This window comes from Limimaricola cinnabarinus LL-001, assembly GCF_000466965.1.
Classification (GTDB): Bacteria; Pseudomonadota; Alphaproteobacteria; order Rhodobacterales; family Rhodobacteraceae; genus Limimaricola; species Limimaricola cinnabarinus.
In genome coordinates, this window is sequence record NZ_BATB01000003.1 from 55654 (window position 1) to 111708 (window position 56055).

Annotated in this window: 47 protein-coding genes, 2 tRNA genes and 6 pseudogenes (2 of these 55 cut by a window edge); 24 read left to right on the top strand and 31 right to left on the bottom strand. The window is 67.9% G+C overall.

Going from position 1 to position 56055, the window contains the following annotated elements:
* The 3 genes and pseudogenes from MBELCI_RS02055 to MBELCI_RS02065 all read left to right on the top strand — a co-directional run.
* Positions 1-438, top strand: partial view of a PaaI family thioesterase gene (locus tag MBELCI_RS02055; protein ID WP_021692482.1) — the 3' portion only. It extends 6 nt beyond the left edge of the window; the window shows 438 of its 444 coding nt (coding positions 7-444); its start codon lies off the left edge, out of view; it ends in the stop codon at positions 436-438.
* Complete coding sequence (locus MBELCI_RS02060) at positions 435-941, top strand: PaaI family thioesterase (protein ID WP_021692483.1); 507 nt, start codon at positions 435-437, stop codon at positions 939-941. The genes MBELCI_RS02055 and MBELCI_RS02060 overlap by 4 nt, the downstream gene beginning before the upstream one ends.
* Positions 934-2249 (top strand): annotated as a pseudogene (locus MBELCI_RS02065) (MATE family efflux transporter). The gene MBELCI_RS02060 and the pseudogene MBELCI_RS02065 overlap by 8 nt, the downstream one beginning before the upstream one ends.
* Here MBELCI_RS02065 and MBELCI_RS02070 read toward each other — a convergent pair.
* Both MBELCI_RS02070 and MBELCI_RS02075 read right to left on the bottom strand, forming a co-directional pair.
* A pseudogene (locus tag MBELCI_RS02070) lies at positions 2246-3294 on the bottom strand (quinone-dependent dihydroorotate dehydrogenase). The pseudogenes MBELCI_RS02065 and MBELCI_RS02070 overlap by 4 nt on opposite strands.
* Positions 3291-3629: a DUF952 domain-containing protein gene (locus tag MBELCI_RS02075; protein ID WP_045319598.1), complete on the bottom strand. Its 339-nt coding sequence runs from the start codon at positions 3627-3629 to the stop codon at positions 3291-3293. The pseudogene MBELCI_RS02070 and the gene MBELCI_RS02075 overlap by 4 nt, the downstream one beginning before the upstream one ends.
* A gap of 147 nt (positions 3630-3776) precedes the next feature.
* Between MBELCI_RS02075 and MBELCI_RS02080 the strand changes: the two genes are divergently transcribed.
* Positions 3777-5339, top strand: a complete 1563-nt coding sequence (locus MBELCI_RS02080; RefSeq protein WP_021692486.1) for a bifunctional metallophosphatase/5'-nucleotidase — start codon at positions 3777-3779, stop codon at positions 5337-5339.
* A gap of 55 nt (positions 5340-5394) precedes the next feature.
* Here MBELCI_RS02080 and MBELCI_RS02085 read toward each other — a convergent pair whose 3' ends face one another.
* On the bottom strand, positions 5395-5679 hold the full coding sequence (locus MBELCI_RS02085; RefSeq protein WP_021692487.1) for an SH3 domain-containing protein: 285 nt from the start codon (positions 5677-5679) through the stop codon (positions 5395-5397).
* A 145-nt stretch (positions 5680-5824) separates the two neighbouring features.
* Between MBELCI_RS02085 and MBELCI_RS02090 the strand changes: the two genes are divergently transcribed.
* Both MBELCI_RS02090 and MBELCI_RS02095 read left to right on the top strand, forming a co-directional pair.
* Entirely contained in the window at positions 5825-6490 is a 666-nt protein-coding gene (locus MBELCI_RS02090) for an SOS response-associated peptidase (protein ID WP_045319586.1), read from the top strand.
* A 52-nt stretch (positions 6491-6542) separates the two neighbouring features.
* A tRNA-Gly gene (locus MBELCI_RS02095) sits at positions 6543-6616 on the top strand.
* A gap of 54 nt (positions 6617-6670) precedes the next feature.
* Here the strand turns inward: MBELCI_RS02095 and MBELCI_RS02100 are convergent.
* The 3 genes from MBELCI_RS02100 to MBELCI_RS02110 all read right to left on the bottom strand — a co-directional run bounded on the left by MBELCI_RS02100 (position 6671) and on the right by MBELCI_RS02110 (position 9325).
* Complete coding sequence (locus MBELCI_RS02100) at positions 6671-7882, bottom strand: alpha-hydroxy acid oxidase (RefSeq protein ID WP_021692489.1); 1212 nt, start codon at positions 7880-7882, stop codon at positions 6671-6673.
* 115 nt (positions 7883-7997) lie between these two features.
* Positions 7998-8789 (bottom strand): tryptophan synthase subunit alpha, encoded by a 792-nt coding sequence (trpA, locus tag MBELCI_RS02105; protein ID WP_021692490.1) that lies wholly within the window; start codon positions 8787-8789, stop codon positions 7998-8000.
* A 65-nt stretch (positions 8790-8854) separates the two neighbouring features.
* Positions 8855-9325, bottom strand: coding sequence for a VOC family protein (locus tag MBELCI_RS02110; protein WP_081698460.1), 471 nt, complete (start codon positions 9323-9325; stop codon positions 8855-8857).
* Between the two features lie 86 nt (positions 9326-9411).
* On the opposite strand from MBELCI_RS02110, the gene ychF reads away from it, so the two are divergent.
* Positions 9412-10509 (top strand): redox-regulated ATPase YchF, encoded by a 1098-nt coding sequence (gene ychF, locus MBELCI_RS02115; RefSeq protein WP_021692492.1) that lies wholly within the window; start codon positions 9412-9414, stop codon positions 10507-10509.
* A gap of 77 nt (positions 10510-10586) precedes the next feature.
* Here the strand turns inward: ychF and MBELCI_RS02120 are convergent, their stop codons facing one another.
* On the bottom strand, positions 10587-12035 hold the full coding sequence (locus MBELCI_RS02120) for a UdgX family uracil-DNA binding protein (protein ID WP_021692493.1): 1449 nt from the start codon (positions 12033-12035) through the stop codon (positions 10587-10589).
* Positions 12036-12047: 12 nt separating this feature from the next.
* On the bottom strand, positions 12048-13280 hold the full coding sequence (locus tag MBELCI_RS02125; protein ID WP_045319587.1) for a putative DNA modification/repair radical SAM protein: 1233 nt from the start codon (positions 13278-13280) through the stop codon (positions 12048-12050).
* Positions 13281-13606: 326 nt separating this feature from the next.
* Here MBELCI_RS02125 and MBELCI_RS02130 point away from each other — a divergent pair.
* The 6 genes from MBELCI_RS02130 to MBELCI_RS22450 all read left to right on the top strand — a co-directional run bounded on the left by MBELCI_RS02130 (position 13607) and on the right by MBELCI_RS22450 (position 17087).
* Positions 13607-13696: transfer RNA gene (locus tag MBELCI_RS02130), tRNA-Ser, on the top strand.
* A gap of 190 nt (positions 13697-13886) precedes the next feature.
* Complete coding sequence (locus tag MBELCI_RS02135) at positions 13887-14753, top strand: type III polyketide synthase (RefSeq protein ID WP_235047555.1); 867 nt, start codon at positions 13887-13889, stop codon at positions 14751-14753.
* Positions 14726-14941 (top strand): 3-oxoacyl-[acyl-carrier-protein] synthase III C-terminal domain-containing protein, encoded by a 216-nt coding sequence (locus tag MBELCI_RS21225; RefSeq protein WP_021692497.1) that lies wholly within the window; start codon positions 14726-14728, stop codon positions 14939-14941. Before MBELCI_RS02135 ends, MBELCI_RS21225 begins: the two co-directional genes overlap by 28 nt.
* An 11-nt stretch (positions 14942-14952) precedes the next feature.
* Positions 14953-15642, top strand: coding sequence for a methyltransferase domain-containing protein (locus MBELCI_RS02140; protein ID WP_021692498.1), 690 nt, complete (start codon positions 14953-14955; stop codon positions 15640-15642).
* Positions 15632-16792: an NAD(P)/FAD-dependent oxidoreductase gene (locus tag MBELCI_RS02145; protein ID WP_045319599.1), complete on the top strand. Its 1161-nt coding sequence runs from the start codon at positions 15632-15634 to the stop codon at positions 16790-16792. The genes MBELCI_RS02140 and MBELCI_RS02145 overlap by 11 nt, the downstream gene beginning before the upstream one ends.
* A 214-nt stretch (positions 16793-17006) precedes the next feature.
* Positions 17007-17087 carry a hypothetical protein gene (locus MBELCI_RS22450; protein WP_369385338.1) on the top strand — a complete coding sequence of 27 codons (81 nt, stop codon included), beginning with the start codon at positions 17007-17009 and terminating at the stop codon, positions 17085-17087.
* Between the two features lie 38 nt (positions 17088-17125).
* Here the strand turns inward: MBELCI_RS22450 and MBELCI_RS02150 are convergent.
* The 14 genes and pseudogenes from MBELCI_RS02150 to MBELCI_RS02215 all read right to left on the bottom strand — a co-directional run.
* Positions 17126-20589: pseudogene (locus MBELCI_RS02150) on the bottom strand (indolepyruvate ferredoxin oxidoreductase family protein); the annotation flags it as partial.
* Entirely contained in the window at positions 20589-22634 is a 2046-nt protein-coding gene (gene paaZ / locus MBELCI_RS02155; protein WP_021692502.1) for a phenylacetic acid degradation bifunctional protein PaaZ, read from the bottom strand. The gene paaZ and the pseudogene MBELCI_RS02150, both read right to left, overlap by 1 nt.
* Before the next feature lie 3 nt (positions 22635-22637).
* Positions 22638-23708: a 2Fe-2S iron-sulfur cluster-binding protein gene (locus MBELCI_RS02160; protein WP_021692503.1), complete on the bottom strand. Its 1071-nt coding sequence runs from the start codon at positions 23706-23708 to the stop codon at positions 22638-22640.
* On the bottom strand, positions 23708-24193 hold the full coding sequence (gene paaD / locus MBELCI_RS02165; RefSeq protein ID WP_021692504.1) for a 1,2-phenylacetyl-CoA epoxidase subunit PaaD: 486 nt from the start codon (positions 24191-24193) through the stop codon (positions 23708-23710). Before paaD ends, MBELCI_RS02160 begins: the two co-directional genes overlap by 1 nt.
* Positions 24194-24198: 5 nt before the next feature.
* A complete protein-coding gene (gene paaC, locus MBELCI_RS02170) occupies positions 24199-24948 on the bottom strand; it encodes a 1,2-phenylacetyl-CoA epoxidase subunit PaaC (protein WP_021692505.1) in 750 nt (249 codons plus the stop codon).
* Complete coding sequence (gene paaB / locus MBELCI_RS02175; protein ID WP_021692506.1) at positions 24948-25232, bottom strand: 1,2-phenylacetyl-CoA epoxidase subunit PaaB; 285 nt, start codon at positions 25230-25232, stop codon at positions 24948-24950. The genes paaC and paaB overlap by 1 nt, the downstream gene beginning before the upstream one ends.
* Positions 25229-26206: a 1,2-phenylacetyl-CoA epoxidase subunit PaaA gene (paaA, locus tag MBELCI_RS02180; protein WP_021692507.1), complete on the bottom strand. Its 978-nt coding sequence runs from the start codon at positions 26204-26206 to the stop codon at positions 25229-25231. The genes paaB and paaA overlap by 4 nt, the downstream gene beginning before the upstream one ends.
* A gap of 153 nt (positions 26207-26359) precedes the next feature.
* On the bottom strand, positions 26360-27211 hold the full coding sequence (locus tag MBELCI_RS02185) for a PaaX family transcriptional regulator (protein ID WP_021692508.1): 852 nt from the start codon (positions 27209-27211) through the stop codon (positions 26360-26362).
* A 171-nt stretch (positions 27212-27382) separates the two neighbouring features.
* A complete protein-coding gene (gene paaI, locus MBELCI_RS02190; protein ID WP_235047552.1) occupies positions 27383-27826 on the bottom strand; it encodes a hydroxyphenylacetyl-CoA thioesterase PaaI in 444 nt (147 codons plus the stop codon).
* A gap of 273 nt (positions 27827-28099) precedes the next feature.
* Positions 28100-29121 (bottom strand): annotated as a pseudogene (locus MBELCI_RS02195) (dipeptide ABC transporter ATP-binding protein).
* Positions 29118-30095, bottom strand: a complete 978-nt coding sequence (locus MBELCI_RS02200; protein ID WP_021692511.1) for an ABC transporter ATP-binding protein — start codon at positions 30093-30095, stop codon at positions 29118-29120. Before MBELCI_RS02200 ends, MBELCI_RS02195 begins: the two are co-directional and overlap by 4 nt.
* A 4-nt stretch (positions 30096-30099) precedes the next feature.
* The gene (locus MBELCI_RS02205) at positions 30100-31008 is read right to left on the bottom strand and encodes an ABC transporter permease subunit (protein WP_021692512.1); all 909 of its coding nucleotides are present in this window, start codon (positions 31006-31008) and stop codon (positions 30100-30102) included.
* Positions 31008-32015 carry an ABC transporter permease subunit gene (locus MBELCI_RS02210; RefSeq protein WP_021692513.1) on the bottom strand — a complete coding sequence of 336 codons (1008 nt, stop codon included), beginning with the start codon at positions 32013-32015 and terminating at the stop codon, positions 31008-31010. Before MBELCI_RS02210 ends, MBELCI_RS02205 begins: the two co-directional genes overlap by 1 nt.
* 335 nt (positions 32016-32350) lie before the next feature.
* Positions 32351-33933 (bottom strand): annotated as a pseudogene (locus tag MBELCI_RS02215) (ABC transporter substrate-binding protein).
* A gap of 222 nt (positions 33934-34155) precedes the next feature.
* On the opposite strand from MBELCI_RS02215, the gene MBELCI_RS02220 reads away from it, so the two are divergent.
* The 4 genes from MBELCI_RS02220 (at position 34156) to nadC (ending at position 39123) form a co-directional block, all read left to right on the top strand.
* Positions 34156-35589 (top strand): hypothetical protein, encoded by a 1434-nt coding sequence (locus MBELCI_RS02220; RefSeq protein WP_021692515.1) that lies wholly within the window; start codon positions 34156-34158, stop codon positions 35587-35589.
* A 72-nt stretch (positions 35590-35661) separates the two neighbouring features.
* Complete coding sequence (gene nadA, locus MBELCI_RS02225) at positions 35662-36714, top strand: quinolinate synthase NadA (RefSeq protein WP_021692516.1); 1053 nt, start codon at positions 35662-35664, stop codon at positions 36712-36714.
* 7 nt (positions 36715-36721) lie between these two features.
* Entirely contained in the window at positions 36722-38284 is a 1563-nt protein-coding gene (locus MBELCI_RS02230) for an L-aspartate oxidase (RefSeq protein ID WP_045319602.1), read from the top strand.
* Positions 38281-39123 (top strand): carboxylating nicotinate-nucleotide diphosphorylase, encoded by an 843-nt coding sequence (gene nadC / locus MBELCI_RS02235; protein ID WP_021692518.1) that lies wholly within the window; start codon positions 38281-38283, stop codon positions 39121-39123. The genes MBELCI_RS02230 and nadC overlap by 4 nt, the downstream gene beginning before the upstream one ends.
* On the opposite strand, the gene MBELCI_RS02240 is transcribed toward nadC, so the two are convergent.
* From MBELCI_RS02240 to MBELCI_RS02260, 5 genes are all read right to left on the bottom strand, one after another.
* Positions 39120-40331 (bottom strand): OpgC family protein, encoded by a 1212-nt coding sequence (locus MBELCI_RS02240; protein WP_021692519.1) that lies wholly within the window; start codon positions 40329-40331, stop codon positions 39120-39122. The genes nadC and MBELCI_RS02240 overlap by 4 nt on opposite strands.
* Positions 40324-42084 carry a glucans biosynthesis glucosyltransferase MdoH gene (mdoH, locus tag MBELCI_RS02245; RefSeq protein ID WP_021692520.1) on the bottom strand — a complete coding sequence of 587 codons (1761 nt, stop codon included), beginning with the start codon at positions 42082-42084 and terminating at the stop codon, positions 40324-40326. The genes MBELCI_RS02240 and mdoH overlap by 8 nt, the downstream gene beginning before the upstream one ends.
* Position 42085: 1 nt before the next feature.
* On the bottom strand, positions 42086-42280 hold the full coding sequence (locus MBELCI_RS02250; RefSeq protein ID WP_021692521.1) for a hypothetical protein: 195 nt from the start codon (positions 42278-42280) through the stop codon (positions 42086-42088).
* Positions 42280-43890, bottom strand: coding sequence for an OpgD/OpgG family glucan biosynthesis protein (locus tag MBELCI_RS02255; RefSeq protein WP_021692522.1), 1611 nt, complete (start codon positions 43888-43890; stop codon positions 42280-42282). Before MBELCI_RS02255 ends, MBELCI_RS02250 begins: the two co-directional genes overlap by 1 nt.
* Before the next feature lie 138 nt (positions 43891-44028).
* Positions 44029-45849 carry a PAS domain-containing protein gene (locus MBELCI_RS02260; RefSeq protein ID WP_021692523.1) on the bottom strand — a complete coding sequence of 607 codons (1821 nt, stop codon included), beginning with the start codon at positions 45847-45849 and terminating at the stop codon, positions 44029-44031.
* A 233-nt stretch (positions 45850-46082) separates the two neighbouring features.
* On the opposite strand from MBELCI_RS02260, the gene MBELCI_RS02265 reads away from it, so the two are divergent.
* Positions 46083-47267: a M24 family metallopeptidase gene (locus MBELCI_RS02265; RefSeq protein WP_021692524.1), complete on the top strand. Its 1185-nt coding sequence runs from the start codon at positions 46083-46085 to the stop codon at positions 47265-47267.
* Positions 47264-48388: an acetylornithine deacetylase gene (gene argE / locus MBELCI_RS02270; RefSeq protein WP_021692525.1), complete on the top strand. Its 1125-nt coding sequence runs from the start codon at positions 47264-47266 to the stop codon at positions 48386-48388. The genes MBELCI_RS02265 and argE overlap by 4 nt, the downstream gene beginning before the upstream one ends.
* A gap of 30 nt (positions 48389-48418) precedes the next feature.
* Here argE and MBELCI_RS02275 read toward each other — a convergent pair whose 3' ends face one another.
* Positions 48419-49018, bottom strand: coding sequence for a copper chaperone PCu(A)C (locus MBELCI_RS02275; protein WP_021692526.1), 600 nt, complete (start codon positions 49016-49018; stop codon positions 48419-48421).
* Between the two features lie 190 nt (positions 49019-49208).
* Here MBELCI_RS02275 and MBELCI_RS21445 point away from each other — a divergent pair, with 190 nt between their 5' ends.
* From MBELCI_RS21445 to MBELCI_RS02285, 3 genes are read left to right on the top strand one after another with little or no spacing between them, the layout of a single operon-like run.
* Positions 49209-49727 carry a hypothetical protein gene (locus tag MBELCI_RS21445; RefSeq protein ID WP_235047553.1) on the top strand — a complete coding sequence of 173 codons (519 nt, stop codon included), beginning with the start codon at positions 49209-49211 and terminating at the stop codon, positions 49725-49727.
* Between the two features lie 14 nt (positions 49728-49741).
* Complete coding sequence (locus MBELCI_RS21450) at positions 49742-50224, top strand: hypothetical protein (RefSeq protein WP_235047554.1); 483 nt, start codon at positions 49742-49744, stop codon at positions 50222-50224.
* On the top strand, positions 50221-51171 hold the full coding sequence (locus tag MBELCI_RS02285) for an NAD(P)-dependent oxidoreductase (protein WP_021692528.1): 951 nt from the start codon (positions 50221-50223) through the stop codon (positions 51169-51171). Before MBELCI_RS21450 ends, MBELCI_RS02285 begins: the two co-directional genes overlap by 4 nt.
* Here MBELCI_RS02285 and MBELCI_RS02290 read toward each other — a convergent pair.
* Entirely contained in the window at positions 51168-51710 is a 543-nt protein-coding gene (locus MBELCI_RS02290) for a L,D-transpeptidase (RefSeq protein WP_021692529.1), read from the bottom strand. The genes MBELCI_RS02285 and MBELCI_RS02290 overlap by 4 nt on opposite strands.
* Before the next feature lie 66 nt (positions 51711-51776).
* Entirely contained in the window at positions 51777-51977 is a 201-nt protein-coding gene (locus MBELCI_RS02295; RefSeq protein WP_021692530.1) for a heavy-metal-associated domain-containing protein, read from the bottom strand.
* Between the two features lie 173 nt (positions 51978-52150).
* On the opposite strand from MBELCI_RS02295, the pseudogene MBELCI_RS02300 reads away from it, so the two are divergent.
* Both MBELCI_RS02300 and cueR read left to right on the top strand, forming a co-directional pair.
* A pseudogene (locus MBELCI_RS02300) lies at positions 52151-54601 on the top strand (heavy metal translocating P-type ATPase).
* On the top strand, positions 54598-54984 hold the full coding sequence (cueR, locus tag MBELCI_RS02305; protein ID WP_021692534.1) for a Cu(I)-responsive transcriptional regulator: 387 nt from the start codon (positions 54598-54600) through the stop codon (positions 54982-54984). Before MBELCI_RS02300 ends, cueR begins: the two are co-directional and overlap by 4 nt.
* 4 nt (positions 54985-54988) lie before the next feature.
* On the opposite strand, the gene MBELCI_RS02310 is transcribed toward cueR, so the two are convergent.
* Positions 54989-56055, bottom strand: the 3' portion of a protein-coding gene (locus tag MBELCI_RS02310; RefSeq protein ID WP_021692535.1) for a replicative DNA helicase. 430 nt of this gene lie beyond the right edge of the window; 1067 of the gene's 1497 nt are visible here — the last part of the coding sequence; the start codon falls outside the window, past its right edge — the gene reads right to left on this strand; the stop codon is at positions 54989-54991.

Consider the following 56055-nt stretch of genomic DNA (forward strand, 5'->3'; position numbering starts at 1 on the left):
TCCGATCACAACCTCGATCTCGATCGCGCCCAGCAATTCATCGATGCCCTGCCGCATGCGCAGGCGCTTGGAATGCGGATCGCGGCGCTTGGCGGCGGTCATGCCGCCATCACCATGCCTTGGGCCGCGGAGCTGGTCGGCGATCCAGAGACCGGTGTGATCCATGGCGGCGCGGTATCGGCTTTGATGGACACTTGCGCGGGCGCGGCCGTGATGTCGCATCCCTCCGCACCGCTGAGCACCGCGACACTCGATCTGCGGATCGACTACATGCGCCCCGCGACGCCCGGACAGGTGATCACCGCCAAGGCCGAATGCTGGCACGTCACGAGGTCGGTCGCCTTCGTGCGCGCCGTGGCCTGCGACGAGGATGACAGCCGCCCCGTGGCGACGGCGACGGGCGCCTTCACCGTCGAAAAGCTGGGAGCGCCGAAATGAGCCGTCCGCGTCCCGAACCCGTCCAGGTCATCAAGACCCGCCGCGACGCCGCGCTGGAGCGGCTCGTCGGCGGCGTGCCCTACATTGCCTTTCTCGGCATCCGTTTTGAGCGGCATGGCGACGAGTTGACCGCCGTGCTCCCCTATGCGGACCGGCTGATCGGCAACCCGATGCTGCCGGCGCTGCATGGCGGCGCCACGGCGGCGTTTCTGGAGACCACCGCCATCGTCGAACTGGCGTGGTCGCGAATGTGGGGGCTGATCGAGGCGGGCACACCCGAGGCGCAGGCCGAGGCCGAGGCGCGTCCGAACTGGCCGCGCACCATCGACTTCACCGTCGATTACCTGCGATCCGGCCTGCCGCGTGACGCCTATGCGCGGGCCCGGATCAACCGTTCGGGGCGGCGCTATGCGAGTGTGCATGTCGAGGCATGGCAGGACAACCGCGCGCGTCTCTTCGCGCAGGCGACGGGGCATTTCCTGATGCCGGGGCTCGATGGCTGAAACCGCCGCGCCGCTGACCCACCGGCGCGTCCTCAAGATCGCGCTGCCCATCGTGCTCTCGAACGCCACCGTGCCGATTCTGGGCGCGGTCGACACCGGTGTCGTCGGACAACTCGGGGCCGCAGCCCCGATCGGTGCGGTCGGCATCGGCGCGGTGATCATTTCCGGCGTCTACTGGATCTTCGGCTTTTTGCGCATGGGCACCACCGGCCTCGCCGCGCAGGCGCTGGGCAGGGGTGACCGGGCCGAGGTCTCGGCGCTGCTCAGCCGCGCGCTGATGATCGCCTTTGCCGCCGGGGCCGCGCTGATCGCGCTGCAATGGCCGATCTTCGCCGCCGCCTTCACGCTCGCGCCCGCGAGCGCCGAGGTCGAGACGCTGGCGCGCGACTATCTCGCGATCCGCGTCTGGTCCGCCCCCGCCGCCATTGCGATCTATGGGCTGACCGGCTGGCTCATCGCGCAGGAGCGCACCGGCGCGGTGCTGGTGCTGCAGCTGTGGATGAACGGCGTCAACATCGCGCTCGACTTGTGGTTCGTGCTGGGTCTGGGCTGGGGCGTGCCGGGCGTCGCCGTCGCCACCTTCCTCGCCGAATGGTCGGGCCTCGCGCTCGGGCTGTGGCTGTGCCGGGATGCCTTTGCCACGCCGGCCTGGCGCGACCGGGCGCGGATCTTCGACGCGGCGCGGCTCAGGCATATGGCGGCGGTGAACACCGACATCCTGATCCGCTCGGTGCTGCTGCAATCCATCGTCATCAGCTTCCTGTTCTGGGGCGCGGGGTTCGGCGACGTGCCCCTCGCCGCGAACCAGGTGCTGCTGCAATTTCTCAACATCACCGCCTTCGCGCTCGACGGTTTCGCCTTCGCGGCCGAGGCGTGGTGGGGCAGGCGATGGGCGCGCGGGCGGCGCTTCGGCTCAGGCGGGCGGCGATCCTGCCGTCGATCCATGGCGGCGTGGTGAGCCTCGCTCTGGCGTTGGGCTTCTGGATCTTCGGGCCCGCGATCATCGACGCCATGACCACCGCGCCCGAGGTGCGGGAAGCGGCGCGCGACTACCTGCCATGGATGGTGGCGACGCCGTTGTTCGGGCTGATCCCATGGATGCTCGACGGGATCTTCATCGGCGCCACCCGCTCGCGTGACATGCGCAACATGATGGCGCTTTCGGCGGCGATCTACTTCGCCGCCGCGATCCCGCTCACCGCCGCCTTCGGCAATCACGGGCTGTGGATGGCGATGCTGGTGAGCTATGTGGCGCGCGGCGCGACGCTGGCCGCGCGCTACCCTGCGCTGGAACGGGCCGCCGCCTAAAGCCAGTCGGAGCGGCCGGTGCCCACGACGTCGGCCACGTTGGCAAAGCCGTCGCGCGCCAGCAGAGCGTTGAGCCCCCGCGCGATCTCTCCCGCGAGCGACACGCCGCCATAAACCAGCGCGGTGTAGAGCTGCACGGCGCTCGCCCCGGCGCGGATCTTGGCATAGGCCTGCTCGGCCGAGCCCACGCCGCCGACGCCGATCAGCGGCAGATCGGTGAGAGAGGACAGACGTGCCAGCACCCGCGTCGATCTCTCGAACAACGGCTGGCCCGAGAGGCCGCCCATGTTGTCACGCTGCTGTCGGTGAGCCCGTCGCGCGACAGCGTGGTGTTGGTGGCGACGATCGCCGAGACGCGCGCCTCCTCGGCCACCCGCGCCACATCCTCGATCTCGGCCTCTGAAAGATCCGGCGCGATCTTGAGAAAGACCGGGAGCGGGCGAGGCAGGGCGGCATTGGCCGCCATCACGCCCGCCAGCAGCGCCGAGAGCGCCGCACGGCCCTGCAGATCGCGCAGTTTCTCGGTGTTGGGCGAGGACACGTTGACAGTGGCGAAGTCGAGATGCGCGGCGCAGCGGGTCAGCACGGCGGCGAAATCTGCCGCGCGGTCCTCGCTGTCCTTGTTGGCCCCGAGATTGAGGCCGATGATCCCCGCGGGCCGCCGTGCAAGTCGCCCGGCGATCGTCTCCATGCCTTCATTGTTGAAGCCGAAACGGTTGATCGCGGCGCGGTCCTGCGTCAGCCGCCACAGGCGCGGGCGCGGGTTGCCCTCCTGCGGGCGCGGCGTGGCGGCGCCGACCTCGACAAAGCCGAAACCGGTCTGCGCCAGCGCGTCCAGCGCCACCGCGTTCTTGTCGAAGCCCGCCGCCAGCCCGACCGGGTTGGGCAAGTCGAGACCGGCCACGCGGGTGGCGAGCCGCGCGCTTGTCACCGGGCTGCCCTTGGGTCCGAGGCCCGCCTTCAGCGCTTTGAGCGCCAGACCGTGCCCGGTTTCGGGGTCGATGCGATGCAGCGCCGCGAGACCCAGCTTTTCCAGAGCACTCATGCCATGTCCCCGGGGAATTCGTGGCGTCCGCCCGCCAGCGGCAGCTTCTTCGACCAGACCACCTCTTGGCGCTTCAGCGCCCGGTAGAGATGCGGGAAAAGCTGACCGCCGCGCGACGGCTCCCAGTGCAGATCATCGCCCAGTGCCTCGGTGTCGATGGCCGCCAGCACCAGCCCGTCCTCGCCCGCGAAATGCTTCGCGGCCGTCCCGGGCGCCTGTTCGGCAGTCGAGAAATGGATGAAGCCATCGGCGAGATCGACCGGAGCGCCGAGCGTTTCGCCGGCGAGGTCCAGATCGGCCCATTCGGGCGCGCGGAATATCTTGTAGATCAGCATGACCGTCTCATGGCCGCGCCCCGCCGCCACGTCAAGCGGGCCCGTCATGCGTGTGTCATGCCGCTAGGGCAGGACAACGCCAGCTTTGACAGACGCCGCGGCCTTGGCGCAGGCTCGGGCCATAACGAAACCGACAGGGACGCAACAATGAAACTTGGACTCTTCGGCACCACGGCCGCCATCGCGCTTGCCGCCGGTGCCGCACAGGCGGAATACAGCCTGACGATCCTGCACACCAACGACTTCCACGACCGCTACGAGCCGATCTCGGCTTACGACTCGACCTGCTCGGCCGAGGACAACGAGGCCGGCGACTGCTTTGGCGGTGTCGCGCGTCTCGTCACGGCGGTGCAGGAGGCGCGCGGGCGGGCGGGGGACAACCTGCTGCTCGTCGATGGCGGCGACCAGTTTCAGGGCACGCTGTTCTATACCTACTACAAGGGCGAGATGACGGCCGAGTTCATGAACCAGCTCGGCTATGACGCGATGACCGTGGGCAACCACGAGTTCGACGACGGCCCCGAGGTGCTGCGCGCCTTCATCGACAATGTCGATTTCCCGGTGCTGATGTCGAACGCCGACGTCTCGGGTGAGGAAAAGCTCGCCGACGCGATCCAGAAGAGCACCGTGATCGAGCGCGGCGGCGAGAAGATCGGCCTCATCGGCCTCACCCCGCAGGACACAGACGAATTGGCGAGCCCCGGCCCCGACGTGATCTTCACCGACCCGGTCGAGGCGGTGCAGGCCGAGGTGGACCGGCTGACCGAGGAAGGCGTCAACAAGATCGTGGTGCTGAGCCATTCGGGCTTTGAGACCGACAAGCGCGTGGCCGAGGCGACCACCGGCGTCGACGTGATCGTCGGCGGGCATTCCAACACTCTTTTGTCGAACGAACAGGAGGGCGCGGTCGACGTCTATCCGGTGATGGTCGGCGACACCGCCATCGTGCAGGCCTATGCCTATGGCAAGTTTCTGGGCGAGCTGAACGTGACCTTCGACGATGAGGGCGTGATCACCGAAGCCTCGGGCGAGCCGGTGCTGATCGACGGTGAGGTGGTCGAGGATCAGGCGGCGGTGGACCGCGTGGCGGAGCTCGCCAAGCCGCTCGACGAGATTCGCAATCGCGTCGTCGCCGCCTCCGCCGCGCCGATCGAGGGCAACCGCGACATCTGCCGGGCGCAGGAATGCGAGATGGGCAACCTCGTGGCCGACGCCATGCTCGACCGCGTTGCCGATCAAGGCATCCAGGTCGCCATCGCCAACTCGGGCGGCCTGCGCGCCAGCATCGACGAAGGCGAGGTGACGATGGGCGAGGTGCTGACCGTGCTGCCCTTCCAGAACACGCTTTCGACCTTCCAGATATCGGGCGCGACGCTGCTGGAGGCGCTGGAGAACGGGGTAAGCCAGATCGAGGAGGGCGGCGGCCGCTTCCCGCAGGTCGCCGGCATGACCTTCGCCGTCGATGCCGCGGCCGACCCAGGCAGCCGCGTCTCGGACGTGGTGATCGACGGTGAGCCGCTCGATCCGGAGGCCACCTATGGCGCCGTGTCGAACAACTACGTGCGCAACGGCGGCGACGGCTACTCGATGTTCGTCGAGGCCGAAAACGCCTATGATTTCGGCCCCGACCTCGCCGACGTGACGGCCGAGTACATGGCGGCGCAGGGCGACTACAAACCCTATACCGACGGTCGCATCACGATGAAGTAAGACCCGTTCGGGTCGGAACAGGCGCGCGCCGGGACACCGGCGCGCGCCTTTTTCATCAGCTTTCGGACAGGTAGTCTTCGGACACGTAGCCGGTGATGCCGGGCGCATCGGCGAGGGAGACCCGGCACCAGAGCTGGCCCATTTCGGTGACGCAGTCGCGGCGTTGGAGCCGTGTGCCGTCGGGCAGGCCGAGGATCACGCTATAGCCCAAACCCGGTCCCGCGCGCAGCTTCAAAAGCTCGTCCGGGCCAGTGCCCCGCACGACGGTCGAGCCGCCGGAGGCAGCGCAGGCGGAGACGAGCGTGAGCGCGAACAGGGCGGCGGGCAGGCGGCGGGTCATAGAACGTCCTCAACTGAAACTCGTGACCGTTCTGGCAGGCCCGCGCCGGACTGTGAAGCCGGGCCGGGCCGGGTCAGGCGCCGATCCGCCGCGACGTAGGCGCGCGCCATGCTATGTTGGGCGTCGAAAACCACAGGAGCCCCCCATGTGCGGACGTATGGCCATCACGCTGCCCCATGAGGCGATGGCGCAGGTCTTCGAGGCGCAGCCGTCGAACGACCTGCCCGAAGTGCCCAACTACAACGTCTGCCCGACGGTGCAGGTCCACACGGTCACCGCGCAGAAGGGGGCGCGCCGTCTGCGCCCGATGCGCTGGGGCTTCATTCCGCATTGGTACAAGACGCCGACCGATGGCCCGCTCCTCATCAACGCCCGCGCCGAGACGGTGGCCGAAAAGCCCGCCTTCCGGGCCGCGGTGCGCGAGCAGCGCTGCCTGATCCCGGCAAGCGGGTTCTTCGAGTGGACCGTGGACGAGGCGGGCCGCAAGCTGCCGTGGTTCATCCACCGCGAGGACGGCGATCCGCTGGCTTTCGCGGGGCTGTGGCAGGAGTGGGAGCGGGATGGCGAAGGCTTCACGACCTGCGCCGTGGTCACCACCGGGGCGGCGGGAGCGATGCGCGACATCCACAGCCGGATGCCGGTGATCCTCGAAGCCGCCGACTGGCCGCTCTGGCTTGGCGAGGCGGGGCATGGGGCGGCGGTGCTGATGAAGCCCAACCCGGAGGCTCTGGCCTTTCACAGGGTCGATCCGAAGGTGAACTCGAACCGCGCAAGCGGGCCGGAGCTGATCGAACCGATCAAGGTGGATTGACGTCCGAGCCGTCTTGAAGCCGCCCGCGCGAGCCGCTATCAAAGCCGTCGAAGCGGGCGTGATGTAGTGGTAGCCTGTCAGCCTTCCAAGCTGAACGTGCGGGTTCGATTCCCGCCGCCCGCTCCAGCCTCTCTCCAAGTCGCGAAGATGCAAGGGGGCAGCCGCGCCGCCCCCCGATGGTCAGGCGGGCAGGGTGTGGATCTGTGCCCCGGCCCGGTCCGACATGTCCTGCTGCCAGCGCCCCTCGAAATCCTCGGGCACCAGCAAGTTCTGCCGCCCGAGATTCGCCACGTCGCGCTCGCCGCACAGCGCCATGGTGAGGTCGAGCTCCTTGCGGATGATCTCGAGCGCCGCCGTCACGCCCTTTTCGCCCATGGCACCCAGACCGTAGAGCCAGGCCCGGCCGATCATCGTGGCGTCCGCCCCCATCGCCAGCGCCTTGAGCACGTCCTGTCCCGAGCGGATGCCGCTGTCGAGCCAGATCTCCGTCTCGCCCTTCACCTCGCGCACGATCGACGGCAGGATGCGGATCGAGGAGAGCGCCCCGTCGAGCTGCCGCCCGCCATGGTTCGACACGACGATCGCGTCGGCGCCGACTTCCACGGCCTTGCGTGCGTCATCGGCATCGAGAATGCCCTTCAGGATCAGCTTGCCGTCCCACTTGGCCGCGATCTTGCGGACCTTCTCCCAATCGAGCTTCAGGTCGAACTGCTCAGCGGTCCATTTCATCAAGGAGCGCGTGTCCTCCACGTCGGAGGCGTGGCCCACGATGTTGCCGAAGAAGCGCCGCTTGGTGCGCAGCATTTCCAAGCCCCAGTTCCACTTGGTCGAGAGGTCGAGCATGGTGGCGGGGGTAAGTTTGGGCGGGGCGGACAGGCCGTTCTTGAGATCCTTGTGCCGCTGGCCCAAGAGCTGCAGATCGAGCGTCAGCACCAGCGCCGAGCAGCCGGCGCGCTTGGCCCGCTCGATGATCCGGTCCACGAAATCCTCGTCGCGCATCACGTAGAGCTGGAACCAGAACGGGGCCGAGGTGTGCTCGGCCACGTCCTCGATCGAGCAGATCGACATCGTGGAGAGGGTGAAGGGCACGCCGAATTTCTCGGCTGCGCGCGCGGCCTTGATCTCGCCATCGGCGTTCTGCATGCCGGTCATGCCCACCGGGGCAAGCGCCACGGGCATCGCCACCTTCTCGCCCAGCATCGTGCCCACGGTCGAGCGGTCGGACATGTCCACCGCCACCTTCTGGCGCAGGCGGATCTTCTCGAAGTCGGTGGTATTCTCGCGGAAGGTCTGCTCGGTCCAGCTACCGGATTCGGCATAGTCGAAGAACATCTTCGGCGCCCGGCGTTTGTGCAGGCGTTTCAGATCCTCGATGCAGGTAATGACTGGCATGGTTCCCTCCCGCCGATTGGTCAAGATCATTTACCAGCGGTTGCAGGGTGCCGCAACGAGAACGGCACCCCGAAGGGTGCCGTCGAGATCGCGCATTCCGGAAATGAAGGCAGCCTCAGGCCGAATGGGCCCCGTCGGCGAGGGTCTTCACGAAGGCAAGGATCTCGGGCACCGGCTTGCCTTCGGCAATCTGGCTTACGATGACCGAGCCGACCACCGTGCCGTCGGCGATACCGGCGATGCTCTTCGCGGTCTCGGGCGTCCTGACGCCGAAACCAACGATGATCGGCAGGTCGGTCTTTGACTTGATCCGCGCCACCTCGGGGGCCACGGCGTCCGCCTGCGCCTCGGCGGCGCCGGTGATGCCGGTGATCGAGACGTAATAGACGAAACCGGAGGTGTTTTGCAGCACGCGTGGCAGCCGGGCGTCATCCGTGGTCGGCGTCGCGAGGCGGATGAAGTTCAGCCCCGCCGCCTGCGCGGGCAGGCACAGCTCGGCGTCTTCCTCGGGCGGCAGGTCAACGACGATCAGGCCGTCGATCCCGGCCTTTCTGGCCTGTTCGAGGAATGTCGGCACGCCGCGCGAATGGATCGGGTTGTAGTAGCCCATCAGCACGATCGGGGTCGTGGTGTCGGTCTCCCGCAGATGCGCCGCGATCTCGAGCGTGCGGTCGAGCGTCATGCCCTGCGCCAATGCCCGCTGTCCGGCGAGCTGGATCGTCGCGCCATCGGCCATCGGATCGGTGAAGGGCAGGCCCAGCTCGATGATGTCGACGCCCGCCCCGGGCAGGCCGCGCACGATCTCCTTGGAGGTTTCGAAATCCGGGTCGCCGGCCATGACATAGGCCACGAAGGCCTTGCGCCCCTCGGATTTCAGCCGCGCGAAAGTGTCGTCGATGCGTGTCATGCCCGTCCCCTCTGGCCCGATCCTCTCGCGGTTTGGGCCAAAGGGGGGCGGAAATCAATGGGGGCTCAGCTTTGGGGCTGGTCCGGCATGGGGGCCTCGACGCCGATCATCCAGCGCGTGCCATAGCGGTCGGTCAGCGTGCCGAAGCCCTCGGACCAGAAGGTCTTGGCAAACTCCATATGGATCTGGCCATGATCGGCCAGCGCGTCGAACACGGCACGGGCGCGCGCCACATCCGGGAGGTCGATGGTGATCGAGCAGCCCGCCATCTCCGGGCTGCCGCCCATGATGTCATCGCTGGCATAGATCCAGCCATTACCGATCTTCAGCGCCGCGTGCATCACCGCCTGCGGGCTGGCCTCGGGGATGGAATCGCGCATCTCCTGCGGCGCTTCGGAAAAGGTCATGACGCTGGCCGGGGCCGCGTCGAAGATCTTCTCATACTCGGCCAGCGCTTCGGCGCAGTTGCCGTGGAAGGTGATATAGGGGATCGGGATCATCGGCGGCTCCTTTTGCTTGCGGGTGGAGCATGGCATGCGGGCTCCGTCGTCACCAAGCCTTGGCTTGCGCGGAGCCGCCCGTGCGGATAGGACCGCCGCGATGTGCTGCTAGGAGGCGTGACATGGGCTTTCGCATGGGGATCGTGGGGCTGCCGAATGTCGGCAAGTCCACCCTGTTCAACGCGCTGACGCGCACCGCAGCGGCTCAGGCCGCCAACTTTCCGTTCTGCACGATCGAGCCGAATGTCGGCGACGTCGCGGTGCCGGACCCGCGCCTCGACAAGCTGGCCGAGATCGCCAAGTCCAAGCAGGTGATCCCGACCCGGATGACCTTCGTGGACATCGCGGGGCTGGTGAAGGGCGCGAGCAAGGGCGAAGGCTTGGGCAACCAGTTCCTCGCCAACATCCGCGAGACCGATGCCATCGCCCACGTGCTGCGCTGCTTCGAGGATGGCGACGTGGTCCATGTCGATGGCCGGGTCGATCCGGTGGCCGACGCGCAGGTGATCGAAACCGAGCTGATGCTCGCCGATCTCGAGTCGGTCGAGAAGCGGCTTCAGGGCCTGCAGCGCAAGGTGCGCGGCGGCGACAAGGAGGCCGCCGATCAGGAGCGCCTTCTGAGGGCCGCGCAAGTGGCACTGTCCGATGGCAAACCCGCCCGCACCGTCGAGATCGCCGATGACGATCGCAAGGCGTGGAAGATGCTGCAGCTTCTGACCGCCAAGCCGGTGCTCTATGTCTGCAACGTCGAGGAAGGCTCGGCCGCGAGCGGCAACAGACAATCCGCCAAGGTGGCCGAGATGGCCGCGGCCGAGGGCAACGCCCATGTCGTGATCTCCGCCCGGATCGAGGAAGAAATCAGCCAGCTCGACGCCGAAGAGCAGGCCATGTTCCTTGAGGAGATGGGGCTCGAGGAGGCGGGTCTCGACCGGTTGATCCGCGCGGGCTACGATCTTCTGCATCTCGAGACCTACTTCACCGTCGGTCCCAAGGAAGCCCGCGCCTGGACGATCCGGCAGGGCACGCTGGCGCCGCAGGCTGCGGGCGTGATCCATGGCGATTTCGAGCGCGGCTTCATCCGCGCCGAGACCATCGCCTATGACGACTTCGTCGCCTTGGGCGGCGAGGGTCCGGCCAAGGAGGCGGGCAAGATGCGCGCCGAGGGCAAGTCCTACCTCGTCAAGGATGGCGACGTGATGCATTTCCTGTTCAACACCTGAACCGGACCACGCCCCCGTTCTTTGAACCACTTGAGGCGCGCCGCATTCCCCTGCGGCGCGCTTTCGCTTTGCCGCCTTCAGCCAGCGCGCAACTCTTCCAGATGCGCCTGCGCCGATTTCAGATCGGCGCAGAACTTCGCGGTCTCGTCGTCGCGCAGCGCCGGATCGGGCAGCCGCAGCAGGTAGGACGGGTGGACGGTCAGGAACACCGGCACGCCTTCGGCGGTCTTTTCGATCGTGCCGCGCCGTGACAGGATACCCTTGCGTGACCCGGTCAGGCTTTCGGCGGCGGTGCCGCCCATCGACAGGATCAACTTCGGACGCACCAGCTCGATCTCTGACTGCAGCCAGAAACGGCAGGCCTTGATCTCGCCGGTATTCGGGTTCTGGTGAATGCGCCGTTTGCCCTTGGGCATGAACTTGAAATGCTTCACCGCATTGGTGACGAAGGCCTGGGCGCGGTCGATCCCGGCTTCTCGCGCGATGCGGTCGAACATCTGGCCTGCGGGACCGACAAAGGGCCTGCCTGCCAGATCCTCCTGATCGCCGGGCTGTTCGCCCACCACCATCAGATCGGCGTCACGCGGGCCGGTCCCCGGCACCGCCTGCGTCGCGTTCTCATAGAGCGGGCAGCGGGTGCAGGCGTTCTCTTCCGCATGGAGCTGATCAAGATCATCGGCCATCGCGCGGACAACGCCGGGCGCGGCGAGCCGTTCCGTGATCTTCGCGGCGCGCGGAGGCGGCAGCGTAGGGGCGGCGGCCTGCATCGCCTCGGCCCGGGCATGGGCGGTGGCGATCATCTCGGGGATGTGGCGCGCCTCGGGCAGGTTCTTCCAGTACTTCTTGGGCATCTCCGAGATCATGGCATCGATCTTGAGCCGCGCAGGATTGAAGATGTTGCGAAAATAGGTACCCCAGAGCTCCTCCGTCGCGTCATCGGGAATATCGGGCTTGGGTTCGCCGTCATGAAAGCTCAAGCGTCCCTCCTCGAAGGCGGCCGTGAGGTCGGGCGTCGCGATCATCCAATCCATGTCGGCAAAGCGGCGCGCAAAGAACGGCGCGGTGGGCTCCAATGTGAAATGCGTCGGCTCGAACCACGCCGCAAAGCGTCGGCGGGCTGCGTCGCGCGCTCCGATCTCGCGAAATCGCACGAAGGCGGTCATCTTGTGCCGGTCGCGATGCACCGCCTTTTCCATGGAGCGCAGCTTGGCCAGGGCGGTGTCGCCGCGATCCTCCATCAACCCCTTCTCGGAGCGCAGCCGCCACAGCAGCGCGTAGAGCCGGGCAAAGCGTTCGGGGTCGCGGTGCCAGACCACCGAGCCCGCCAGCGACACGAACTCGCGCGGGACCTTGAGCGTGGCGCGCGTGGGCGCGATCTCCTCGGGGGCCTGGGCAAAAAGGTCGTCATCGGCCATGCCCCGGCTCCACGTCACTTCCTCGGGCGGCACCCGGCGCGCGATCAGGCCGCGGGCGGCGTCGCGCCAAGCCTTGTCGGTTTCGATGCGGGGCAGGGCGACGTGGGGCATGGACGCGAAACGTCAGAACAGCGACAGCTGTTCCGGCGCGGGGGCGAATCGCGCAGCGAGATCCGGCGCGTCGAGCAGCGCGCCGGGGGTCCAGTCGACAAGGCTGACAAAGGGCCGCGCGTTCTTCATGTTGGCCCCCATCCGCGCCAGATCGTCCCAGCGCAGCCTTCGGTGCCGCCGCGCGGCGATGATCCGGCCCACCGTCTTGGCACCGAACCCCGGCACCCTGAGCAGCGTCTCGCGATCCGCCCGCATCGGGTCGACCGGAAAGGTATGGCGGTTGCGCAGCGCCCAGGCAAGCTTGGGGTCGATGGTGAGATCGAGGTTGCCGCCCGTCCCGGCGGTGATCTCGCCCACGTCGAAGCCATAGAAGCGCATCAGCCAATCGGCCTGATAGAGCCGATGCTCGCGCATCAGCGGCGGTTTGATCAGGGGCAGCTTGGCTGTGGCGTCGGGGATGGGGGAAAAGGCGGAGTAATAAACCCGCTTCAGCCCATAGGAGGAATAGAGCCGCGTCGATTGGCCCAGAATGGTCGCGTCGTTCGAGCCGTCGGCGCCGATGATCATCTGCGTCGATTGGCCGGCCGGCGCAAAGCGCGGCGGACGCTTGCCGGTGTGGCTGGTCTCTTTCGCCGCCTCCTTCCTGAGCCGCACGCCCGCCATCGCACGGCGGATCGTGTCGGGCTTCTTCTCGGGGGCGTATTGCGTCACGCTCGCATCGGTCGGCATCTCCACGTTGATCGACACCCGGTCGGCATAGAGCCCGGCCTGTTCGATCAACTCCTGGCTCGCCTCGGGGATGGTCTTGAGATGGATATAGCCGCGAAAGTACTCCTCCTCGCGCAGCTTGCGAGCGATGCGGACCATGTCCTCCATGGTCTTGTCGGGGCTTTGGATGATGCCCGAGGACAAAAACAGCCCCTCGATGTAGTTGCGCCGGTAGAATTCCAGCGTCAGCTTCACGACCTCATCGACCGAGAACCGCGCCCGCTCGACATTGGACGATACCCGGTTCACGCAATAGGCACAGTCGAAGATACAGAAATTCGTCATCAGTACCTTGAGCAGGCTAATGCAGCGTCCGTCGGGCGCATAGGCATGGCAGATACCCGAGCCTTCGGTCGAGCCGAGACCCCTGCCGTCCTTCGAGTTGCGCTTCGACGTCCCCGACGACGCGCAGGAGGCGTCGTATCGCGCGGCGTCCGAGAGGATGGCGAGCTTGCGCTCCAAGCTGTGTGCTGTCATTCCGTTCAACTAATGTTCCGCGCCCGCGATGCAACCGTTCGGCCCTGCGACAGTCTGTCCGGCCCTGCTGGTCTGGTTCGGAGGGACTGCGGGGATGGGAGCAATCCAGAGCGCAGGCAGCGAACAAGCCCGCCACCGAACGCGGCCTGCCTCTTGCCATTCCCTCGTTCCAGCGCTCCTAAGCATGCCGACACAGCAAGCCGGGATGAGGAGGCCAAAGAGCCACTGGGCTGTTGCGATGAGACATAAAGATCCTCGACAGCTTTTCTGCATCGGAACGGTTTTCGCCCTTGTTTCCCCCTCAGCGCTTGCATAGACACACCGGCGGAGACGTGGCCGAGTGGTCGAAGGCACACCCCTGCTAAGGGTGCAGGCGGGAAACCGTCTCGAGGGTTCGAATCCCTTCGTCTCCGCCATCTCATACATCTTGAGACAGAGTGCTTGCCTGCGGGTTCGACCCTGAGCTGGCATGGTGATAGCCCGGTTCTTCCCACAAGGCCGTGATCTGCCTTGGCTTTGGGAACCGGGGGGGGCACCGGCCGTTTGCTCCGTGGTGCCGCCACGCATGTGGTGGCTTTCGCGGAGAGCGTCTTGTCCCAAGCTTATGTGAACCAAGTCTCAACAGCCGTTCCGGCGAACGAGATCCATGACTTCTTCCGACAATTCGCGGCCGCCAGTCTTCGAGACAAGCCTCGCGAACAAAGGCTTTTCCTCAGGATGAGCGAAAAATCCGGGATCGAGCGCCGACATTCCTGCATTGAAACCGCAAAGGATGCGGCAGGGCCGGTGGTGGATCGCGCGGGCATGTTTCGCCGGGGCGCGTTCCCGGGAACGGGCGAGCGTATGGATTTCTTCGAGACCCATGCCACGGATCTGGCCATGCGCGCCATTGAGGGGCTGGAATTGGATGATCCGCGAGAGATCACCCATCTCGTCGTCGCCAGCTGCACCGGCATGTCGGCTCCGGGGCTGGATCTCCAGATCCTGCGCCGGCTCGGCCTCGACAATTCGGTGGAGCGGACCCTGATCGGTTTCATGGGATGTTACGCGGCCATCAGCGCGCTCAAGACGGCGCGGCATATCGTGCGCTCAGAACCAGATGCCAAGGTACTCGTCGTCAATTGCGAGCTGTGCACGCTGCATCTCAAGGAGACGACCGATCTGGAGCGGCTGCTGACCTTCTCGATCTGGGGCGATGGCGCGTCGGCGGCTCTTGTCACCAGTGAGCCGACCGGCATCCGGCTCGACGGTTTCAAGGCGCTTCTGGCGGGGGATGCGGACGAGTTGATGACATGGAACGTACGCGACGACGGTTTCGACATGGTGCTGTCGGGGCAGGTGCCTGCGACGATTCAGTCGGTGCTGGGCGCGTATCGCGGTGACATTCTGGGCAATCGTGCGGTCGAGGAGATCGACCTGTGGGCCGTGCATCCCGGAGGCGCTCCGTGCTCGATGCGATCCAGAAGACGCTAGGCCTCGACGATGATGCGCTGGCTGCATCGCGCAAGGTGCTGCGCGACAATGGCAATATGTCCTCGGCCACGGTGATGTTCGTGCTCGAAAAGCTCCTGTCGTGCGGCAAGCCGGGGGAGAAGGGCATCGGCATGGCCTTCGGCCCCGGCCTCACGGCCGAGACAATGAGCTTCGAGATGGCCGCGTGAGGGCAGGGGCGATGCGGCGGCATCTCGTGCCCGAAATGCTCGACGATCTGCCGCCGGACGACCCGCGCGCGCGCGCCTCTCGTGCCGATCTGCGGCGTATCAACGGGCTTATGTTCAACGCCCGTGCCATGGCCACACTGATCCGGGCGCATGTGAGCGGACCGGTACGTGAGATGGTTGACCTGGGCTGCGGCGACGGCGTCGGTGCGCTGCGGCTCGCGCGCAGGCTCGGTCCGGTGAAAGATGCGCCGCATCTGGTGCTGCTCGACATGCAGCCCGTCGTGTCGCCCGAGACCCAAGCCGCGCTGGTCGCGCTCGGGTGGCGGGTCGATATCGTTGCCTCCGACGCCGAACGCTGGATCGCGGCGCAGGCAGAGCCGGCCGATCTGGTGGTTGCCAACCTGTTTTTGCACCATTTCGAAGGCGCGGCGCTTAAGTCGCTGCTTGATGCGACTGCCGCTCATGCGCGCCACCTCGTGGCGACGGAGCCACTGCGCACGCGCCTGTCCTATGCCGCCTCCCGCATGGTGGGGGTGATCGGGGCCAACCCGGTGACACGGCACGACGCACCCGCCAGCGTCAGGGCCGGGTTCCGGGATGACGAGCTGTCTCGGCTCTGGCCTGGGCGGGTGAAGTTCGAGGGCCGCAAGGGGCCGTTCAGCCATGGCATTGCCGCCCTTGGGGTCGGTCATGACGCATGACGCCATCATCATCGGCGGCGGGCCGGGCGGCGCGTCGACGGCGATCGGATTGGCACGGGCGGGGCTGCGCGTGGCGCTGGTCGAACGCTCCGAGTTTCCGCGTCGCAAGGTCTGCGGCGAGTTTATGTCCGCGGCCAGCCGGCCCGTCCTCGAAGCCCTCGGTGTGGTCGAAGAATGGGACGCCGCGGCAGGGCCCGAGATCGGGCGACTGGCGCTGTTCACGGGCGAGCGTGTGGTGACGGCGCCGATGCCCGTCTCTGCCGGGCGGGGGCGCGGGCTGGGACGCGACGTTCTCGATGACCTGCTCGTGGCGCAGGCTCGCCGCTGTGGCGTCGAGATCATGCAGCCCTGCCGCGCGACTGGGTTCGAACGGGATGCAGGTGGGCATCATGTGACGCTGGCCACCTCGCAGGGCACAGCCGCGTTGGCCGCACCGATCCTCGTCGCGGCGCATGGCTCGTGGGAACGCGGACCGCTCTTCACGCAGGCCCCAAAGATGCACGCGCCAAGCGATCTCCTCGGTTTCAAGGCGCATTTCCACGGCGGCACTCTCGCGGCCGACCTGATGCCGCTTCTGTCCTTTCCGGGGGGCTATGGCGGTATGGTGCGGGTCGATGGCGGGCGGTTGTCTCTGTCGTGCTGCATCCGGCGCGACACGCTCGAAGCGTTGCGGCGTCCGGGCGATACGGCGGGGGCCGCGCTGCAGGCGCATCTCGTCCGTTCGTGTCGCGGCATTCGCGAGGCGCTGGGCGGGGCCGTGCTCGATGGGCCATGGCTGGCGGCGGGGCCGATCCGCCCGGCGCTGCGGCCCTGCTACGCGGAGGGAATCTACCGCGTGGGCAACCTCGCGGGCGAGGCGCATCCGGTGATTGCCGAAGGAATTTCCATGGCGATCCAATCGGGCTGGCTGCTGTCGCGGGTACTGAGCGAGATCGACGTGCACGACGCGCGGGCGCGCGATGCCGCCGGGGCGCGCTATCAGGCGGCATGGCGGCGCCAGTTCTCAACCCGCATCCGTGCCGCCAATGCCTTCGCCAATCTCGCGATGCGGCCTGATCGATTTGCCGCGTTGGGCCGGGTCATCGCGGCGATGCCGGCGACACTCACGCTTGGTGCCCGGCTCAGCGGCAAGGTGAAGCCGTTGGGTTGAGCCGCCGGGGCAGGGCCGCCTAGTGCCATGCGGAGGCTGCATGGCGGCAATGACTGGTATTCCGCGGGGTTCGCGGCCATTTCGGTGGTGCGGGCGACAGCGCTCGCAGTTGAGCCCAAGAGAGCCGAAGATGACCCAGATCGTTCGTTACACCCACCCCACCCCGTCCGAAATCGATGCCGTGATGCTCGAAGCCCGCCAGATGCGGTCCGAGATGGTTTCGGCCATGGCGCGTGGACTGCGCATGAAGCTGCGCGGTTTGTTCGCCGGCGGCAAGGCGACCGCCGCCGCCTGATCCCGGCTCAGCGGAGCGGCGCCGCTCCGCTGCCGATGCAATGTCGCGCGTTGCACCTCGACACGGGGCCGAACCTTGGCCGCCGCCTCGGCCTTGACCGGACCAAAGCCGCGGATTTCCATCGGGGCCGACAGCAGCCCCTCGCAAAGACCGGGTTCGCATGATCCGGCAGCCTCGGCACAATCCGACATCACCCCTTCGAACCAGCCGATCAATTCGCGCTCCATGCGCCGTTCTTCGGTGCGGCCGAAGGGATCGAGCACGGTGCCCCTGAGCCGCTTCATCCGGGCAAGCCCCCCAAACACCGGGCGGATCCAGCGGCCGAAGCCATGCTTGCGCGGACGTCCGCGCGAATCGCGTCCCAATGGCAGAAGCGGCGGCGCGAGATGGTGCCTGAGCGTGAAGCCCTCCTCGAACTCGGCCGCGAGCCGGGCGTGGAACCCGGCATCGCCATGCAGCCGCGCGACCTCGTATTCATCCTTGTAGGACATCAGCTTGAACAGCGAGATCGCGGCCAGCCGCGTCAGGGCTTCGGCCTCGGGCCGCGGCAGGTCGAGCGCGGTATGAAAGCCCGAGAGCCTGTCGCGGTAGCGCTGGGCCCATGCGGCATCCTGATACTCGGTCAGGAATTCGGCGCGGCGCGATATCAGCCACTCAAGCGGCTCCGGCGCAGTGGGCGTCTGACCCAAAGCCTCTGTCAGAAGATCGGGCCGCGCCGCCATCAGCCGACCATAGGCCAGCGCCATGTGGTTCGTCTCGACCGCGACGCCGTTCAGCTCCACCGCCCGCTCCAGCGCGGCGAAGCCGACCGGCACGAGCCCGCTTTGCCATGCATGGCCCAGCATCATCACATTCGAGAACACCGCGTCGCCCAGAAGCGTCTCGGCGGCGGCATTGGCATCGAAGGCGTCGATCCGGTTCGCGCCGACGGCGGCCGCGATCGCGGCCTCGCGCGCATCGACGCGCAGATCGGCGTCGCGGTGCAGCACCAGATCGCCGGTGGGCATCTCGGCCCGGTTGAGCACGACACGCGTGCCACGCCGGTAGCACACGCTGGCCCTCGGCGAGGACGAGGCGACGATGTCGCAGGCGATCACAGCATCTGCCATGCCCGCCTCGACGCGGACCTGATGAATGTCTTCGGGGCTTCGGGCGAGGCGGATATAGCTCAGCACCGTACCGAACTTCTGTGCGAAACCGGTAAAGTCGAGCACGCTCGACCCCTTGCCCTCCAGATGCGCGGCCATGGTGATCAGCGCGCCCACGGTGACGACGCCGGTGCCGCCGACACCCGAGACCAGAAGCTCGTAGGGTGTCGAGAGATCGGTCAGAGCAGGCACCGGCAACTCGGCGGCCATGGTCCGCGCGTCCAGCCCCGCGCCCTCGCGTTTTCTGCGCGTCGCGCTCTCGACGGTGACGAAGCTCGGGCAGAAGCCTTCGAGGCAGGAGAAATCCTTGTTGCAGCTCGACAGGTTGATCTTCCGCTTGCGACCGAACTCGGTCTCCTTCGGCTCGACGCTGAGGCAGTTCGAGGCAACCGAGCAGTCGCCGCAACCCTCGCAGACCAGCTCGTTGATGACGGCGAAGCGCTTGGGGTCCTCCAGCGTGCCGCGCTTGCGGCGGCGGCGCTTTTCGGTGGCACAGGTCTGCTCGTAGATCAGCACCGTGACGCCCGGGATCTCGCGCAGCTCGCGCTGGATCCGGTCGAGATCGCGGCGATGGTCGATGGTCGTGCCGACCGGGAAATCGGCGTGCTTGAACTTCAGCGGGTCGTCCGAGACCAGAGCGATCCGCTCGACCCCTTCGGCACGGCAGGACTGGGCGATGCCCTGCACGCTCACCGGGCCGTCCACCGGTTGGCCGCCGGTCATGGCGACGGCGTCATTGTAGAGGATCTTGTAGGTGATGTTGGCTTTCGCCGCGACCGACTGCCGGATCGCGAGGCTCCCGGAGTGATACCAAGTGCCTTCGCCCAGGTTCTGGAAGATGTGGCGGCCGCCATTGAACTTGGACGCCGCGACCCAGGGCACGCCTTCGCCGCCCATCTGTGCGTAGCCCAGCGTCTCGCGATCCATCCAGGACGCCATGACGTGGCAGCCGATGCCCGAATTCGCCTGGCTGCCCTCGGGCAGCTTGGTCGAAGTGTTGTGCGGACAGCCCGAGCAGAAATAGGGCGTGCGAGTCGCGCCGGGGATCGACAGGATCGGGGGCGGCGTCTCGGTCAGCGCGCGCGCCTTGGCCGGAAACCCCTCCTCGGGAAACAGTTTGTCGAGCCGCTTGGCCAGCACCGGCAGCAGCACCTTGGGCGACAGCTCCCCTGTCCATGGCAGCAGCGGATTGCCCGGCCCGTCGAATTTGCCGACCATGCGCTCGGGCTTGTGGCCGGGCCAGTCGTAGAAATATTCCTTGAGCTGGCTTTCGATGATGCCGCGCTTTTCCTCGACGACCAGCACCTCCTGCTTTTCCTGCACGAAGTCGAGCGCGGCCTTTCGCGCCAGAGGCCAGACCATGCCGACCTTGTAGATGTCGATCCCGAGGCGGCGGCATTCGGCCTCGTCGAGCCCGAGCAGCCGCAGAGCCTCCATCAGGTCGAGATGGCCCTTGCCGGTGCTGACGATGCCGAAGCGGGCATCCTCGATGCCGTATATCGCGCGGTCGATCGGGTTGGCCTCGGCAAAGGCCTGCACGGCGGCGAGCTTGTGCTGCATCCGCGCCTCGATCTCGGGGCTGGGCAGGTCCGACAGCCGCACATGCAGCCCACCTTGGGGTGCCAGGTAGTCGGGCTGCCTGAAATCGCGCGGCGGCGACAGCTCGACCGACTGGCCGCTCTCCACCGTCTCGGAAATCGCCTTGAAGCCGACCCAAGCGCCGGAAAAGCGCGACAGCGCGAAGCCCCATTCGCCGAAGGGAGGTATTCGGCGACCGAGGCCGGGTTCAGCACCGTCATGAACCACGCCATGAAGGCGACGTCGGATTGGTGCGACATCGAGGACGACACGCAGCCATGATCGTCGCCCGCCACCACCAGCACCCCGCCCTTGGGGGATGAACCATAGGCATTGCCATGCTTGAGCGCGTCGCCCGAACGATCGACGCCCGGCCCCTTGCCGTACCACATGGAAAACACGCCCTCGACCTCGGCACGGGGATCGAGCGCGACCTGCTGCGCGCCGAGCACGGCAGTGGCGCCAAGATCCTCGTTCACGGCGGGCAGGAACTCGATCCGGTACTCTTCGAGCTGCATCTTGCCGCGCCACATCTCCATGTCGAGCGCGCCCAGAGGCGAGCCGCGATAGCCCGAGACGAAACCGGCGGTGGTCAGCCCTGCCGCCCTGTCGCGGCGAGACTGGTCGAGCATGATCCGCACCAGCGCCTGCGTGCCGGTCAGGAACACGCGGCCTCGGGTCTGCCTGTAGCGATCCTCCAGCGCATAGGCGGCGAGCGTCCCGGACGGTTGCGCGGGCTGCGAGGCGGCGTCCTGCTGTGTGATGTCGCGGACCATCACCATGTCCTTTGCTCCTTGGCCACCAGTGTCAGCACGTCGTATTGCGCCACCACCTCGGCATCCTCGCGCAGCACGGTGCAGTCCCAGCGCACCTCGCCGTAATCGTCGATCTCGCGTGGATTGATCTGCTTGGCGGTGAGCTGGACGCGCAAGCTGTCGCCTGCGTTGACCGGGGTCATGAAGCGCAAATTGTCGACGCCGTAGTTCGCTAGCACCGGACCCTCGTCGGGCTGCACGAAGAGCCCGGCGGCGAAGGAGACGATCAGGTAGCCATGTGCGACGCGGCCCTCGAAGAACGGGTTCCGCCGGGCAGCGGCCTCGTCCATGTGGGCGTAGAAGCTGTCGCCGGTGAAATTGGCGAAATGCTCGATATCCTCGAGCGTCACCTTGCGGGTCTTGGTGACGATGGTGTCGCCGATCTCCAGCTCGGCGAGCGACTTGCGGAACGGGTGGATGTCGGTCTCGCGGCGGCTCGCGCCGGGCATCCACTGGCCGATCACGGCCGTCAGTTGGTCGGGCGTGCCCTGCAGGGCGGTGCGCTGCATGAAGTGCTTCACCGCGCGCATGCCGCCCAACTCCTCGCCACCACCGGCGCGGCCCGGCCCGCCATGCACCATCTGGGGCAGGGGGGAGCCATGGCCGGTCGAGGTCTTGGCCGAGCGCCGGTTGCCGAACAGCACCCGGCCATGCAGCTTGGCGATGCCGCACCCGAGGGACTTCGCGACCTCCGCATCGTCGGTGAAGACCGAGGCCACCAGCGAACCCGCGCCGCGATTGGCGATCTCGATCGCCTCGTCGAGGCTGTCATAGGGCATCAGCGTGCAGACCGGGCCGAAGGCCTCGATCTCGTGCGGGGCCTTCGCGGTCAGCGGCGCGTCGCAGACCAGCACGCAAGGAGACATGAAGGCGCCTTTCTCCGGCACCGGACCCGGCGCGATCACGATGCGTGCCTCGGCTCCGATCGCCTCGACGGCGCGGCGAACTTCCTCGACCTGATCGATCGAGGCCAGCGCGCCCATGCGGGTGGCCGCGTCGCCGGGATGCCCGATCACGGTTTTCTCAATCCGCGCCCGCAGCGCCTCGATCGCCGGTTCGATCAGGGTGCGCGGCAGGATGGCCCGGCGGATCGCGGTGCACTTCTGGCCCGCCTTGGCGGTCATTTCTCGATGCACTTCATTGATGAACAGTCCGAATTCAGGGCTGTCTGGCGTGGCATCTTGACCAAGAATACAGGCGTTCAGACTGTCGGCCTCGGCGATAAAGCGCACCGCGTTCTCGATGATCGCGGGCGTGTTGCGCAGCTTGCGCGCGGTCGTGGCGGAGCCGGTGAAGGTCACCACGTCCTGACAGGTCACGCGGTCCAACAGGTCGCCGGTGCGACCGCAGATCAATTGCAGCGCGCCCTCGGGCAGCTTACCGATCTCAAGGATCAACCGCACGCAGGCCTCGGTGAGATAGGAGGTCTGGCTTGCGGGCTTCACGATGGCGGGCATGCCCGCGAGCCATGTCGGCGAGAGCTTCTCCAGCATCCCCCAGACCGGAAAGTTGAAGGCGTTGATGTGGATCGCCACCCCCTCCAGCGGCATCAGGATGTGCTGACCGATGAAGCTGCCATCCTTCGACAGGATCTCCGGCGCGCCATCGGGAACGACATGGGCATTGGGCAGCTCGGGCCGGCCCTTGGAGGCGTAGGAGAGCATCGTGCCGATGCCACCCTCGATATCGATCCAGCCATCCGAACGGGTCGCCCCCGTGGCGGTGGAGATCGCGTAAAGCTCCTCCTTGCGCTCCATCAGCGCCAAACCGATCCGCTTCATCATCATCGCGCGCTGATGCGTCGTCATCTCGCGCAGGGCGGGGCCGCCGACCTCGCGGCCATGGCGCAGCATCTCGCCCATGTCGATGCCAGTGGCGTCGACGCGGGCCACCGGATCACCGGTCGCGGCATCGGCCACGACCTGACCCTCGCCGGTGCCGGCCTGCCAGCGGCCCGCGACATAGCTTTCAAGGCGGCGCGGCTCGGTGGGGATGGCGTCCAGCATCTCTCAGTGTCCTTCGTATTCGATGACGATCTCATCCGACAGCGGCAGGCACTGGCAGGTCAGCACCAGACCGTCCGCCACCTCGTTGTCCTCAAGAGCGTAGTTCTGCATCATCTCGACCTCGCCCGACTTCACCCGGCCGATGCAGGTCGAACAGACCCCCGCCTTGCAGGAGAAGGGCGCGTCGATGTCGTGTTCGCGCGCTGCCTCCAGCACCGATTGACCGGTGCGCGGCATGGTGAAGCTGCGCGACACGCCGTCGAGGATCACGGTCGCGCTGATCATCTCACCGCTCTCGCGCGCGGCCTGGGCGGCCTTGCGCATCTTGGCGCGTCCGGGCTGCGCCGCGCCGAACAGTTCGAACTTGATGCGGTCCTTCGGCATGCCCGCTTCCTCAAGCGCGCGCGCCACGTCCTTCATCATTGCCTCGGGGCCGCAGATGAAGGCCATCTCGGCATCGGGGCTCACCCATGGCCCGAACAGCGCGCGGCATTTCTCGGCGTCGATCCGGCCCGAGAAAAGCTCGATCTCCTGCGCCTCGCCGGAAAAGACATGCACGACATTCAGCCGGTCGAGATAGCGGTCCTTGAGATCGCCGATCTCGCGCTTGAACATCACCGACGACAGCTGTCGGTTGCCATAGACCAGCGTGAAGCGGGCGCGGTCCGAGCCCGCGAGGATGCTTTTGGCGATCGACAGAACCGAGGTGATGCCCGATCCGGCAGCGAAGCCGAGATAATACTTTTCACCAGCGTCCTCGGGGGCGGCGAAGCGGCCCTGCGGCGGCAGCGCGTCGAGCGTGTCGCCAACCTTCAGTTCGTGCTTGGCAAAGCTCGAAAACGCCCCTCCTTCGACCTTCTTGATGCCGACCCGCAGCCCTTCCTCCGGCGCGGCGCAGATCGAGTAGGAGCGGCGCAGTTCCTCACCCTCGAATTCGCGGCGGAAAGTGAGGTACTGGGCGGCGCGGAAACGGAATTTCTCGCAATCGCCTTGGGCGGGGGCGAGCGAGACCACCACCGCGTCGCGGGTGTCGTGATCGATGCCGGTAACGGTCAGCGGATGAAACTCTTGCATCAGATCGCCTTGAAGTAACCAAAGGGCTCGCGGCAGTCGCGGCAGCGGAACTGCGCCTTGCAGGGGGTGGAGCCGCGCGCCGCGATGGCCTCGGTGTTTTTCGACCCGCAAAGCGGGCAGGCGGCGCTCTGAGCCGACAGCATGCCCACACAGTTGGCCGCGTTCAGTTGCGGCGGTGCGATGCCGTAATCGAGCAGCTTCCGCCGGCCTTCGGGGCTGATCCAGTCGGTCGACCATGGCGGCGACATGCGGCGGCGCACCTCCACCTTGTCGATGCCGCGGTCACGCAGCGCGGTTTCGATATCGAGCGCGATCACCAGCGTCGCGGGGCAGCCTGCATAGGTCGGCGTAACGTCGACGACCAACGTCTCATCCTCCCAGCCGACACCGCGAACGATGCCGAGGTCGACGACCGAGATCGCCGGGATCTCGGGGTCGGGCACCTTGCCCAGCCAGCCACGCACGGTGTCGGGATCGGGGCGCATCGCACTCACCAGCGCGCGTCGGGGAAGCTGCGCGGGATCTGCTGCATCTCGGCCAGGATATAGCCCATGGTCTCGGTGTGGATGCCGGTGCGGCCACCGGTGCGGGCGTGACCGTTGCCGGGGATCGCCAGCGTCGCGCGGTCCAGCGTTACGGCAGTCTCGGCCTCGAAAGCGCATGCCACGCGGTCGAGCGGGGGCAGCATGCCGATCCCGACAAGCGCCTGCTCGACGGCGTCGATTGCCATCAGGTCGGCGGCATAGGGCCAGAGCGCATCAAGCGCGCCCTGCATCATCGCGTGGCTTTCCTCCGAGCCGTCGCCCAGCCGCACGATCAGATCGCGCGAGCGGTCGATGTGATAGCGTACTTCCTTGACCGACTTCTGCGCCAGTTCGCGGATCGCCTGATGGCCGCTCTCGCACAGCGCCTCCTGTATCGGCAGGTGCCACGCATCGAACAGGTATTGCCGCATCAGTGCGTGGGCGAAGTCGACATTGGGCCGCTCCACCAGCTGCGCGTTGAGGAACTGCCGCTCGGTGCGGAAGAAGGCGAGGTCGTCAGGCGTGCGGCCTTGTCCCTCGGCCTGCGCCGCGATCTCGTACCACAGCTGGGTCTGGCCGATCAGGTCGAGGCCCATATTGGCGAAGGCGATGTCCTCTTCCAGCACCGGCGCGTGGCCGCACCACGCCGCCGTCTGCTGTCCGAGGATCAGCGTCGTGTCGCCCATGCGCAGGCAGAAGGTGACGAGCGGGTCCATCACATCGCCCCCACCTCGTCGGGAATCTCGAAGAAACTCGGGTGGCGATAGACCTTTGATTTCGGCGCGGCAAAGTTCTGCTCGGCCATGTCGGGATCGAAGGCGGTGATCTTGTTCGATTCCACCACCCAGATGCTCATACCCTCGTTGCGACGCGTATAGACGTCACGCGCGTTCCTGAGCGCCATCTCGGCGTCGGGCGCGTGCAGCGAGCCGACATGCCGATGCGACAGCCCGTGCTGGCCGCGAATGAAGATCTCCCACAGGGGCCATTCCTTGCTCATGCCGCCCCCTCCGCCACCATGTTCCGTCGTTTCTCGGCATGGGCAGTCAGCCCGTCGCGATACCACGCGCCGTCGTCCCAAGCCTTGTTGCGCGCCGCCAGCCGGTCGCGGTTGCACGGGCCGTTGCCCCTGAGCACCTCGTGAAACTCGGACCAGTCCGGCTCTCCGAAATCATGGCCCCCCTTCTCCTCGTTCCAAGCGAGGTCCGGGTCGGGCACAGTGAGGCCCAGCCACCCGGCCTGTGGCACGGTCTGGTCGACGAATTTCTGACGCAGTTCGTCATTGGTGTTCTGCTTGATGCCCCACTTCGTCGACTGCTCGGAATGCACCGAGTCCTTGTCGGAGGGGCCGAACATCATCAGCGAAGGCCACCACCAGCGATCGAGCGCGTCCTGCGCCATCGCCTTCTGGTCATCGGTGCCCTGGCACAGCTGGCGCATGATGTCGAAGCCCTGCCGCTGGTGGAAGCTCTCCTCCTTGCACACCCGGATCATCGCACGGGAATAGGGGCCGTAGGAGCAACGTTGCAGCGGCACCTGGTTCATGATCGCGGCGCCATCCACGAGCCAGCCGACGGCACCGATATCGGCCCAGGTCAGGGTCGGGTAGTTGAAGATCGAAGAGTACTTGGCCTTGCCCGACAAGAGCTGCGCCGTCATCTCGTCGCGGCTGATCCCGAGCGTCTCGGCGGCGCAGTAGAGGTAAAGGCCATGGCCCGCCTCGTCTTGCACCTTGGCCAGCAGGATCGCCTTGCGCTGTAGGCTTGGCGCGCGGGTGATCCAGTTGCCCTCGGGAAGCTGGCCCACGATCTCGGAATGGGCGTGCTGGCTGATCTGGCGGATCAGCGTCTTGCGATAACCCTCGGGCATCCAGTCATTCGCCTCGATCCGCACGCCGCGATCGATCTTCTCCTGAAACTCCCGGTCCTTCTCCGAAGCTTCGGCGGCCCCGGTCTCGACGAGCTGTGCATACATGTCGGATCTCCTGCGGCGGCTAGGGTCCATTCCGCACATGAAGTGCGGGGCTGCTTGGAAGATGTGACATATTAAGGGGCACATTTCAAGATACGCTTTCTATAATACGTGATGCTTCACCGCAGGCCTGTCCTGTCGGGTTTGCGGAGCCCGTCAGTCGTAGGAGAGATCTGCGATGCGCCGGGCGATCCGCGTCGGATCGGCCCGCAGCGGTCCGTCGCGATCGATGAAATCGCGTGCCACGGCGGCATCGGCGCCGGAGGTGAGATGCAAATAGAGCCGCGCGAACAGCGCGCGCACCTCCGGCCCCTGCCAGTCGTCCGGCAGCAGGCCCAAGGGCAGGGCCGGGTCCGACAGCGCGATGTCGCGGTAGACATGAACCAGAAGAAGCCGCAGGCCCAGCGCCTCCTCGGGGCTGCAGGCAAGCCCTTCCAGAGGCGCGAAGCCTTCCATGAAATGCCGCATCCGTTCGGCCAGCGCATCGAGCGGCCATGCGGTGCGGGCCATCTCGCTGAGATCGTCCCCGGTCGTCGCGCGAAAATGCGGCGCGCCCAAAGGGGGCAGGCCATCGCCCCGGTCGGGCAGGATCGCGAGGTAGGGTTCTGCCATGCCGAAGCGCAGCCGGGTGAGCCGCGTCACCAGCGCCTCGCGTCCCGGTCCCTGCGGCAGCGTCACGAGGTGCCAGCCCCTGAGCGGCTCGACGCGCGGGCGGCGATAGATCAGCCGCGCCGCGCGCTGAAATTCGTCTTCGGCTGCAGGTGTGAGGCGGTAGAAGCTGCGGCGTCCGTCCTTCACCCCCTCGATCCGCTTGGCTGCCACCAGCCGCGAGACGGCGGTGCGGACCCTGCTTTCGTTCAGCCCCACGGCAGCGCAGGCGGTGATGATGTTGCCCATCCAGATCTCGCCGCCCCGCGGGGCCACCACGTCACCATAAAGCGTGACGATGAAGGCTCCGGCGCTGACCGGGTTGGCGGCGAGGGCTCGATCGAGAAGGTCAGGTGACATGTCGGCTCCGGATGATGCGCAAGGGGCGGTGTACTGCCCTCGCGTCAAAGGCACAATTCAAAGGCGAAACCCGCTCATGTCCGCAGCCGATCGGGGAGCAGCTCCGAAGCGAACGGGACGTATCCTCCGACGGGCCCATGCGCCGATGGCGTGCCGGGGACTCGTCACCGGTCATCCACCACGCGGCATCACGATCCGCGAGGTCCCCCGAAAGCTGGCGATCAGGGTTCCGTCCTCTCGCCGCACCGCCACGTCGTAGAGCCCGGAGCGCCCGGCACGCGTCACCTCGGTCCCGGTGCCGACCAGCAGGTCGCCGAGCCGTCCCGGCGCGTGGTAGACGATGTCACACTGCACGCCCACGGCTTGGTAGTCATAGCTGTTGGCGGCGAAGGCAAAGACGCTGTCGGCGAAGGCGAAGGTCAGGCCGCCATGCAGCGTGCCATGGCCGTTCACCATGACCTCGCGCACCCGCATCGTCATGACGGCCCGGCCGGGGCCGACCTCCACAAGGGCCATTCCCATCGCCTTGCTGGCCGTGTCTTCGGCCCACATCTCGGCGGAGCGCCTTTCGGCCTGCGCCTGCGCGTCGGGCATCCGTGCCATTTCGCTACTCAAAGCAGATCTCCGGTGCGGCATGATTTGCCCTCATCCGGTGCAGGGCCCGCGCCCGAGATCCAACATACTGGGGCGGAATGTTCGCTCATGACACCTCCCTGAAATTTCGAATGACCGATATAAGGGCCACGCATTCTGTGGCTTTGTTAAAGATTTGTGCAATATTAAAGGCGCTGGGGTGGCGCGTGGCATCCGGTTGCCCACCCCGAGAGGGCACTGCAATGTCTGCCTCAATCGCGACGCTGGGACAGTTCGGTCTCTCTTTCGCACGCCTCAGCCTGCCGGTGCCTCGGCCGATGGTTTGCCGTCCCCTTCGGGAAAGAAGCAGGCCGATTTCTGCGTCGCCCCGTCGAGCAGGGGACGCGCGGCGCGGCACTTGTCCTGCGCCTTCCAGCAGCGCGGCGCGAAGGCGCAGCCCGGTGGCACCGCCAGCGGCGACGGCAATTCGCCCTGAAGCTTGATGCGTTCCTTGCTGGCCTCGGGATCGGCGCGCGGCGTCGCCGACAAGAGCGCCTTGGTGTAGGGGTGCTGCGGGTTGTCGAAGATCATGTCCTTCGGGCCCGTCTCCACCGCCCGGCCCAGATACATCACCGTCACGTCGTCGGCGACATGACGCACCACCGACAGGTCGTGGCTGATGAAGAGATAGGCCAGCTGCATCCGCTCCTGCAGGTCGATCAGCAGGTTCAGCACCGAGGACTGGATCGACACGTCGAGCGCCGAGACCGGCTCGTCGAGCACCAGCACCTCGGGCTCGAGCATCACGCCCGGCCGATGGCGATGCGCTGGCGCTGTCCGCCCGAGAACATGTGCGGGTAGCGGTCGAAATGCTCGGGGCGCAGGCCCACGAGGCGCAGCATCTCGCGTGCCTTGGCCTCGCGCTCGGATTTCGGCATCGAGGCGCGGTTGATGAGCAGCGGCTCCATCAGGATCTGCCCGATCCGCTGGCGCGGGTTGAGCGAGCCGTAGGGGTCCTGGAATACGATCTGCACCTTGGACCGCAGGCCTTTCCAAGCGTCCGGCGTGGCGTCGGTGCCCGAGATCGACAGCTCGCCGCGCGTCGGCTCCTCGATCAGGGTCACGACGCGGGCCAGCGTGGACTTGCCGCAACCGGATTCGCCCACCACGGCCAAGGTACGGCCGGGGCTCAATTCGAAGTCGAGATCCGACAGCGCGCGCACGGTCTTCGGCTTGCTGAACAGCCCGCCGCCCACCTCGTAGTGGCGAGTCAGCCCGCGCGCGGTGACGACGGGGCCGGTCTTGGTGGTCGGGGCGTCGGTGGTCACGGCACTCACGAGGCAAGCCTTTCGTCGGTGTTGAGCGGGTAGTGGCAGCGCGCGAGGCCGAGATCCGGCCCGCGCGGTGCGGGGGGCACCTTGCGGCAATGGTCGTCCGCATAGGGACAGCGCGGCGAGAAAAGGCAGCCCTGCGGCCGGTCGAACTGCCCCGGCACCACACCGGGGATGGTGGGGAGCCGCTTGTCGGTCGCGCGCTCGGGGAGGGCGGCCAGAAGCGCCGAGGTGTAGGGGTGATGCGGCGACCGGAACAGCGGGCGCACCGGTTGCTCCTCGACCTTTTGGCCCGCGTAATGCACCGAGACGCGCTGCGCCGTTTCCGCAACCACGCCCATGTCGTGAGTGATCAGCACCAGTCCCATGCCGGTTTCGTCACGCAGCCGTACCAGCAGATCAAGGATCTGGGCCTGGATCGTCACGTCGAGCGCGGTGGTCGGTTCGTCGGCGATCAGCAGCTTGGGGCTGCACGAGATCGCCATGGCGATCATCACCCGCTGGTTCATGCCGCCCGACATCTGGTGCGGAAAGGCTTTCAACCGCTGTTCGGGGTCGGGAATGCCGACCAGTTCGAACAGCTCCAGCGCCCGCGCCTGTGCGGCGCGACGGTCCATCCCGAGATGGATCCGCAGCGCCTCGCGGATCTGGAAGCCCACGGTGAAGCAGGGGTTGAGCGAGGACATTGGCTCTTGGAAGATCATCGCCAGATCCTTGCCGACAATCTTGCGGCGGGCGCGGGCCGACATCTTCGACAAGTCGTGCCCGTCGAAGACCATCTCGTCGGCCGTCACCTTGGCGGTCCAGGGCAGCAGCCCCATCAGCGCCAGCATCGACACCGACTTGCCCGATCCGCTTTCGCCGACGATGGCAAGAACGTCGCCCTTGTCCACGTCGAGATCGACCTGGTCGACGGCGCGGAACCGACCGCCGGTGGTCGCGAACTCGACCGAGAGGTTGCGCAGTCTCAGAAGGCTCATGAGATCAGCTCCGCTTCAGTTTCGGGTCGAGCGCGTCGCGCAGACCGTCGCCCATCAGGTTGATGGCGAGCACGGTGATCAGGATCGCGAGGCCGGGGAGGGTAACCACCCACCACGCACGCAGGATGAACTCGCGCGCTTCGGCCAGCATGGTGCCCCATTCCGGGGTCGGCGGCTGCGCGCCCATGCCGAGAAAGCCCAAGGCAGCGGCGTCGAGGATCGCGGTCGAGAAGCTGAGTGCGGCCTGCACGATGATCGGCGCGAGGCAGTTGGGCAGCACCGTGACGAACATCAGCCGCCACAGCCCGGCGCCCGCGACTCGGGCCGAAGTGACGTAATCCTTGCCCAGCTCGCCGATGACGCTGGCGCGGGTGAGGCGCACGTAATGCGGCTGCAGCACGATCGCGATGGCGATCATCGCATTGGTGAGCGACGGCCCAAGGATCGCCACCAGAACCAGCGCCAGCAAAAGCGACGGGAAGGCGAGGATGATGTCCATCAGCCGCATGATCAGCGCGTCGAGCCATTTCGGCGAGAAACCCGCCAGAAGACCCAAAAGGATGCCGCCCGACGCCGCGACGACGACCACGACGATGCCGACGAAGAACGAATACCGCGCGCCGTTCAAGAGCCGTGAGAGCATGTCGCGACCTAGCGGATCGGTGCCCAGCGGGAAGCTCCAGTTGCCGCCCTCCTGCCAGACCGGCGGGATCAGCGCGAATTCGCGGAACTGCTGGGTGGGGTCGTGCGGTGCGATCCACGGCGCGGTGGCGGCGACGATCACGAAGGCGACGAAAATCCAGAAACCGAACACGGCACCGCGGTTTTCGCGAAAATAGAACCAGAACTCGCGCAGGCGACCGGGGCGCTGCTCGACCTGGGTTTCCACCTCTTTGGAGAGTGCGTGGTCCATCAGCGCTTCCTGATCTTGGGGTTGATGAGGCCGTAGAGCAGGTCGACGGTCAGGTTCACCACCATCACCATCACGGCGATGAGCAGCAGCCCGCCCTGCACGACCGGGTAGTCGCGGCGGAAGATCGAATCGACCATCCACTTGCCGATGCCCGGCCATGAAAAGATCGTCTCGGTGAGGATCGCGCCCGCGAGCAGCGTGCCGACCGAAAGGCCGATCACGGTGATGACGGGAATGAGCGCGTTGCGGAGCGCGTGGATGCCGTTGATCCGGCCCGGCGGCAGGCCCTTGGCACGCGCCGTGCGGATGTAGTCTTCACCAAGGACTTCCAGCATCGCCGAACGGGTCTGTCGCGCGATCACCGCGAGCGGGATGGTCCCGAGAACGATGGTCGGCAGGATCAGGTGCCGCACGGCGGAGGTGAAGGCGCCGCTCTGGCCCGACAGCAGGCTGTCGATCAGCATGAAGCCGGTGGTGTCGGGAAAGTAGTAAAGCAGGTCGATCCGACCCGAGACCGGGGTCCAGCCGAGATTGCCCGAAAACACGATGATCAGCAAAAGCGCCCACCAGAAGATCGGCATCGAGTAGCCGATAAGGGCGGTGGACATCAGCGCACGGTCATAGAACTTGCCACGGTTCATCGCGGCGATGACACCCGCCGGAAGGCCAAGGGCCACCGCGAAGATCATCGCACAGATCGACAGCTCCAGCGTTGCCGGGAACAGGGCGAAAAACTCGTCCCACACGGGCCGCTTGGTGACATAGCTGGTGCCGAGGTCGCCTTGCAGAACGCCGGTCAGATATTCCCAGTACTGTACGAGGACGGGGCGGTCGAAGCCGAACTGGATCACCAGCTCGTCATAACGCTCCTGCGACATGCCGCGTTCGCCCGCCATGACGATGATCGGATCGCCCGGCAGCACGCGGATGAAGGCGAACGAGATGAGGGTCACGCCGATGAAGGTCGGCAGGAAGGTCGCGAAGCGCGACAGCACGTAGCGCAGCATCTAGCGGCCCGCCTTGCAGTGGCCCCGGCGCGCGGACGCGACGGGGCTGATGAATGAGAGGATGACCATGCCGGTTCGGGTCTCCTGTTGCTGGTGCATCTGGGCGTCGGTCAGGGCGATCGAGGTCGAGGAAGGGAGGCATTCCAGCGCGGGAACGCCCCCGCAGTGGGCCAAATAGCACAAGGATCACGAAGCTGTCGAGTTATCGTGATCCTTGACGCGGGGTCCGGTCCAGCCTGCGCCCCGGCCCCCGGCAGGGTCAAGCGACAGGCCCCAAAGACGCGTAGGGCCCGGAGCCATGACAGCCCCGGACCCCGGAGTTCAGCGCACGCGGATTACTCCGCGATGCTCACATCGTGGAAGATGTGGCCGCCCAGCGGGTGCACCACGTAGCCTTCGACCTCTTCGCGCATCGGCATCGACACGACCGAATGGGCGATGGTGGCCCAAGGCGCCTGCTCTTTGAACACGACCTGCGCCTGCTCGTAGAGCGCCGCGCGCTCTTCTTGCGTGGTCTTGGTCTTGGCGTCCTGGATCAGCGCCTCGAACTCCTCGTTGCACCACTGGGCACGGTTCGAGCCGCCGACGCCGTCACAGCCGAGCAGCACGGCGAGGAAGTTGTCCGGATCGCCGTTGTCGCCGGTCCAGCCGAGCAGCACCGCGCCGTCGCGATCGACCTCCTTGGAGCGCTCGAGATACTCGCCCCACTCGTAGGAGACGATTTCGACATCGACGCCGATCTCGGACATGTCCTCTTGGATCAATTCGGCCATGCGCCGCGCGTTCGGGTTGTAGGGGCGCTGCACCGGCATCGCCAGATCTTCATCGACAGGTCGGTGACGCCGGCCTCTTCGAGCATTGCCTTGGCGGCTTCGGGATCATGCTGATCGTCTTCGACCGCGTCGTTGTAGGACCACATGATCGGTGGGATCGGGTTCTTGGCGACCGAGCCCGAGCCTTGGAACACCACGTCAAGGATCGCCTGCTTGTCGATCGCCATGTTGAGGGCGCGGCGCACCTCGGGCTGGTCGAACGGTGCCTGCTGGGTGTTGTAGGCAAGGTAGCCGACATTGAGGCCCTCTTGCTCCATCACCTCGATGCCCTCGGCCTCCTTCATCGCGGCGATGTCGGCGGGGTTGGGATAGGGCATGACGTGGCACTCGCCCGCCTGCAGCTTCTGGTAGCGCACGCTCGCGTCGGGCGTGATCGCGAAGATCAGGTTCTCGACCTTGGCAGGCTCGCCCCAATAGTCGTCGAAGCGCGCGAAGCGGATCACCGCGTCCTTTTGGTAGGCGACGAAGCTGAACGGTCCGGTGCCGATCGGCTGCTGGTTCAGCATTTCGGGGTTATCCTTGACGCTCTCGGCGTATTCGGCCGAAAGGATCGAGGCGAAATCCATCGCCATGTTGGCAATGAAGGGCGCCTCGGGACGGGTCAGCGTGAACTTGACGGTGTAGTCGTCGATCTTCTCGATGCTCTCGACGAGATCGGGCATCGACATGCCCTGATAGTACTCCCAAGTGCCGCCGGAGGCCTTGTTGAAGGGGTGGTTCTCGTCACCCTGACGCTCGAACGAGAAGATCACGTCATCGGCGTTGAAGTCGCGGGTCGGCGTGAACTGGTCGTTGGAGTGGAATTTCACGCCCTGACGCAGGTTGAAGGTGATCTCGGTGCCGTCCTCGGACACGTCCCAGCTCTCGGCGAGGCCGGGGACCACTTCGGTGGTGCCGGTCTTGAACTCGGTGAGGTGGTTGTAGACCGTGTGCGACGAGGCGTCGAAGGTGGTGCCGGAGGTATAAAGCGCGGGGTCGAAGCCCTCGGGGCTGCCTTCCGAGCAATAGACGAGGTTCTGCGCTTGCGCGGCGCCCGCGAGGGCAAGGGTGGCCGCGCCTGCGGCGAGCCATGTCTTTATCTTCATGTCGTTCTCCCTGACTGCCCGGCCATTCCGGCACGCGAGGTGACGGCAGGCCGATGCGTTGTGACGGCAGGTTGTCCCAGCGGGCCACGTCAGGCAAGACCCTGCGTCCCTCTGACCCGGCGGAAACGCGACGGATCGTCCTCATTGCCCGCCATGTCCGGGCTGTCTTGCGGCTGCGGGGCCGCGCGGGCATGGTCGCGCCAGTTTTCCCGGACCGGACTCATGGCCACTCGATCGCCCCTTCGTCGCACCGCCCCCTCCAATGCGGATGCGCCACCCGTCGCCGCGCGGGCCGAGCCGCTGCTCGGCGCGGCGCTGGTCGCCATGACGATCTTCGTCACGCTCAAGGATTGGGCCCCATCAAGCGGCGCGGGCCTGTGGGCCGCTTGGAGCGTGCCGCCGGTGGTGGCGCTGCTGGCATGGCGGCTGCGCGGGCGCAGGCTGGGTTTCGTGGTGGTGGCGCTCGCCGTCACTGCGGCGCTCTGGGCGCAGGGCGGCGACTGGACGGCGCGCGTGCTGGCCGGGCTCGGCTCGGCGGCTTTCATCGGCGGGTTCTTCGTCGCGCTGGCGACGCTGCGCTCTGCGGCCGAGACCTCTCCTGCAATCCGCGCCTGCGGCCGTTATCTGGCGGGGCAGCCGCCCGGTCGGCGCTACCTCGCGCTGACGCTGGGCGGGCAGGCCTTCTCGGTGCTCTTGAACTACGGCTCCATCGCGCTTTTGGGCAGTCTCTCGGTCGCCAGTTCGGCCCGCGAGAGCGACCCGGAAATTCGGTTCCACCGCACGCGGCGGATGCTTCTGGCGATCCAGCGCGGCTTCGTGTCGGTGCTGCCATGGTCGCCGCTGTCGTTCTCGGTGGCGATCACCGGCGCTCTTTTGCCCGCCGCGCCCTACAAGGCCACGGTCCTGCCCGCCCTCGTCACCGGGCTCATCGTCGCCGGCACGGGCTGGGCCATGGACCAGATCTTCAAGCCCAAGCTTACCCATACTCCGCTGCGCCACACCCCGGAGGGCGGGCCGGGCGCGGTGTTGCCGCTGTTGCTGCTGCTGGCGCTTCTCGGCGTGCCGGTCTGGCTCCTGCACGTGGTTTTCGAGGTGCGCGTGGTCGGCGCGGTGCTTCTGGTGGTGCCGCTGCTGGCGCTGGGCTGGCTGGTGCTGCAGGAGGGCGCGCGCGGTGCCGTCGGACGGGCGGGGCGCTACGCCGCCCGGGAGCTGCCGCGCTACCGTCCCGAGCTGACGCTGCTGATGATGGCGGGCTATATCGGCACGACCGGGGCGGGGCTGCTGGCACCGCATGTGGCCGAGTTCGCGCCGCTGATCGAGGCGCTGCCCGGGCCGCTGATCCTCGGGCTGCTGGTCTGGTTCATTCCCGTCACCGGCCAGCTCGGCATGAACCCGATCCTGAGCGTGACCCTGCTGTTTCCGCTCCTGCCCGCCCCCGAGGCGATGGGGGTGAGCCCGGTGGCGCTTTTCGTCGCAATCACCGCCGGCTGGGCGCTGTCGGGCATCACGTCGCCCTTCACGGCGACGACGCTGCTCACCGGCAATTTCGCCGGCAAGAGCGCGTTGCATATCGGGCTGAAATGGAACGGTGCCTATGCGCTGGTCACTGGTACGCTGCTGACGCTCTGGGCGGTGGGCTTCGGATTGAGGTCCTGAACGCGCGATCTGGAACTTCTCGTCACGCCCCTGTATGAGGCAATCCCAACCGGCTGACGCAAGGTGAGGCACATGTTTGAGACTGGCATCATGCGCGAGGAACTCGCGCGGCATTACGACCTCGCGCCATCGGTGGAGGCGGCGGAACGACAGGCCCATCTCTATGCGCGCATGGACAAGGTGCTGAGCCCCGTCGACTGGGCGATGCACGCGCCCTATGTCGAGGCGATCAACACGCTCAAGCGCGAACGCGACGCGGTGATCCTCGCGCATAACTACATGACGCCCGAGATCTATCACGGCATCGCCGACGTGGTGGGCGACAGCCTGCAGCTCGCCATCGAGGCCACCCGCGTCGAGGCGCAGGTGATCGTGCAATGCGGCGTGCACTTCATGGCCGAGACCTCGAAGATCCTGAACCCGGCCAAGATCGTGCTGATGCCCGACATGAACGCGGGCTGTTCGCTGGCCGAAAGCATCACCGCCGAGGGCATCGCCGAGATGCGCCGCCAATACCCGGGCGCGCCGGTGGTGAGCTATGTCAACACCACGGCGGAGGTGAAGGCCGCCTCCGACATCTGCTGCACCTCGGCCAACGCGCTGCAGATCGTCGAGGCGATGGAGAGCGATACGGTCATAATGACCCCTGACCAGCACCTCGCGCGCAACGTGGCCAAGGACAGCACCAAGCGCATCGTCTGGTGGGAGGGCAGCTGCATCGTCCACGAGCAGTACACCGCCGAGGAGATGCGCGCCTACCGCGCCGCCGATCCGGAGGTGAAGATCATCGCCCACCCCGAATGCACGACCGAAGTGACGGCCGAGGCGGATTTCACCGGCTCGACCAGCGGCATCATCGACTGGATCGACCGCGAGCGGCCCAAGAAGGCGCTTCTGGTCACCGAATGCTCGATGGCCTCGAACATCACCGACGCCTTCCCGGACGTGGCGTTCCAGAAGCCGTGCAACATGTGCCCCTACATGAAGATGATCAGCCTCGAAAAGGTTCTGTGGTCGCTGCACAGCATGTCGCCCGAGGTGATCGTGCCCGAAAAGATCGCGGTGCCGGCGCGCCGCGCCGTGGAACGGATGATCGAGCTGTCGCGCAGCCTCGCCAAGGCCTGATGTGACGATGACCCGCCTGCGCACCGAGCGCGTCGTCATCATCGGGGCCGGTCTCGGCGCGATTTCCGCCGCCCTTGCCCTCGCGCCGCGCCCGGTGCTGATGATCGCGCCGGAGCCGCCGGGGCAGGGCGCGAGCAGCGCCTGGGCGCAGGGCGGCGTCGCCGCCGCCATGGACGCCGCCGACAGCGCGCAGGCCCACGCCGCCGACACGGTGGCGGCGGGTGCCGGCACGGTCGATGCGGCCATCGCCGATCTGGTCACGCAGGCAGCGCGTGAGCATATCCACGAACTGACCGGCCTCGGCACGCCCTTCGACCGCGATGCGCAGGGCGGCTACGTGCTGTCGCGCGAGGCGGCGCATGGCGCGGCGCGGGTTGTGCGGGTCAAGGGCGATCAGGCCGGTCGGCAGATCATGGACACGCTGATCGCGGCGCTGGCGCGCACGCCGTCGGTGCAGATCCTGTCCGGCGCGCTGCTCACCGGCATCGAAGCATCAGGCGGTCGTGTCACGGGCGTCGAGATCGAGAGCGTCGATGGCTCGGCCCCCGTCATCATCGAGGCGCCCGCCGTGCTGCTGGCGGGGGGCGGCTCTGGCGGGCTGTGGCTGCACACGACCAACCCGGCCCGCATCCGGGGCCAGGTAATCGGCGCCGCGGCGCGCGCGGGCGCCATCATCGCAGATGCCGAGTTCGTGCAGTTTCACCCCACCGCCATCGCGACGGGCGGGGACCCGCTGCCGCTCGCGACTGAGGCGCTGCGCGGCGAGGGGGCGTGGCTCGTCAACGATGCGGGCGAGCGGTTCATGACAGCGCTGCATCCGGATGCCGAGCTTGCACCGCGCGACATCGTCGCTCGTGCCGTCTTTGCCGAGCGGCAGGCAGGCCGCGATCCGGCGCTCGACACTCGCGCGAGCCTTGGCGCGAGTGTGGTCGAGAAGTTCCCGGCGGTAGCCGAGGCCTGCGCGCGCGCCGGGATCGATCCGGTCCACGGCACCATTCCGGTCGCCGCGGCCGCGCATTACCACATGGGCGGTGTCGAGACCGATGCGCAGGGGCGCAGCAGCCTCGCAGGGCTCTGGGCCTGCGGCGAGGCCGCCTCGACCGGCCTGCACGGGGCGAACCGCCTCGCCTCCAACGGTCTGCTCGAGGCGCTGGTCTTCGCGCGTCGCTGCGCCGAGGACATCATGCACGGCGCAGGCGTGCCCGAGGCTGCGCCCGAGATCGCCGTCGCCTTTGCTGCCGGTGGCCGTCGTCCCGCCTCCGAAAGCGTGGCGGCGCTGCGCCGCCTGATGACCGACCACGTCGCGGTGCTGCGCGACGGGCCGGGCCTGCGCCGGGCGCTGGCGGGCATCGCCGCGCTGGAGGCCGTCGAGCCCGCGCCCGCGTTCCGCACCATGACCGCGACCGCGACGTTGATCGCCGCTGCCGCCCTGCGGCGCACCGAAAGCCGGGGCGGCCACTGCCGCACCGATTTCCCCGAGACCGACCCTGCGCAGGCGCATCGCAGCCGCCTGACGTTCCAAGATGCCCTGACCATCCGCGCCGACTGCGCGGCCACGGAGACCGCATGACCCTGATCCCCGACCTGTTGCTCGAGCCGATGGTGCGCCATGCGCTGCACGAGGATCTGGGCGCTTACGGCGACGTCACCACCCGCGCCGTGATCCCCGCTGGGACGACCTATGCCGCGCGGATCAATGCGCGCGAGGCGGGCGTGGTCTCGGGGCTTCAGATCGCGGCCATCGCCTTTCGTCTCGTCGATCCGGCGCTGAAGATCACGACGCGTCTCGGCGACGGCGCGGCCTGCGCCCCTGGCGACACGCTGATGGAGATCGAGGGATCGGCCGCGTCGATCCTCTCGGCCGAGCGCGTCGCGCTCAACTTCGCGGGGCGGCTCTCGGGGATCGCCACGCTGACCGCCGGTTTCGTGAAGGAAACGGCAGGGACGGCCACCCGCGTCACCTGCACCCGCAAGACCACGCCCGGCCTGCGCGCCGCCGAGAAGCTCGCGGTGCTGCATGGCGGGGGCTTCAACCACCGCTACGGCCTCTCGGACGCGATCCTGATCAAGGACAACCACATCGCCGCCGCGGGCGGCATCCGGGCTGCCCTGCAGGCCGCGACGGCCTCGGCCTCGCACATGCTCAAGATCGAGATCGAGGTCGATACGCTCGATCAACTCGCCCAGGTGCTGGAGGTCGGCGGCGCCGATGTCGTGCTGCTCGACAACATGTCGACCCCCGATCTCGCGCGCGCCGTCGAGATGGTCGGCGGGCGTCTCGTCACCGAGGCCTCGGGCAACATGCGGCGCGAACGGGTGGCCGAGGTCTGCGCCACCGGGGTCGACTACGTGTCGTCGGGCGCGCTGACCCATTCGGCGCGCACCCTCGATCTGGGGCTCGACTTCTAGGCGGCGAGCGCCTTTTCCGGCGTGGTCGGAGCTACCGTGGCAGGCGCCGCCCTGTCGCGATCAGTAGGCCAGTGGTGCCGCGCAGCCGCGAAGGCGAGCTGCAGCGCCAGTCCGGCCCCGAGCATCATTGTGTCGAGGACGAAGTTCTCGCCCGTCTCGGTCTTGATGCCTTGGATCAGGTAGATGGTGATCGACCCCAGAGCGAAGACCGGCAGAGCCTGCCGCCCCAGAAGCGCGAAGGGGGCGGCGAGCCGCGAGGCGCAGGCGCGCCGCACCATGCCCCATGAGGCCAGCACATAGAACAGCGCCAGCAGATGCAGCAGCCTCGGCAGGCTCAGATAAGGTTTGCTGAAGCCGGTCATGAAGCCCGGCGCACCGTGCTGGTTGGCCATCCACAGCAGGTGATTGCCGGTCTTGCCGAAGCCAGGCAGGTTCATCCAGGCCAGCGATAACACAAGGAACCCCACCGCCAGCGCCATGAGCCATCGCCGCGCGGGCACCAGCCTGCGGCCCTCTTTGGCAGCGATGCCGGTGACGATGCCCAGCACGAACAAGAGCTGCCACGCGGGCGGGCTGAACTGCCAGCCGCCGGTGGGGTAGTTGGGCAGGGTCAGCCGGAAATGCGCCGCCGCCATCCACAAAAGCCCCGAGGCCGCGAGCGCCCACAGAGGTCGGCGCACCGCCGCCCAGAGCACCAGCGGCGCCGCCATCAGCAACACGAAATAGAGCGGCAGGATGTTGGCATAGCCGATCTGGAAGCCCAGCGTCGGTACCCCGATCAGGAAGCCGAGAGGATCGCGGAACAGCAGGCCCATGCCGTGCTTCCACAGCATTGCGGGGATGTCGGCGAAACTCGCCAGCGCCGCCGCAATCGCCAGCGCGCCGAAGGTGATCAGAAGATGCACGAGGTAGAGCGTCCAGGCGCGACGCCAGATCCGGGCCACACCCTGCCAAGGCCAACGGACGCGAAAGCCGGCCGAGTAGGCCAGCCCCGCCGAGATCCCCGCCATCAGCACGAAGCCCTCGGTGGCGTCCGAGAAGCCGAAGTTGCGGCTGGTCCAATTCTCCCAGAAGTTGCCCGGCACGTGATTGATGTAGATCATCACCAGCGCGATGCCGCGCAGAACGTCGAGCCGCGGGTCGCGGGTTTTGGGAAGCTGGCGGGCCACCGGGATCGAGACGGGTGCCGGCGCGGAGGTATCAGGCATGTTGCGGCTCCTGCCGGGGTGGGGCGGCGTCGGCGTCGGTCAGCGGCGCCCACCGGTCGAGCGCCTCGTCCTGACGGGCGAGGATCGGGTCCGGGCAGGTTTCGGAGGGCACAGAGAACAGCGCGCGGCAGGGCAGGGAGGTGGCCCAGATCACCAGCGGCGCAGCGATCATCGGCCCTGCGATAGGCAGCAGCCAGCCCACCAGTTCAGGCGAGAGCCGCCATGAAGCGATCAGCCCGCCCAGCCCTATGAGCGAGATCCAGCGGCTCGCCTGCCAGCTCTCGAAAAGGCTCAGACGCCCTTCGCCGCGCGCCGATGCCGGCCAGCCGCCGTCGCGACCCGACAGCACCTGCAGCACCGAGCGGGTCTGGAACATCAGGAAGATCGGCGCGGTAACGCTCGACATGGCGATCTCGGCCAGCGTCGAGACCATCAGCCGCCACGCTCCACCGAACCCCGTCGCCCGGCCCGAGCGGATCGCCTGAATCGCGATCAATAGCTTGGGCAGGATCAGGAGCCCCAGAACGCCGATGATGAGCCCGGCGGTGCGGGTGGTCTCGTTGGGCGGCAGCACCGGGAAGGACCAGCCCGCCAGCGGAAAATAATCGGGCTCGGCGCGCAGCGCGGGCGCGAGTATCGAAGTGGCCAGAAACCCGAGCCAGAACAGCGACGAGACATAGGCCAATATGCCTTGCAGGAACACGAAACGGCTCCAGCGGCGCAGGCCGGGGGCCGTCAGCAGCCGCGCGTGCTGCAGGTTGCCCTGACACCAGCGGCGGTCGCGCTTGGCATGGGCGAGGATGTTCTCGGGGCCTTCTTCGAAGGAGCCCGCGAGATCCTCGTCGAGCCGCACGATCCAGCCTGCGCGCGCCAGTAGCGCGGCTTCGACATAGTCGTGGCTCAGGACATGGCCACCGAAGGGAGGCGGACCCGACAGGTCCGGCAGCGCGCAGCTTTCGGCGAAGGCGTGCACGCGCACCATGGCGTTGTGACCCCAGAACGGGCCGGTCTCGCCCTGAAGCCGCGCCACGCCGCGCGCGAAGACGGGCGAATGCAGCGCCGCCGAGAACTGCATCGCGCGACCGAAGAGCGAGCCCGCGCGGATCACGCCGGGAAGGCTCTGCAGCAGGCCGAGGCGTGGCTCCCCCTCCATGCGGCGGGCCATCTCGATGATGGTTTCGGGCGACATCAGGCTGTCGGCATCGAGGATCAGCGCAAACTCGTAGGCCGCCCCCGAGGTCTTGATGAAATCCTCGATATTGCCCGCCTTGCGGCCATGGTTGGAGGTCCGGCGGCGGTAGAAGATGCGCGCTTCGGCGTCGCGCGCGCGCAAGAGTGCAAGATACCACGCCGCCTCGCGCGCGGCACCATGGGGAGAGCGGGTGTCCGAAAGGATCGCGAAATCGAAGAGCCCGGCCTGCGGCGTCTCCGACAGCGCCTCGTCCATCGCGGCGATGCGGGCGAAGGTGGCGCGCGGGTCTTCCTCATGCACCGGCACGAGGATCACGCAGCGGCCCTTCGGCTCGGCACGGCGCGGCGCGACCGCACGGCCCGGCCATAGGCCGAGCATCGCCTGCGACGCCCCCCATGCCAGCCAGAAGGTGGCCATGAGGATCAGCAGGCTGCGCGCGAACTCGACCCACAACCCGCCGGTCTGACGCTGTGCAAAGAACAACGTGAAGGCGCCGGCGGCAAGCGCGAGGCTCGCGCCCAGCGCCACCGCCCGTGCCCGCGTCGGGCCGGTTCGGCTCATGTCAGGCGTCCAGTCTCGGCGCGAGAAGCGCCCTCAGGCGGGCCAGCAAGGCAGGTGTCACGTCACGCTCCAGGCGTTGGCGCGGCATGGCCAGCGGCGCGTCGGGCAGCGCGCCGCGTCGCGCGGCCTCCGCCTCGAAGGTGACGATGCCGGTGTTGGTGTCGGTGTCGTGCCGCGAGTGGGTCCGGTCGAGCATCAGGCGTTGATCCATTGATAGAGCCAGCTTTCCGAGAGCTTGCGGCCATAACCGGCCACATGCGCGGTCAGTTCGACCGTGGCGTTCGGCTCCGCCGAGACGTCGAGCACCGCGCGCCACTGGCCGCTGGCCTCGATCCGCTCGAGCGTCCGGGACGTGATCTCGCCGCCATGTGCCTCGGCCTTGAGCTCGACCTCCGCGTCCCCGGACAACCGCTCCAGCGCGCCGCCCTTGAGATCTATGACGAATTTGCGGGTACCGGCGGTGCTCTCGACGCCCGATACGCCGCCCGCGCCGGCGCGGGTCTCGGCCACATGGGCGATCTCGGAGGCGGGGTCGAGGGGCAGGTCGCCCCAGAGCAGGCGGTAGGAGAACTCCCGCTCATCGCCCGCGGAAATTTTTCCTTCGGGCACCCAGAAGGCAACTATGTTGTCGTTTGCCTCGAGATCAGTCGGAATCTCGACCAGCCGCACCGCGCCGCGGCCCCAGTCGCCCGTAGGTTCGACCCTGAGCGAGGGGCGGCGGTCATAGCGCGCGCCGCTGTCCTGATAGGCCTCGAACGCGCGATCGCGTTGATAGAGCCCGAAGGCACGCGGGCTTTCCTCTCCGAAATAGGACGAGGCGAGGCGCGGGGGGTTGTTGAGCGGACGCCAGATCACGTCGCCGTCGCGCCGCTCGATCCTGAGCCCGTCACTGTCATGGACGGCAGGCCGGTAATCGTCGAAGGCGGCGCGGTTCTTTTCGGAGAACAGGAACATCGAGGTGAGCGGCGCGATGCCGAGTTGTTCGGGCGCGCGGCGGAAGAACAACCGCGCCGTCACGTTGATCTCTGTCTCACGGCCCGGCGTCACCACGAGGCGGTAGGCTCCGGTCAGCGTCTCGCCTTCGAGCGCGGCATAGATCGTCACCGCCCGCTCACCAGTTTCGAGCCAGAACCGGGTGAAGCGCGGAAACTCTTCGGCACGCGAGGTCGCGGTGTCGATGGCGACGCCGCGCGCGCTCAGGCCATAGCGGCTGTCACGGCCCAGAGCGCGGAAGTAGCTGGCCCCGAGAAAGGCCACCATCTCGTCCTCCCGGTCGGGGCGGTTCAGCGGCGCATTGAGCCGGAACCCCGCGACGCCGGGCAGATCGGCCATCTCCCCGGCCTTGTCGCTGAGCCGCCCGCGATAATCGAAGTCCTGCGTGCCGAACCGCATCGGCCGGGCCATGCCCTCGCGCAGATCGTAGAGCCGCACCGGTTCCTCGAACAGCCAGCCCATGTGGAAGGCATGCAGCCGGAACGGCGTTTCAGCGCCACGCCAGCGCGCGCGCTCGGCCTTGAAGGCGATGAGACGGTAATCGTCGTAGCCCAGCGGCCCGAGCGGCAGCTCGGCCTGTTCCGGGGCGGCGGGGGCCTTCTTGGCGCGGGCGCGCATTTCCGCCGTCAGGCTGTCGAAGTCGAAGGGCCGGGGCATGTCCTCCTCGGCGGGGGGAATGACCTTCGGAGGGGCGTTCTGGGCCAGCAGCGGGCCGGCGCCGCCGAGACCGGCGAGAAGCGTGGCGGACGCACCGATGGCGCGCAGCAATCCGCGGCGATCGAAGCACGGTGTGGTGGGGTCGAAATCGGGCATGTCTGATCTTTGAGTACTGGGAGCGCTGCCGGAATCGACCGGCGCGGTTGGTTCTCCCATGCGGCAGTGCGGCGCGGGTTGCAATGCGGATATGGATACGGTGGCCTCGCGCGCAAGAAGGCGCGACCCGCGCGCCTGTCAGAGTGGCGCAAGTGTGATCTCGTGATGCATTCCGGGCAGGCTGCGGCTCTCGATCCGTGCGCCGATCTGCGCGCACAGCCCCGCGACCAGCCCCGAGCCGAGACCCGAATCCCGATCCGGTCTCGGCTGCGCGCCCTGGATCGGCCCCACCCCGTCATCGGCGATGATGACCCGGACCTCGCCTTCGGGGCCATGCATCAGCCGCAACGTGATCTGTCCCGCGCCCTGCGGAAAGGCGTGCTTTATGGCGTTGGTCACCAGTTCGTTCACCACGAGCCCCAGCGGCACCGCGCCGTCGAGGTCGATCTCCACCGGCACCACCTCGCAGGCGAGCCGGATGTCGGTCTGCGCGAGCACCGAGCGGCGCAGCTTTTCGGCGAGATCCCCGAGATAGGCGTCGAAGCGCAGCCGTCCCGTGCCCTCCGCAAAGCCGAGCTGCGCGTGCAGGTCGGCCACCGCCTCGATCCGCTTGGTCGCCGCGGCGAAGGAGCCGGGCTGGCCCGAACGGTTCGCCTCGAGCCGCAGCATCGACAGGATCAGATGCAGGTTGTTCTTCATGCGGTGGTTCAGCTCGGTCAGCAGCATCTGGCGGCGGGCCAGCTCGGCCTCGCGCTCGACCTCGTGGCGTTTGGCCGCCGTGATGTCGGTCATCGCACCGATCATCCGGGCGCTGCCATCGGCGAGCCGGACCAGGCGTCCGCGCGTGCTGACCCAACGGGTTTCGCCGCCATTGCCCGGCCCGGACACACGGTAGACGCGCGCCATCTCGCCACCCGCCTTCAGCGCGCCGAGCACGCCCGCGCGCAGCGCCTCGCGGTCCTCGGGATGCACCCGGTCGAAATAATCCGACATCGGCGCCGGGGCGTCGTCAGGCGCCATGTCGAACAGCGCGCGGGTGCGGGGCGAGGCCACGACCTCGCGGCTGACGGGGTCAAGCTCCCAGGTGCCGACGGCGGCGACCTCGATGCTCATCCCCAGCATCATCGCCGCGCGCTCGCGCGCCACCTCGGCCTCGCGCTGCTCGGTCACATCGAAGTTCACGCCGGTCAGCCGCAGGGGCCGGCCCCGGGCATCCCGCAAGATCCGTCCCCGCCCCTCGATCCAGCGCAGGCCGGTTTCGGGATGGTCGACCCGAAAAGACATGTTGAGCTGGCTCGCGCCGTTCGGATCGAGGCAGCCTTGGAGGTCCAAGGCGCAGCGTTCGCGGTCCTCGGGATGGAGCCGGCCGAGCCAGGCCGCGATCAACCCATCAGGTTTGCCCTGCGCGCCCAGATCGGGCGACAGCGCATAAAGCCGGAACATCTCGGGGGACCACGTGATGCGATCCTCCACCATGTCCCAATCATAGATGCCGAGAGCGGCCCCTTCCTGCGCCAGCTGCAGCCGCGCCTGCGTGCAGCGCAACGCGGCCTCCGTCTCGTGGCGGTCGGTGATGTCGACGCAGCTGCCGATGAATCCGATGAGACGACCGCACTCCGACAGCCGCGGCTTGCCGGTGTCGAGAAACCACCGCCAGACCCCGTCATGGCGGCGCAGGCGATACTCGATCTGGAACGGGCGGCCGTCGGACAGCGCCGAGGAGTAGCTGTCGAGACCCGGCAGGTCGTCGGGGTGGATGCCGGTGATCCAGCCGCCGCCGATCTCCTCATCGAGGGTGCGTCCGCGAAATTCGAGCCATGCGCTGTTGAAATAGGTGCCTTCGTAATCTGGGTCCGACAGCCACATCGGCAGGGGGGCCTGATCGAGAGCAGCCAGGAAGGCCACGTCCTCGCGGCGGCGTCCGGAGCCGCGCAGGTTCCCCGTGTCGATCGCTTCCATGACCCCCTCCACCTGCCGGCGCTCCCATACTTTGGTGTAGCCGCAACCTGGCAATCTTGCCAAGAGAGCCGGGCGGGAGGCCGGCATCGGCGGATCGACGCCGAAACGCGCAGGATCGTGGCAAGAAGGCGCGTCCTTGCCGTCGGTCGGTTTCGGGCGGCGAAATGACGCGGAAGCGATTGACCCCGAGACCCGCCGCGCGCTCGCCTGATCCCATGTTTTCAGGAGTGCCTATGGGACCGCATGCCGCCCCCTTCGACCGCCCCGAATACGACCGCCGTCTCGTCGCCGCGCGCGAGGCGATGGCGCGCGCCGGGATCGACCTGCTTTTTGTCACCGATCCGTCGAACCAGAACTGGCTCACCGGCTATGACGGCTGGTCCTTCTATGTGCATCAGGGCGTCATCCTGCCGATGGAGGGCGCGCCGGTCTGGTGGGGTCGGCTGCAGGACACCGCCGGGGCGCAGCGCACCGTCTGGATGGGCGAGGATCGAATCCTCGGCTATGACGACCACTACGTGCAGTCCACGACGCGCCACCCGATGCAGGATCTCGCCGCGCGGCTGATCGGCATGGGGCAGGGCGGCGGACGGATCGGCGTGGAGATGGACAACTACTACTATTCAGCCAAGGCCCATGCCGTGCTCGAGACCGCGCTGCCGCAGGCCACGCTGATCGACGCCACGGCGTTGGTGAACTGGTGCCGGCTGGTGAAATCGGCGCCTGAAATCGCGATGATGCGCCGCGCCGCGCGCATCTCCGAGACGATCGCGCGGCTGGCGATCGAGCTGGCCGAACCCGGCCTGCGCAAGAACGACCTCGTGGGCGAGGTGATGCGCGCCGCCATGCGCGGCGTGGGCGAGGATTGGGGCGATTATGCCGCCATCGTGCCCTTGATGCCCTCGGGCGCCGATGCGAGCGCGCCGCATCTGACCTGGAATGGCGAGGAGATGAAGCGCGGCGAGGCCACCTTCTTCGAACTGTCGGGTTGCGTGCGTCGCTACCACGCGCCCTTGTGCCGTACCGTGCATCTCGGCCAGCCGCCCGCCGAAATGGTCAGCGCTTCCGAGGCGCTGTGCGAGGGGCTGGAGGCCGGGCTCGACGCCGCGCGCCCCGGCAACACCGCGCAGGACATCGCCGCCGCCCTGCACGCGCCGCTCAAGCGCATCGGCATCCATCGGCCCAATCGCTGCGGCTACCCGGTGGGTCTCAGCTATCCGCCCGATTGGGGCGAGCGCACCGCGAGCCTGCGCAAGGGCGACCTGACGGTGCTGGAGCCGGGCATGACGTTCCATTTCATGCCGGGGATCTGGATGGAGGGCTGGGGGCTCGAGACGACCGAGACGATCCTGATCCGCGAGGCAGGCCCCGCCGAGACGTTGTGCGACCTCGATCGCAAGCTCTTCGTCAAGCCATGAGTGCGCTGGAGGAGACCATCGCGCTTCTGGCCGAAATGACCGCGCATCCCACCGTGTCGGACCGGGGCAACCGCGATCTGGTGGACCTGCTCGCGGTGCGGCTGCGGGCCGACGGGGCGCGGGTCCGCGTCCTGCCCGACCAAGGGGGCGACAAGGCGAACCTGCTGGCCAGCTTCGGTCCCGAGACGGGTGGCGGCCTGCTGCTTTCGGGCCATCTCGACGTGGTGCCGCCAGGGGCGGGCTGGTCCTCCGATCCGTTTCGCCTGCGCCGCGCGGGCGGGCGGCTCTTCGGGCGCGGCAGCTGCGACATGAAGGGCTTTGTCGCCGCCTGCGTCACCATGGCCCCGACACTGGCCGCGCGCGGCGACCCGGTTCACCTCGCGCTCACCCATGACGAAGAGGTGGGGTGCCTCGGCGCACAGGCGCTGGCGGCGGTGATGGCGGCGCAGGGGCCGCGCCCCGCCATGGCGATCATCGGTGAGCCGACGCGGATGCGGGTGATCGAGGGGCACAAGGGCTGTTTCGAATACACCACCCGTTTCACCGGGCGCGACGGTCACGGCTCGGCCCCCGAACGGGGCATCAACGCCGCGCAGGCCGCGGCGCGCTTCGCGCTGCGGCTCGATGCGCTGGCGGCTCAATTGCGCGACATGCGCCCCGAGGGTCCGTTTGCCCCGCCATGGGCCACGATCAGCGTCGGGCGGATGGTGGCGGGGGTGGCGCGCAACGTCATCGCCGGGCAGGCCGAGGTGGAATGGGAAATGCGGCCCGTGACCGAGGCCGAGGCCCTCCACGTGAAACACGCGCTGGCCGATCATGCCGAGGCCGAGATGGCGGCGCATCCGGGGCTTGTCATCGAGACCGAATGTTTCGGCGAGGTGGCGGGGCTGGAGCCGCGCGAGGCCAATGCCGCGCGCGACCTGCTGCTGGGGCTTATGGGCGGCGTGCCCGGCCTCGTATCCTTCGGCACTGAAGCCGGGATCTGGCAATCGCTCGGGATGGATGCGGTGCTGTGCGGGCCGGGCGACATCGCGCAGGCGCACCGGCCCGACGAGTATCTCGAGGAAAGCCAGCTCGCCGCCTGCCTCGACATGTTCGAGGCATTGGCCGCCCGGCCCTAGGCCGCGCGACCGGGCCGTGGCCCCGGAGCCTTATTCGGCGGCGGGTGTCGCCATGTCGTGACCCATGTCGCCATGATCCATGTCGCCGTGATCCATCGCGTCGTGGGCCATGCCCTCATGGTCCATCGCCTCGCCGTCGGCGCCGCCACCATGCATGTCGCCGTGGTTCATGCCCCCCTGCGGGTCGGCCCCCGGGCGCTGCTCGACCACGAACTCGACCGCGACCTCGCCCGCCTGCTCGAAGATCAGCGTCGCCGGAAACCGCGCGCCGGTCTCGAAGGGGCCTTCGAGCCCCATGAACATCACATGCCCGCCCATGCCGGGGGCAAGGGTCACCGTTTCGCCCGGGGCGATCACCACGCGGTCGAGCGGTTGCATCGTCATCATGCCGTCCGTCTCGACCGAGCTGTGCAGCGTCACCTTGGGAAAATCGGCCTCGACCCCGATCAGCGCGTCGGGCTCTTCGCCGTCGTTGCGGATCGTGAAGTAGCCCGCCCCGGTGGTGGCGTGGGTCGCGGTCTCGATCGCAAAGGGGTGCAGCACGGTCAGGTCGCCGGTCTGGAAATCATGCGCCTGTGCGGCACTGGTCAGGCCGAGGGCCAGGAAAAGGGCGAGGGGGCGGAGCATCATGGGATTGTCCTTGGATCAAGCACGCCTCGGGGGTGCCATGTGCCCATATCAGCGCCAAACCGGCACAAAAAGCGGCCCTTCGTCGCAGCCCCGCAGGGCGCGCGGGCCGCTGCGCATTGACCTCGGCCCCTTCCTCTGCGCCTGTGTCGGCCTAATCTGAGGCAGCATAGAGATGCGAGGGGCAGGGACCATGACACAGCCATCCGCACGACACGACGCCACGGCGCTCGCGCCCTTCGTGGGCGCGGTGGCGCGCGGGCCGGGGCGCGGCCGCCACCTGACGCGCGAAGAGGCGGCTCAGGCGCTGCGGCTCATCCTCGACGGCACCGCGGCACCCGAGGCGGCGGGCGCGCTGCTGATGGTGATGCGCTACCGCGGCGAGAACGCCGACGAGATCGCGGGATTCGCCGACGCATTGGCAAGCGGCGAGGACTGGCGGCAGGCCGCGCCCGCCCTCGACTGGCCCTCCTATGCCGCCGGCCGCACGCGCGGCCTGCCGTGGTTCCTGCTCGCGGCCAAGCTGGTGGCCGGGGCGGGGCACCGCGTGGCGCTGCATGGCTGGAACGCGCATCGCCACGAGATCCGCGATGCGCTGCCGGGTCTGGGCATTCCCGTGGCCGAGACGGGCGACGCCCTCGCACGCGGCTCGACGCCCGCTCCATCGCCTATGTCCCGCTCGAAGCCTGGTCGCCCGGCGGTCACCGGCTGATCCGCCTGCGCGAGGTGTTCGGACTGCGCTCCTGTATCAACACGGTGCTGCGCGTCGCCAACCCGTTCGGCGCGGGCGCGCAGGTCCAAGGCGTGTTCCACCCCTCCTACCGGGGGCTGCAGACCGACACGGGTGCGCTCATGGGTCAGCGCAACCTGATGATCCTCAAGGGCGCGGGCGGCGAATTCGAGCGCAACCCCTCCAAGGAGATCGAGCTGTTCGGACTGCTCGACGGCGAAGAGGTCGATCTCACCGCGCAGGCGCTGCGCGACGAGACCCGTCGCCTGGCCGATCCGGGCGGTCAGCCGCAGGATTTGCGCCGCCTCTGGACCGGCGAGATCGACGACGCCTTCGCCACCGCGCTGGTCACCGGCACGGCAGCGCTGGCGCTACTGGCGCTGCGCGCCGCGCCCGGCCTCGCGCGGGCCGAGGCGCTGGCCGAGGCGCTGTGGCAGGCGCGCGATCGCGACGCGTTGCCGGGCGGGATCGCGGCATGAAGGCCTTTCCGATGTTTCTCGCCACCACGGGTCGGCGCATCGTGATCCTGGGCGGCGGCGAACAGGCGGCGCAGAAGGCGCGGCTGGTGATCCGCACCGACGCCGAGATCGTCGTCGCCGGGTTCGATTTCGACGACGAGCTGCGGGCTCTGGCCGAGGAGGGGCGGGTGCGCCTCGCCGATGCGCACGAGATCCATGCCGATCTGTTCGAGCGCGCCGCCATCGTTTTCGTCGCCACCGGGTCCGCCGGGGCCGACGGGGCGCTGCACGCGCTGGCCAAGGCGCTCGGCGCGCCGGTAGTGAATGTGGTCGACCGGCCCGCGCTGTGCGACGCGCTGACGCCTTCGATCGTCGACCGCGATCCGGTGGTGGTGGCGATCGGCACCGAGGGCACGGCCCCGGTGCTGGGCCGCCAGATCAAAACCGCCATCGAGACAATGCTGGAGCCGCGCCTGGGCGCTCTGGCCGCTCTCGCGGGCAGGATGCGCGGCGCGGTGGGCCAGAAGCTCTCGGCCCGCGCGCGTCGCGATTTCTGGGTCTGGGTCTTCTCCGGTCCGGTGCGCAGCGCCCATGCGACCGGCTCCGAACGCCGCGCGGCGCAGCTTTTGAAGGCGCGGCTGGAGGAGGGACCCGGTCCCGTCGAAGGCTCCATCGCCTATGTCGGCGCGGGGCCTGGCGACGCGGATCTTGTGTCCTTGCGCGGGGTGCGCCGGATGCAGGAGGCGGATCTCGTGGTGCATGGCCCCGATCTCGCCCCCGGCATCCTCGAACTGGCCCGCCGCGACGCGGAGCGCAAGGTCTCGGGCGACCCGGTCGCCGACGCGCTGAGCGCCGCCCGCGAGGGCAGTCGCGTCGTGCTGCTCGTCCCGGGTGCCGGGGCCGAGATGCCGGCCGATCTCGCCTCTCTCACCGACCTCTTGGTCGAGCACGTGCCGGGGATCGGTTAGACCACGGTGACGTGGCTGCCGATGGCGACGTTCTCGTAAAGCGCCATCACGTCCTCATTGCGCAGCCGGATGCAGCCATTCGACACCGAGGAGCCGATGGTCTCGGGATTGGTGGTGCCATGGATGCGGTAATAGGTGTCGCGCCCGTTGCGATAGAGATAGAGCGCCCGCGCGCCGAGCGGGTTCTCGGGGCCGCCGGGTACGCCGTCGGCGTATTGCGCGTATTTGTCGGGTTCGCGCGCGATCATGTCGTCGGTGGGCCGCCAAGACGGCCACTCCGCCTTGCGCTGGATCACCGCCGCGCCCTTGAATTCGAGGCCCGCGCGGCCGACGCCGACGCCGTAGCGCATCGCCACGCCGGGGCGGCGGATGTGATAAAGGTGGTAATCCTCGGGGATCACGTAGATGTCGCCCGGTATCAGCCCCGGATGCACCCGCACCTCGGTAGGAAGATAGACCGAACGGTCATGCGCCCGCGCCGTGTGCGCGACGGGCGCCATGAGCCCGGCAAGAAGCAGGCTGCGGCGTGTGATGGTCATCTGGTCCTCCTCATCGGTCCCATTTGCACGATCCCCCGACGTTCCGGTCGGTGTCCCGAGGCCGTCTCAGCCCGCGATCTGCGCCGGGTAGCCCGCTTCGGCAAGCTTGGCGCGCACCGCCTCGTCGGGGGCCGCGCTTGCGATTTCGGCGGTGCGGCTGTCGAGATCGACCGCGACGGTGGCCGAAGGGTCGAGCTCGCGCATCGCTGTCTCAACGGCGGCGCGGCAGTGGCCGCAGTTCATTTCGGGGATGGAGTAGCTGGTCATCGAAGCCTCCCTTTGGAGCGTGTGTCCTCGATATGAAGGGGCGCGCGGCGGCTCGGTCAAGCGCCGTGGGGCTGTTATCCGATGACAGCCCCGGTGACCCCTTGACCTTCCCATCACAGGAACCCTTATCTGACGGGTCAACCTCGACCGAAGGCCCCTCGAAGGATTTCCGGATGACCGTCCAGCCGCTCTCGTTCCAGATCGACAACATGTCCTGCGCCTCCTGCGTGGGTCGGGTGGAGCGCAGCCTGCGCGCCGTGCCCGGCGTGACCGAGGCGCGGGTGAACCTCGCCGCCGAGCGGGCCGAGGTGCAGGGCGGGCAGGCAGGGGAGCTGGTTCAGGCGCTCGAACGCGCGGGCTATCCGCCGCGTCGCGAGACGGTTCGCCTGCGCGTCGAGGGCATGAGCTGCGCTTCTTGCTCGGGCCGGGTCGAGCGCGCGCTTGCCGCCGTGCCGGGCGTGCTGGCCGCGCGGGTCAACCTTGCCGCCGAGACGGCGGAGGTGGAACGCTTCGCCGGATCGGCGGCGATGACCGATCTCGTCGCGGCGGCACAGGCGGCGGGCTATGCCGCGCGCGACGCCGAAAGCCGCCCCGCCGAGGCCGAGGCCGAGGATCGCAAGGCCATGGAGCCACGGGCTTGCGCCGCCGCACATGGATCGCGGCGGCGCTGACCCTGCCGGTGGTGGTACTGGCGATGGGCGCGCATGTGATCCCGGGCTTCACATGGCGATCGAAGGGTCGATCGGCATCCGGGCCAGTTGGCTGATCCAGTTCGCGCTGACGACGCTGGTGATCGCCTGGCCGGGGCGGATCTTCCTGACCCGGGGTCTTCCGGCGCTTGTGCGCGGCGCGCCAGACATGAACAGCCTTGTGGCGCTGGGCACGCTGGCGGCATGGGGCTATTCCACCGTCGCCACCTTCGCGCCGACCTTGCTGCCCGAAGCCGCGCGGACCGTCTATTTCGAGGCGGCGGGCGTCATCATCACGCTGATCCTGCTCGGTCGGGCGCTCGAAGCGCGGGCCAAGGGCCGCACCGGGGCCGCGATCCGGGCGCTGATCGACCTGCAATCGCCGGTGGCGCGCGTCGAGCGCGACGGCGAGACGGTCGAGATCGCGACGGAGGCGCTGCTGCCCGGTGACGTCATGCTGGTGCGTCCCGGCGACCGCATCGCCGCCGATGGCGAAGTCGTCTCGGGCGAGAGCCGCGTCGACGAGGCGATGCTCACCGGTGAACCGCTCCCCGTGGCCAAGCGCGCGGGCGACGCCGTCACCGGCGGCACCGTCAACGGCACCGGCGCGCTGCGTGTGCGGGCCACGCGCGTCGGCTCCGAGACGCGGCTGGCGGGGATCATCCGCATGGTTGAGGCCGCGCAGGGGGCCAAGCTGCCGATCCAGGGCCTCGTCGATCGCATCACACTGCGTTTCGTTCCGGCCGTGCTGGTGTTGGCGGCGTTGACCGTGGGCGCGTGGCTGCTGTTCGGGCCCGCGCCCTCGCTCACTTACGCGCTGGTCGCCGGGGTCTCGGTGCTGATCATCGCCTGCCCCTGCGCGATGGGCCTCGCGGTGCCGACCTCGATCATGGTGGGCACCGGGCGCGCGGCCTCCCTCGGGGTGCTGTTTCGGCGCGGCGATGCGCTGCAGGCGCTCGACGGGGTCGGGATCGTGGCCTTCGACAAGACGGGCACGCTGACCGAGGGCCGCCCGGCTCTGACCGACATCTCCGCGCTGGCCGGCGTCGACGAGGATGCGATGCTGGCCGATGTCGCGACGCTCGAAACGCAATCCGAGCATCCGCTCGGCGCGGCGATCGTGGCCGCCGCCGGCGCGCGCGGGCTGTCGTTGAAGCGGGCGCAAAGCGTCGAGGCGGTGCCGGGGCGCGGTCTCAGGGGCCGGATCGGCGACCGCGCGCTGCTCGTGGGCAACGCCCGGCTGCTGACCGAGGCCGGGATCGACGCGGCACCGCTCGCTGACCTTGCCCGCGCCCATGCTGAGCGGGGCCGCACGCCGGTCCTCGTCGCCATCGATGGCAGGCCGGTGGCCGCACTCGCCGTCGCCGATCCGGTGCGCCCGGAGGCGCGGGCCGCCGTCTCGGCGCTCAAGGCGATGGGCGTCGAGGTGGCAATGATCACCGGCGATGCGCGCGCCACGGCGCAGGCCATCGCGGCCGAACTGGGCATCGACCATGTCGAGGCCGAGGTGCTGCCCGAAGGCAAGCTCGCCGCCGTCGAGGCTTGCGCGCGCGCGGCTCCGTGGCCTTTGTCGGTGATGGCATCAACGACGCGCCCGCGCTCGCGGCGGCGGATGTCGGCATCGCCATGGGCGGCGGCACCGAGGTCGCGATCGAGAGCGCCGAGGTGGTGCTGTCCTCGGGCCGCATCGGGGCGGCGGTCGATGCGCTCGCGGTGAGCCGCCGCGTGATGCGCAATATCCGCCAGAATCTCGGCTGGGCCTTCGGCTACAACGTGGCGCTGATCCCGGTGGCGGCGGGGGCGCTCTACCCGTGGAACGGCATGCTGCTGTCGCCGGTGTTGGCGGCCGCGGCGATGTCGGTGTCGTCGGTGCTGGTGCTGTCGAACGCCCTGCGGCTGCGGAGCATGACATCCGTGATGGGAGAGACGGCATGAACATCGGAGAGGCCGCGAACCGCGCGGGGCTGCCCGCCAAGACGATCCGCTACTACGAGGAAATCGGCCTAGTCTCGCCGCCGCGCGACGCCAACGGCTACCGCCGCTTTGGCGAGAAGGAGGTCCACAAGCTGGCCTTTCTCGCCCGCGCGCGGGGCCTGGGCTTCTCGATCGAGGACTGCAGGATGCTGCTGTCGCTCTACGAGGACCGCGCCCGCGCCAGCGCCGAGGTCCGCGCTCTGGCCCAGCGGCATGCGGGCGAGATCGACGCACGGATCGCGCAGCTCGAACAGATGCGCGCGACCTTGGGCGATCTGATCCATGCCTGCGCGGGCGACGAGCGTCCCGATTGCCCGATCCTGAAGGATCTGGCCGGGCAGTGACGCCTCAGAAGTCGCGCGGTGCCGCGCCGTCCTGCCACGGCTTGATGAGGTTGCCGAACCGGGTGAACCGGCCCTCGAAGCTCAGATCGACCGAGCCGATGGGGCCGTGGCGCTGCTTGCCGATGATGACCTCGGCCTTGCCGTGCAGGCGCTCCATCTCGTCCTGCCAGACCGCCATCTTGTCCATCTCGTGGTCGCCCGGCTTCTCGCGCTCCTTGTAGTATTCCTCGCGGAACACGAACATCACCACGTCGGCGTCCTGCTCGATCGAGCCGGATTCGCGCAGGTCCGAAAGCTGCGGGCGCTTGTCCTCGCGGTTCTCCACCTGACGCGACAGCTGCGATAGCGCCACCACCGGCACGTCGAGCTCCTTGGCGATGGCCTTGAGGCCCTGGGTGATCTCCGACACTTCGTTGACGCGATTCTCGCCCTTGCCGGTGCCCTTCACCAGCTGCAGGTAGTCCACGAAGAGCGCGTCGAGCCCATGCGTCCGCTTGAGCCGTCGCGCCCGCGCGGCAAGCTGGGAGATCGGCAGGGCCGGGGTATCGTCGATGTAGAGCGGGCAGCTTTCGAGCTGCTTGGCGGCATCGACGAAGCGGCGGAACTCAGTCTCGGTCATGTCGCCGCGACGGATCTGCTCGGAAGGCACTTCGGAGGCCTCCGACAGAATACGTGCCGCAAGCTGCTCGGCCGACATTTCGAGGCTGTAGAACCCCACGACGCCGCCATTGATCGCGCCTTCGGTGCCGTCCGGCGTGGTGCCGCGCTTGTAGGCCTTGGCGATGTTGAAGGCGATGTTGGTCGCAAGCGACGTCTTGCCCATCGACGGGCGCCCCGCGAGGATCAAAAGATCCGAGCGATGGAGCCCGCCGAGCTTCTTGTCGAGATCGACGAGCCCGGTCGAGACGCCCGCGAGGCCGCCATCGCGCTGATAGGCGGCGTTGGCAACCTTCACCGCATCGGTGACGGCGCGCAGGAACGACTGGAAGCCGCTCTCGGCGCTGCCCTGCTCTGCCAGCTTGTAGAGCTTCTGCTCGGCCTCGACGATCTGCTCCTTGGGCTCGGATGAGA

Bases quoted from the DNA above. Each gene is read 5' to 3' on its own strand.
- MBELCI_RS02080 (WP_021692486.1), top strand. From the start codon at position 3,777: ATGAAACTTGGACTCTTCGGCACCACGGCCGCCATCGCGCTTGCCGCC.
- cueR (WP_021692534.1), top strand. From the start codon at position 54,598: ATGAACATCGGAGAGGCCGCGAACCGCGCGGGGCTGCCCGCCAAGACG.
- MBELCI_RS02240 (WP_021692519.1), bottom strand. From the start codon at position 40,331: ATGCCTGATACCTCCGCGCCGGCACCCGTCTCGATCCCGGTGGCCCGC.
- MBELCI_RS02090 (WP_045319586.1), top strand. From the start codon at position 5,825: ATGTGCGGACGTATGGCCATCACGCTGCCCCATGAGGCGATGGCGCAG.
- MBELCI_RS02145 (WP_045319599.1), top strand. From the start codon at position 15,632: ATGACGCATGACGCCATCATCATCGGCGGCGGGCCGGGCGGCGCGTCG.
- MBELCI_RS02125 (WP_045319587.1), bottom strand. From the start codon at position 13,280: ATGACAGCACACAGCTTGGAGCGCAAGCTCGCCATCCTCTCGGACGCC.
- MBELCI_RS02060 (WP_021692483.1), top strand. From the start codon at position 435: ATGAGCCGTCCGCGTCCCGAACCCGTCCAGGTCATCAAGACCCGCCGC.
- MBELCI_RS02285 (WP_021692528.1), top strand. From the start codon at position 50,221: ATGAAGGCCTTTCCGATGTTTCTCGCCACCACGGGTCGGCGCATCGTG.
- ychF (WP_021692492.1), top strand. From the start codon at position 9,412: ATGGGCTTTCGCATGGGGATCGTGGGGCTGCCGAATGTCGGCAAGTCC.
- MBELCI_RS02250 (WP_021692521.1), bottom strand. From the start codon at position 42,280: ATGCTCGACCGGACCCACTCGCGGCACGACACCGACACCAACACCGGC.
- MBELCI_RS21445 (WP_235047553.1), top strand. From the start codon at position 49,209: ATGACACAGCCATCCGCACGACACGACGCCACGGCGCTCGCGCCCTTC.
- nadC (WP_021692518.1), top strand. From the start codon at position 38,281: ATGACCCTGATCCCCGACCTGTTGCTCGAGCCGATGGTGCGCCATGCG.
- MBELCI_RS02275 (WP_021692526.1), bottom strand. From the start codon at position 49,018: ATGATGCTCCGCCCCCTCGCCCTTTTCCTGGCCCTCGGCCTGACCAGT.
- MBELCI_RS02110 (WP_081698460.1), bottom strand. From the start codon at position 9,325: ATGCCATGCTCCACCCGCAAGCAAAAGGAGCCGCCGATGATCCCGATC.
- paaA (WP_021692507.1), bottom strand. From the start codon at position 26,206: ATGTATGCACAGCTCGTCGAGACCGGGGCCGCCGAAGCTTCGGAGAAG.
- MBELCI_RS02290 (WP_021692529.1), bottom strand. From the start codon at position 51,710: ATGACCATCACACGCCGCAGCCTGCTTCTTGCCGGGCTCATGGCGCCC.
- paaZ (WP_021692502.1), bottom strand. From the start codon at position 22,634: ATGCTGGACGCCATCCCCACCGAGCCGCGCCGCCTTGAAAGCTATGTC.
- MBELCI_RS02255 (WP_021692522.1), bottom strand. From the start codon at position 43,890: ATGCCCGATTTCGACCCCACCACACCGTGCTTCGATCGCCGCGGATTG.
- MBELCI_RS02075 (WP_045319598.1), bottom strand. From the start codon at position 3,629: ATGCTGATCTACAAGATATTCCGCGCGCCCGAATGGGCCGATCTGGAC.
- MBELCI_RS02160 (WP_021692503.1), bottom strand. From the start codon at position 23,708: ATGCAAGAGTTTCATCCGCTGACCGTTACCGGCATCGATCACGACACC.
- MBELCI_RS02200 (WP_021692511.1), bottom strand. From the start codon at position 30,095: ATGAGCCTTCTGAGACTGCGCAACCTCTCGGTCGAGTTCGCGACCACC.
- paaB (WP_021692506.1), bottom strand. From the start codon at position 25,232: ATGAGCAAGGAATGGCCCCTGTGGGAGATCTTCATTCGCGGCCAGCAC.
- MBELCI_RS02085 (WP_021692487.1), bottom strand. From the start codon at position 5,679: ATGACCCGCCGCCTGCCCGCCGCCCTGTTCGCGCTCACGCTCGTCTCC.
- MBELCI_RS22450 (WP_369385338.1), top strand. From the start codon at position 17,007: ATGGTTTCGGCCATGGCGCGTGGACTGCGCATGAAGCTGCGCGGTTTG.
- MBELCI_RS02210 (WP_021692513.1), bottom strand. From the start codon at position 32,015: ATGCTGCGCTACGTGCTGTCGCGCTTCGCGACCTTCCTGCCGACCTTC.
- paaC (WP_021692505.1), bottom strand. From the start codon at position 24,948: ATGGACCCGCTCGTCACCTTCTGCCTGCGCATGGGCGACACGACGCTG.
- MBELCI_RS02205 (WP_021692512.1), bottom strand. From the start codon at position 31,008: ATGGACCACGCACTCTCCAAAGAGGTGGAAACCCAGGTCGAGCAGCGC.
- MBELCI_RS02230 (WP_045319602.1), top strand. From the start codon at position 36,722: ATGACCCGCCTGCGCACCGAGCGCGTCGTCATCATCGGGGCCGGTCTC.
- MBELCI_RS02100 (WP_021692489.1), bottom strand. From the start codon at position 7,882: ATGCCAGTCATTACCTGCATCGAGGATCTGAAACGCCTGCACAAACGC.
- nadA (WP_021692516.1), top strand. From the start codon at position 35,662: ATGTTTGAGACTGGCATCATGCGCGAGGAACTCGCGCGGCATTACGAC.
- MBELCI_RS02120 (WP_021692493.1), bottom strand. From the start codon at position 12,035: ATGCCCCACGTCGCCCTGCCCCGCATCGAAACCGACAAGGCTTGGCGC.
- MBELCI_RS02295 (WP_021692530.1), bottom strand. From the start codon at position 51,977: ATGACCAGCTACTCCATCCCCGAAATGAACTGCGGCCACTGCCGCGCC.
- MBELCI_RS02265 (WP_021692524.1), top strand. From the start codon at position 46,083: ATGGGACCGCATGCCGCCCCCTTCGACCGCCCCGAATACGACCGCCGT.
- argE (WP_021692525.1), top strand. From the start codon at position 47,264: ATGAGTGCGCTGGAGGAGACCATCGCGCTTCTGGCCGAAATGACCGCG.
- MBELCI_RS02140 (WP_021692498.1), top strand. From the start codon at position 14,953: ATGCGGCGGCATCTCGTGCCCGAAATGCTCGACGATCTGCCGCCGGAC.
- MBELCI_RS02185 (WP_021692508.1), bottom strand. From the start codon at position 27,211: ATGTCACCTGACCTTCTCGATCGAGCCCTCGCCGCCAACCCGGTCAGC.
- MBELCI_RS02260 (WP_021692523.1), bottom strand. From the start codon at position 45,849: ATGGAAGCGATCGACACGGGGAACCTGCGCGGCTCCGGACGCCGCCGC.
- trpA (WP_021692490.1), bottom strand. From the start codon at position 8,789: ATGACACGCATCGACGACACTTTCGCGCGGCTGAAATCCGAGGGGCGC.
- mdoH (WP_021692520.1), bottom strand. From the start codon at position 42,084: ATGAGCCGAACCGGCCCGACGCGGGCACGGGCGGTGGCGCTGGGCGCG.
- paaD (WP_021692504.1), bottom strand. From the start codon at position 24,193: ATGCGCCCCGATCCCGACACCGTGCGTGGCTGGCTGGGCAAGGTGCCC.
- MBELCI_RS02220 (WP_021692515.1), top strand. From the start codon at position 34,156: ATGGCCACTCGATCGCCCCTTCGTCGCACCGCCCCCTCCAATGCGGAT.